The organism is Streptomyces sp. NBC_00209, from assembly GCF_045206345.1.
GTDB lineage: Bacteria > Actinomycetota > Actinomycetes > Streptomycetales > Streptomycetaceae > Streptomyces.
On the sequence record NZ_CP108121.1, the window covers coordinates 6837676 to 6895056 of the forward strand.

47 protein-coding genes and 7 pseudogenes (2 of these 54 cut by a window edge) are annotated in these 57381 nt (G+C 72.3%); 26 read left to right on the forward strand and 28 right to left on the reverse strand.

The window, feature by feature from the left end:
• The 4 genes in view from OG867_RS30925 to OG867_RS30940 are tightly spaced (each overlapping or abutting the next) and all read left to right on the forward strand, a layout consistent with a single transcriptional unit that may run on beyond the window.
• Positions 1-565, forward strand: the final stretch of a protein-coding gene (locus OG867_RS30925; protein WP_406290409.1) for an NAD(P)/FAD-dependent oxidoreductase. It extends 686 nt beyond the left edge of the window; the window shows 565 of its 1251 coding nt (coding positions 687-1251); its start codon lies off the left edge, out of view; the stop codon is at positions 563-565.
• Positions 562-1761: a lycopene cyclase family protein gene (locus OG867_RS30930; RefSeq protein WP_406290412.1), complete on the forward strand. Its 1200-nt coding sequence runs from the start codon at positions 562-564 to the stop codon at positions 1759-1761. The genes OG867_RS30925 and OG867_RS30930 overlap by 4 nt, the downstream gene beginning before the upstream one ends.
• The gene (locus OG867_RS30935; protein ID WP_328898675.1) at positions 1758-2492 is read left to right on the forward strand and encodes a class I SAM-dependent methyltransferase; all 735 of its coding nucleotides are present in this window, start codon (positions 1758-1760) and stop codon (positions 2490-2492) included. The genes OG867_RS30930 and OG867_RS30935 overlap by 4 nt, the downstream gene beginning before the upstream one ends.
• Positions 2489-4042, forward strand: coding sequence for an FAD-dependent oxidoreductase (locus tag OG867_RS30940; RefSeq protein WP_406290414.1), 1554 nt, complete (start codon positions 2489-2491; stop codon positions 4040-4042). The genes OG867_RS30935 and OG867_RS30940 overlap by 4 nt, the downstream gene beginning before the upstream one ends.
• A gap of 6 nt (positions 4043-4048) precedes the next feature.
• Here OG867_RS30940 and OG867_RS30945 read toward each other — a convergent pair whose 3' ends face one another.
• The 4 genes from OG867_RS30945 to OG867_RS30960 form a co-directional block, all read right to left on the reverse strand.
• A complete protein-coding gene (locus tag OG867_RS30945; RefSeq protein ID WP_406290416.1) occupies positions 4049-5056 on the reverse strand; it encodes a DUF5914 domain-containing protein in 1008 nt (335 codons plus the stop codon).
• On the reverse strand, positions 5053-6039 hold the full coding sequence (locus tag OG867_RS30950; RefSeq protein WP_328898672.1) for a phytoene/squalene synthase family protein: 987 nt from the start codon (positions 6037-6039) through the stop codon (positions 5053-5055). The genes OG867_RS30945 and OG867_RS30950 overlap by 4 nt, the downstream gene beginning before the upstream one ends.
• Positions 6026-7579: a phytoene desaturase family protein gene (gene crtI, locus OG867_RS30955; protein WP_406290418.1), complete on the reverse strand. Its 1554-nt coding sequence runs from the start codon at positions 7577-7579 to the stop codon at positions 6026-6028. Before crtI ends, OG867_RS30950 begins: the two co-directional genes overlap by 14 nt.
• Before the next feature lie 160 nt (positions 7580-7739).
• Positions 7740-8192 (reverse strand): MarR family winged helix-turn-helix transcriptional regulator, encoded by a 453-nt coding sequence (locus OG867_RS30960; protein WP_328898670.1) that lies wholly within the window; start codon positions 8190-8192, stop codon positions 7740-7742.
• A 65-nt stretch (positions 8193-8257) separates the two neighbouring features.
• Between OG867_RS30960 and OG867_RS30965 the strand changes: the two genes are divergently transcribed.
• Entirely contained in the window at positions 8258-8785 is a 528-nt protein-coding gene (locus OG867_RS30965) for an isochorismatase family protein (RefSeq protein WP_406290421.1), read from the forward strand.
• A gap of 40 nt (positions 8786-8825) precedes the next feature.
• Positions 8826-9542 carry an MBL fold metallo-hydrolase gene (locus tag OG867_RS30970; protein WP_328898668.1) on the forward strand — a complete coding sequence of 239 codons (717 nt, stop codon included), beginning with the start codon at positions 8826-8828 and terminating at the stop codon, positions 9540-9542.
• Between the two features lie 38 nt (positions 9543-9580).
• Here the strand turns inward: OG867_RS30970 and OG867_RS30975 are convergent, their stop codons facing one another.
• From OG867_RS30975 to OG867_RS30990, 4 genes are all read right to left on the reverse strand, one after another.
• On the reverse strand, positions 9581-10597 hold the full coding sequence (locus tag OG867_RS30975; RefSeq protein ID WP_406290424.1) for a right-handed parallel beta-helix repeat-containing protein: 1017 nt from the start codon (positions 10595-10597) through the stop codon (positions 9581-9583).
• A gap of 104 nt (positions 10598-10701) precedes the next feature.
• On the reverse strand, positions 10702-11814 hold the full coding sequence (locus OG867_RS30980) for a PP2C family protein-serine/threonine phosphatase (protein ID WP_406290426.1): 1113 nt from the start codon (positions 11812-11814) through the stop codon (positions 10702-10704).
• A gap of 77 nt (positions 11815-11891) precedes the next feature.
• Positions 11892-12425, reverse strand: a complete 534-nt coding sequence (locus OG867_RS30985; RefSeq protein WP_328898665.1) for a hypothetical protein — start codon at positions 12423-12425, stop codon at positions 11892-11894.
• Positions 12426-12641: 216 nt separating this feature from the next.
• Positions 12642-12995, reverse strand: a complete 354-nt coding sequence (locus OG867_RS30990; protein ID WP_406290429.1) for a hypothetical protein — start codon at positions 12993-12995, stop codon at positions 12642-12644.
• A 190-nt stretch (positions 12996-13185) separates the two neighbouring features.
• On the opposite strand from OG867_RS30990, the gene OG867_RS30995 reads away from it, so the two are divergent.
• The gene (locus tag OG867_RS30995; RefSeq protein ID WP_406290431.1) at positions 13186-14301 is read left to right on the forward strand and encodes an SMI1/KNR4 family protein; all 1116 of its coding nucleotides are present in this window, start codon (positions 13186-13188) and stop codon (positions 14299-14301) included.
• Here the strand turns inward: OG867_RS30995 and OG867_RS31000 are convergent.
• Positions 14296-14475: pseudogene (locus tag OG867_RS31000) on the reverse strand (IclR family transcriptional regulator); the annotation flags it as partial. The gene OG867_RS30995 and the pseudogene OG867_RS31000 sit on opposite strands and share 6 nt — an antisense overlap.
• A gap of 128 nt (positions 14476-14603) precedes the next feature.
• Between OG867_RS31000 and OG867_RS31005 the strand changes: the two are divergent.
• On the forward strand, positions 14604-15866 hold the full coding sequence (locus tag OG867_RS31005; protein WP_406290433.1) for a hypothetical protein: 1263 nt from the start codon (positions 14604-14606) through the stop codon (positions 15864-15866).
• 122 nt (positions 15867-15988) lie between these two features.
• Here the strand turns inward: OG867_RS31005 and OG867_RS31010 are convergent, their stop codons facing one another.
• Entirely contained in the window at positions 15989-16300 is a 312-nt protein-coding gene (locus OG867_RS31010) for a DUF6234 family protein (RefSeq protein ID WP_406290435.1), read from the reverse strand.
• 134 nt (positions 16301-16434) lie between these two features.
• Positions 16435-17883 carry an MFS transporter gene (locus OG867_RS31015; RefSeq protein WP_406290438.1) on the reverse strand — a complete coding sequence of 483 codons (1449 nt, stop codon included), beginning with the start codon at positions 17881-17883 and terminating at the stop codon, positions 16435-16437.
• Positions 17884-17941: 58 nt separating this feature from the next.
• On the opposite strand from OG867_RS31015, the gene OG867_RS31020 reads away from it, so the two are divergent.
• The gene (locus tag OG867_RS31020) at positions 17942-18610 is read left to right on the forward strand and encodes a TetR/AcrR family transcriptional regulator (protein ID WP_406290440.1); all 669 of its coding nucleotides are present in this window, start codon (positions 17942-17944) and stop codon (positions 18608-18610) included.
• 13 nt (positions 18611-18623) lie between these two features.
• On the opposite strand, the pseudogene OG867_RS31025 reads toward OG867_RS31020, so the two are convergent.
• Positions 18624-19220, reverse strand: a pseudogene (locus OG867_RS31025) (aromatic ring-hydroxylating dioxygenase subunit alpha); the annotation flags it as partial.
• Here OG867_RS31025 and OG867_RS31030 point away from each other — a divergent pair.
• The 3 genes and pseudogenes from OG867_RS31030 to OG867_RS31040 form a co-directional block, all read left to right on the forward strand.
• Positions 19213-19716 (forward strand): annotated as a pseudogene (locus OG867_RS31030) (ABC transporter ATP-binding protein); the annotation flags it as partial. The pseudogenes OG867_RS31025 and OG867_RS31030 overlap by 8 nt on opposite strands.
• A complete protein-coding gene (locus tag OG867_RS31035; protein ID WP_406290443.1) occupies positions 19713-20420 on the forward strand; it encodes an FtsX-like permease family protein in 708 nt (235 codons plus the stop codon). The pseudogene OG867_RS31030 and the gene OG867_RS31035, both read left to right, overlap by 4 nt.
• Positions 20421-20422: 2 nt before the next feature.
• Positions 20423-20878, forward strand: a complete 456-nt coding sequence (locus OG867_RS31040) for an FtsX-like permease family protein (RefSeq protein ID WP_406290445.1) — start codon at positions 20423-20425, stop codon at positions 20876-20878.
• A gap of 178 nt (positions 20879-21056) precedes the next feature.
• Here OG867_RS31040 and OG867_RS31045 read toward each other — a convergent pair.
• A pseudogene (locus OG867_RS31045) lies at positions 21057-21569 on the reverse strand (response regulator); the annotation flags it as partial.
• 257 nt (positions 21570-21826) lie between these two features.
• On the opposite strand from OG867_RS31045, the gene OG867_RS31050 reads away from it, so the two are divergent.
• From OG867_RS31050 to OG867_RS31065, 4 genes are all read left to right on the forward strand, one after another.
• Positions 21827-22387, forward strand: coding sequence for a hypothetical protein (locus tag OG867_RS31050; protein ID WP_406290448.1), 561 nt, complete (start codon positions 21827-21829; stop codon positions 22385-22387).
• A complete protein-coding gene (locus OG867_RS31055) occupies positions 22384-23514 on the forward strand; it encodes an NADAR family protein (protein WP_406290451.1) in 1131 nt (376 codons plus the stop codon). The genes OG867_RS31050 and OG867_RS31055 overlap by 4 nt, the downstream gene beginning before the upstream one ends.
• Before the next feature lie 162 nt (positions 23515-23676).
• Complete coding sequence (locus OG867_RS31060) at positions 23677-25260, forward strand: amidase family protein (protein ID WP_406290453.1); 1584 nt, start codon at positions 23677-23679, stop codon at positions 25258-25260.
• A 684-nt stretch (positions 25261-25944) separates the two neighbouring features.
• The gene (locus tag OG867_RS31065) at positions 25945-26541 is read left to right on the forward strand and encodes a hypothetical protein (protein WP_406290455.1); all 597 of its coding nucleotides are present in this window, start codon (positions 25945-25947) and stop codon (positions 26539-26541) included.
• 107 nt (positions 26542-26648) lie between these two features.
• On the opposite strand, the gene OG867_RS31070 is transcribed toward OG867_RS31065, so the two are convergent.
• Entirely contained in the window at positions 26649-27245 is a 597-nt protein-coding gene (locus tag OG867_RS31070) for a TetR/AcrR family transcriptional regulator (protein ID WP_406290457.1), read from the reverse strand.
• 63 nt (positions 27246-27308) lie between these two features.
• Between OG867_RS31070 and OG867_RS31075 the strand changes: the two genes are divergently transcribed.
• On the forward strand, positions 27309-28184 hold the full coding sequence (locus tag OG867_RS31075; protein ID WP_406290459.1) for an NAD(P)H-binding protein: 876 nt from the start codon (positions 27309-27311) through the stop codon (positions 28182-28184).
• Here the strand turns inward: OG867_RS31075 and OG867_RS31080 are convergent.
• The 6 genes from OG867_RS31080 to OG867_RS31105 form a co-directional block, all read right to left on the reverse strand.
• Positions 28142-28570: a GFA family protein gene (locus OG867_RS31080; RefSeq protein ID WP_406290462.1), complete on the reverse strand. Its 429-nt coding sequence runs from the start codon at positions 28568-28570 to the stop codon at positions 28142-28144. The two genes, OG867_RS31075 and OG867_RS31080, sit on opposite strands and share 43 nt — an antisense overlap.
• Positions 28571-28599: 29 nt before the next feature.
• Entirely contained in the window at positions 28600-29691 is a 1092-nt protein-coding gene (locus tag OG867_RS31085) for an NUDIX hydrolase (protein ID WP_406290465.1), read from the reverse strand.
• A 98-nt stretch (positions 29692-29789) separates the two neighbouring features.
• The gene (gene fxlM / locus OG867_RS31090; protein WP_406290467.1) at positions 29790-32138 is read right to left on the reverse strand and encodes a methyltransferase, FxLD system; all 2349 of its coding nucleotides are present in this window, start codon (positions 32136-32138) and stop codon (positions 29790-29792) included.
• Positions 32139-32149: 11 nt separating this feature from the next.
• Positions 32150-33520 (reverse strand): phosphotransferase, encoded by a 1371-nt coding sequence (locus OG867_RS31095; protein WP_406290469.1) that lies wholly within the window; start codon positions 33518-33520, stop codon positions 32150-32152.
• Positions 33508-34950 (reverse strand): NUDIX domain-containing protein, encoded by a 1443-nt coding sequence (locus tag OG867_RS31100; RefSeq protein WP_406290472.1) that lies wholly within the window; start codon positions 34948-34950, stop codon positions 33508-33510. Before OG867_RS31100 ends, OG867_RS31095 begins: the two co-directional genes overlap by 13 nt.
• 38 nt (positions 34951-34988) lie before the next feature.
• Positions 34989-36851 carry an ABC transporter ATP-binding protein gene (locus tag OG867_RS31105; RefSeq protein WP_406290474.1) on the reverse strand — a complete coding sequence of 621 codons (1863 nt, stop codon included), beginning with the start codon at positions 36849-36851 and terminating at the stop codon, positions 34989-34991.
• A gap of 326 nt (positions 36852-37177) precedes the next feature.
• Between OG867_RS31105 and OG867_RS31110 the strand changes: the two are divergent.
• Positions 37178-37349, forward strand: a pseudogene (locus OG867_RS31110) (pyridoxamine 5'-phosphate oxidase); the annotation flags it as partial.
• Positions 37350-37491: 142 nt separating this feature from the next.
• On the opposite strand, the gene OG867_RS31115 reads toward OG867_RS31110, so the two are convergent.
• Entirely contained in the window at positions 37492-39045 is a 1554-nt protein-coding gene (locus OG867_RS31115; protein WP_406290477.1) for an alpha/beta hydrolase, read from the reverse strand.
• A gap of 274 nt (positions 39046-39319) precedes the next feature.
• Here OG867_RS31115 and OG867_RS31120 point away from each other — a divergent pair, with 274 nt between their 5' ends.
• Positions 39320-39964: a hypothetical protein gene (locus tag OG867_RS31120; RefSeq protein WP_406290480.1), complete on the forward strand. Its 645-nt coding sequence runs from the start codon at positions 39320-39322 to the stop codon at positions 39962-39964.
• A 144-nt stretch (positions 39965-40108) separates the two neighbouring features.
• On the opposite strand, the gene OG867_RS31125 is transcribed toward OG867_RS31120, so the two are convergent.
• Complete coding sequence (locus OG867_RS31125) at positions 40109-40672, reverse strand: dihydrofolate reductase family protein (protein WP_406290483.1); 564 nt, start codon at positions 40670-40672, stop codon at positions 40109-40111.
• Between the two features lie 57 nt (positions 40673-40729).
• The gene (locus OG867_RS31130; protein ID WP_406290485.1) at positions 40730-41668 is read right to left on the reverse strand and encodes a sigma-70 family RNA polymerase sigma factor; all 939 of its coding nucleotides are present in this window, start codon (positions 41666-41668) and stop codon (positions 40730-40732) included.
• A 225-nt stretch (positions 41669-41893) separates the two neighbouring features.
• Between OG867_RS31130 and OG867_RS31135 the strand changes: the two genes are divergently transcribed.
• From OG867_RS31135 to OG867_RS31150, 4 genes and pseudogenes are all read left to right on the forward strand, one after another.
• Complete coding sequence (locus OG867_RS31135; RefSeq protein ID WP_073969255.1) at positions 41894-42061, forward strand: hydrophobic protein; 168 nt, start codon at positions 41894-41896, stop codon at positions 42059-42061.
• Positions 42062-42127: 66 nt separating this feature from the next.
• The gene (locus OG867_RS31140) at positions 42128-42295 is read left to right on the forward strand and encodes a hypothetical protein (protein WP_328898636.1); all 168 of its coding nucleotides are present in this window, start codon (positions 42128-42130) and stop codon (positions 42293-42295) included.
• A gap of 444 nt (positions 42296-42739) precedes the next feature.
• On the forward strand, positions 42740-43978 hold the full coding sequence (locus OG867_RS31145; RefSeq protein ID WP_406290488.1) for a hypothetical protein: 1239 nt from the start codon (positions 42740-42742) through the stop codon (positions 43976-43978).
• A gap of 15 nt (positions 43979-43993) precedes the next feature.
• A pseudogene (locus OG867_RS31150) lies at positions 43994-44131 on the forward strand (lytic polysaccharide monooxygenase); the annotation flags it as partial.
• Positions 44132-44224: 93 nt separating this feature from the next.
• Here the strand turns inward: OG867_RS31150 and OG867_RS31155 are convergent.
• The 3 genes from OG867_RS31155 to OG867_RS31165 all read right to left on the reverse strand — a co-directional run bounded on the left by OG867_RS31155 (position 44225) and on the right by OG867_RS31165 (position 49658).
• Positions 44225-45478, reverse strand: coding sequence for a haloacid dehalogenase-like hydrolase (locus OG867_RS31155; protein WP_406290490.1), 1254 nt, complete (start codon positions 45476-45478; stop codon positions 44225-44227).
• A 112-nt stretch (positions 45479-45590) separates the two neighbouring features.
• Entirely contained in the window at positions 45591-46079 is a 489-nt protein-coding gene (locus OG867_RS31160; protein WP_406290492.1) for a hypothetical protein, read from the reverse strand.
• Positions 46080-46238: 159 nt separating this feature from the next.
• Positions 46239-49658, reverse strand: a complete 3420-nt coding sequence (locus OG867_RS31165) for a CARDB domain-containing protein (protein WP_406290494.1) — start codon at positions 49656-49658, stop codon at positions 46239-46241.
• A 453-nt stretch (positions 49659-50111) separates the two neighbouring features.
• Between OG867_RS31165 and OG867_RS31170 the strand changes: the two genes are divergently transcribed.
• A complete protein-coding gene (locus tag OG867_RS31170; protein ID WP_406290496.1) occupies positions 50112-52199 on the forward strand; it encodes a LamG domain-containing protein in 2088 nt (695 codons plus the stop codon).
• Here the strand turns inward: OG867_RS31170 and OG867_RS31175 are convergent.
• Together OG867_RS31175 and OG867_RS31180 are read right to left on the reverse strand one after the other, a co-directional pair.
• Positions 52130-52511 (reverse strand): annotated as a pseudogene (locus tag OG867_RS31175) (hypothetical protein); the annotation flags it as partial. The gene OG867_RS31170 and the pseudogene OG867_RS31175 sit on opposite strands and share 70 nt — an antisense overlap.
• Before the next feature lie 79 nt (positions 52512-52590).
• Positions 52591-55104: a Helicase associated domain protein gene (locus OG867_RS31180; RefSeq protein WP_406290499.1), complete on the reverse strand. Its 2514-nt coding sequence runs from the start codon at positions 55102-55104 to the stop codon at positions 52591-52593.
• A 361-nt stretch (positions 55105-55465) separates the two neighbouring features.
• Here OG867_RS31180 and OG867_RS31185 point away from each other — a divergent pair, with 361 nt between their 5' ends.
• Positions 55466-56452: a phosphotransferase family protein gene (locus OG867_RS31185; RefSeq protein WP_406290501.1), complete on the forward strand. Its 987-nt coding sequence runs from the start codon at positions 55466-55468 to the stop codon at positions 56450-56452.
• Positions 56449-57381 carry the 5' portion of an MATE family efflux transporter gene (locus OG867_RS31190; protein ID WP_406290504.1) on the forward strand. It continues 429 nt past the right edge of the window, so only the first 933 of its 1362 coding nucleotides appear in the window; its start codon is at positions 56449-56451; the stop codon falls past the right edge of the window. The genes OG867_RS31185 and OG867_RS31190 overlap by 4 nt, the downstream gene beginning before the upstream one ends.

Genomic DNA, 57381 nt, shown 5'->3' on the forward strand with positions numbered 1-57381 from the left:
CGCACAGATCACGGACACGGGGGTCGCCCTGGAGGACGGGAGCGAAGTACCCGCGAGCATCGTGGTGGTGGCGACGGAACCGGCGGCCGCCGCCCGCCTGCTGCCGGACCTGACCGTCCCGGACACCCGCACCGTCACGACGTACTACCACGCCACCGACCGCACCCCGCTCGCCGAACCGACCCTGCTCGTGGACGGCACCGGACCGGTCCTGAACACCTGCGTACTCAGCGAGGTCGCCCCCACGTACGCGCCTCCCGGCACCGCGCTGGTCTCCACCTCCGTGCTGGGCGCCGAACTCCCGGGCGGTGCGCAGGCGGTGCTGCGGCGCCTGGCCGACCTGTACGCCACCGACACGAGCGGCTGGACGCGGATCGCCGCCCGCACGGTCGAGGGCGCCCTGCCGGCCATGCGCCCGCCCTGGCCGCTGAGCCGCACCACCCGCGTCGGCCCCGGCCGGTACGTGTGCGGCGACCACCGGGCCACCGGCTCCGTCCAGGGCGCCCTCGCCTCGGGCACCCGGGCCGCCCGGGAGGTGGCGGCGGACCTGGCGCGCCGGACATGAGCCGCTGCGACGTGGCCGTCGTCGGGGGCGGCGCGGCAGGGCTCAGCCTCGCGCACCGTCTGACGGAGAGCGGCGCCGCCACCGTGACCGTGATCGAGCCGCCGGACGGCCCGCCGCGCCCGGCGGAGCGGACCTGGTGCTACTGGCACGCGGAGGCGGACGGCCTCGACGGAGCCGTCAGCGCGTCCTGGTCCGTGCTGCGTGTGCACGGCGCCGACGGCCGCCCGGTCACCGTCGAACCGGCCCCCTTCACCTACCGCATGGTGCGCTCCGCCGACTTCGAACGCCTGGTCCACGGGCGCCTGGCCCGGGCGGACGGCGGACACGTGCTGCGGGCCACGGCGGACGCGGTGCGCGCGGTGCCCGGCGGCGCCGAGGTCCGGTGCACGCTGCCGGACGGCTCCACGGTCGGCGTGCGCGCCCGTCGCGTGTTCGACTCCCGGCCCCTGCCCGCCCTGCCGCCCGCCCGCACCCAGCTGCTCCAGCACTTCCGGGGCTGGTTCGTCCGCACCGCCACCGACCGGTTCGATCCCGGGGTCGCCGACCTGATGGACTTCCGCGTCCCCCAGCCCGGCCACGGACTCGCGTTCGGCTACGTGCTGCCCCTGGCCCCGGACCGGGCGCTCGTGGAGTACACCGAGTTCTCCCGACGGCCGCTGACCACTCAGGCGTACGAGTCGGCGCTCGGCCACTACTGCCGCGACGTCCTCCGGCTCGGCGCGCTCACGGTGGAGCGCACGGAGCAGGGGGCGATCCCGATGACGGACGCCCGGTTCCCGCACCGGGCCGGGCCCTCGGTCTTCCGGATCGGTACGGCGGGCGGCGCCACCCGCCCGGCCACCGGCTACACCTTCGCCGCCGTGCAACGCCAGGCCCGCGCCATCGCCGCCGCCCTGGGCGACGGCCGGGGCGCCGTCCCCGCCCCCCACGGCCGGCGGGCGCTCGCCATGGACGCCATCGTGCTCCGCGCGCTGGACACCGGCCGGATCGACGGCCCGGACTTCTTCACCGGCCTGTTCCGCCGCGTCCCGGCCGAGCGGCTGCTGAGATTCCTCGACGGCACGGCCTCGCTCCGGGAGGAGTGGGGCATCGGGCTGCGCACCCCCGTCCGGCCGATGCTCGCCACCGCCGCCGAACTGCCCTTCCTCCCGCGCCGGACCCGGTCCACCGCCACAGACGGAGAGAGCCACCGATGACCCTGCTGCGCGACCACGACCTGGCCCGGGCCTTCGACCACGCCTCCCGCACCTATGACGGCCTGACCTCCCTCAACCCCGGCTACCGCACCGACCTCCTGCGCTCGGCCGGCCGCCTCCGCATCCCCGGCGGCGGCGCCGGACTGCACCTCCTCGACCTCGGATGCGGCACCGGTGCCTCCACCCGGGCCCTGCTCACCGCCGCGCCCCTGGCCAGGATCACGGCCGTGGACGCGTCGGCGGGCATACTGCGCCGCGCCCTGACCAAGCCCTGGCCGGCCCGGGTGCGCTTCCTCCACCTGACCGCCGAGGAGCTGACCACGGCAGGCGAAGGCCCCTTCGACGCGGTGTTCGCCGCCTACCTGTTCCGCAACGTCAGCGACCCGGACGCGGTCCTCGGATCCGTACGGGCCCTGCTGGTGCCGGGCGGACGCCTCGCCGTGCACGAGTACAGCCTCAGCGGCTCCCGGGCGCACCGGGCGCTGTGGACCGCCGTCTGCCACGGGGTGATCATCCCGGCGGGCACGCTCACCGGCGACCGTCCCCTCTACCGCCACCTCTGGCGCAGCGTCACCTCCTTCGACACCGCACCCGCCTTCGCCGGCCGGCTGGCCCGGGCCGGTCTGACCTCGGTGCGGGTGGTCCCGGTCGCCGGCTGGCAGACCGGCATCGTGCACACCTTCCTCGCCCGCAACGGCCGGCCGGCCACGACTCCGGAGCACGCCGCGTGAACGCCCGACCCCCCGCCGCCCGACGAGGCCGCGACCGCAAGGCCGAGGTCCTCCTGCCCGCACCCGGCGCACCACGCTTCCGACGAGGTGACGAACCGTCCGTCGCCGTCGTCGGGGGCGGAATCGCCGGCCTGTCCGCGGCGACCCTGCTGGCCGAGCGCGGCGCCCGGGTGACCCTGTACGAGAAGGACGACGCACTCGGCGGCCGCCTCGCCGGCCACCGCACCGTGCTGGCCGACGGCTCACAGGTGACGATGACCCGCGGGTTCCACGCGTTCTTCCGCCAGTACTACAACCTGCGCGGCCTCCTCCGGCGTACCGACCCCGCCCTCGACCGCCTCGTCCCGCTGCCCGACTACCCGCTGCGGCACAGCGGCGGCCTGACCGACAGCTTCGCCCGGGTCCCGAGGACGCCGCCCCTCAGCGCGCTCGGCTTCGTCGCGCTCAGCCCCACCTTCGGCCTGCGGGACCTGGCCGCCCTGGACGCCCGGGCCGCGCTCCCGCTCCTCGACGTCCGCGTCCCCGAGGTGTACGAGCGCTTCGACGGTGTCGGCGCGACCGCCTTCCTGGAGAGCGTGCGCTTCCCGGAGGCCGCCCACCATCTCGCGTTCGAGGTGTTCTCCCGCAGCTTCTTCGCCGACCCGCGCCGGCTGTCCGCCGCCGAACTGCTGCTGATGTTCCACATCTACTTCCTCGGCTCGTCCGAGGGCCTGCTCTTCGACGTACCGGCCGAGCCCTTTCCGCAGGCCCTCTGGGAACCTCTCGCCGCGTACGTCGAGGGCCTCGGCGCGGACCTCCGGACCGGGACCCCCGTGCACCGGATCGACCCTCGGGACGGCGGCGGGGCCCACGTGCATACCGGGACCGGCACCCACCACCACGACGCCGTGGTGCTCGCCCTCGACACCGAGGGGCTGCGGCACACCGTCGCCGCGTCGCCCGGCCTCGGCACCGCACCCTGGCGCGACGGTGTCGCCGCCCTGCGCACCGCACCGCCCTTCCTCGTCTCCCGGCTCTGGCTCGACCGCCCCGTCCGCGCGGACCGGCCCGGCTTCCTCGGCACCAGCGGCTACGACGGGCTCGACAACATCAGCACCCTGGACCGGTACGAGGGCGAAGCCGCCCGCTGGGCCGCGCGCACCGGGGGCTCCGTCGTGGAACTGCACGCGTACGCCGTCGATCCCGGCGCCGAACACAAGGAGGTGCAGGAACGGCTGATCGACCGGCTGCACCGGGTGTACCCGGAGACCCGCGACGCCCGCGTGGTCGACTCCCGGCACGAGTGGCGCTCCGACTGCCCGTTCTTCGAGGCCGGCTCCCACCCGCTGCGCCCCGCCGTGCGCACCCCGCACCCCTGGCTGGCCCTCGCCGGGGACGCGATCCGCTGCGACCTGCCCGTCGCCCTCATGGAACGCGCCGCCACCACCGGCTTCCTGGCGGCGAACGCCCTGCTCGCCGACCGGGGCGTCCGGGGCCAGGTGCTGTGGACGGTGCCCCGGAGGGGCCGCTCCCGCGCACTCCGGGCGCTCGCCGCCGCAGGGCGTGCCTGAAACGCGTCAGCCCGGGAAGCGCCCGGTGCTGCGCAGCGCCCAGCGCCTCTCCGCGTACGCCAGGTCGTCCACCCACAGCCGCCCGGCGGTACGGCGTATCAGCGGCCGCAGCACCGGGGCGACGGCCCGGGCGAGCGCGAAGCCCGGCCGGTCCGAGGCGGCGACCGTCGCCTCGACGACGGCGGTGCGCGGGCGCTCGTGATCCGGACGGGTCAGGGGCGTCGCGTGCGTCTCCACGACGGAGGACGCGCCCTCACCGTCCGTGATGCGCATGACGACGGTACGCGGCCCCGGCGCCGTGAACTCGGCCCGCACCGGGACCACCAGGCGCCCGGCCACCCGGAAGGACACATCGACCACGAAGGCGTCGTCCTCGTCGCCCCGCGGTTCACGCACCACCGACAGATCGATGAACGAGTACGGGTGGAACCACGAACCGTGCCACGGGTCGAGCCGGTTGGCCACCACGTCCTGCGGTTCGCACCGCCCGACCGCCGTGAACACCGCGTCCACCGCGCCCCCGCGCGCGGGCCGTCCGGGCACCGCGGGCCGCCCGGTGGGCTCCTCGCCGCCCACCTCGTCCAGCCGCACCCACACGAGTACGCCGTCGTCGTACACGGGGAAGGGCTGCCAGCCCGCGAACGGGGCACCGTCCAGGGAGAGTCCGTGCCAGTGGCACACCAGCGTGCCGCAGACCACCCGGCTGTCCCGCAGCGGTGCGCCCAGGTGCGGGCAGACACCGGACCCGGCGCGCAGCGCACCGCCGTCCGTACGCCACAGCACGACCTCCGTGCCGCCGACCGTCCGGCCGTACGGGCGGTCACCGACCCGCACTTCGCGCGAGGCGCCCACCACGTACCAGTTGCCGGACGGGCGGGTCGTGGCCCGCTTCAGCGCCTCGGCGATGAGCGCGGGCCGCGCGTCGCGCCAGGTGGGCTCCTGCGTCGTCCAGCCGGGGCCGGAACCGCGCAGCCGCAGCGGCGGCGACCACCGCTTCCCGTTCCGCCGGCTCACCGCACCGGCTCCTTCCGCCCGGCCTCCGGGCCGTCCGCCACCGCCCGGCCGTGTGCCCGCCACCGGGCCCCGGCCACGCGCAGCACCCCGGCGGCGGCCGTGGCGGCGCGGCGTCGCCGGGAGACGACCGCACGGCGGTGCAGGACGCGGTAGTCCTGCGCGGCGACCGCGTCGAGGATGCCGCCGTAGAGGGTGAACGCCGCGCGGATACAGGGGCGCACCCGTGGATCGAGCATGCCGATGCCCGGCTCCGCCGTCCGGTACACCCCGCGTGTCAGCTCCGTCGCGGCCACCAGCGCGGCCCGGATGCGCGCGTCCCCGCGCCCGGTGCGCCGGCTCCACTCCAGCAGCGGCCGGTCCACGCCGTGGGAGGAGAGGAGATCGACGGGCAGGTAGACGCGGCCCCGGTCGAGATCCTCGCCCACGTCCCGTACGAAGTTGGTGAGCTGGAACGCCACCCCCAGCGCGGCCGCGTGCGGTTCGGCCTCCTGCCGGGGCACGACCGTACCGAGGACCGGCAGCATCTGGAGACCGATCACGGCGGCCGAACCGTGCACGTAGGTCTGCAGGTCGGCATAGGTGGGGTAGTGGGTGACGGTCAGGTCGGCCCGTATCGAGACCATGAAGTCGGCGAACAGGTCGTGTCCGATGCCGTACCGGGCGGCGGTGTCGGCGACGGCCCGGACCACCGGCTCGTCGCCCGTGCCGGTCCTCAGCCCGTGCGCCAGATCGCGTTCGAGGCGCAGCAGCAGCCGGTCGCGCTCGGTGGGCGTCCGGTGCCGGTCCAGGTCGTCCACGATGTCGTCGGCCCAGCGGGCGAAGCCGTACAGGGCGTGCACGGCGGACCGCCGCTCGGGCGGCAGCAGCCGGGTGGCCAGGAAGTAGGTACGGCCGTGGCGGGCGTTGAGCTCCCGGCACCGGGCGTACGCGGTGCGCAGCGCGGGATCGGTGATGCCGGCCGCGTCCAGTTCACGACGGGTCATCGGCACCTGCCCGGACCAGGGGAGAGGCGGCGGTGCGCACCCGGCGGGGGCGGGGCCCGCCGGTGCCGGTGATCCGGGCGGCGGCCAGCTTGCCGCTGATGAGCACGGTCGGCACGCCGACGCCCGGGGTGGTGCCGCACCCCGCCAGGACCGCGTTCTCCGTCCCCCGCACGAGGTTGCGCGGCCGGAAGGGGCCGGTCTGGGCGAAGGTGTGGGACAGGGAGAACGGGGTGCCGGCGGCGTGGCCCCGGGCCGTCCAGTCGAGCGGGGTCACCAGAAGCTCCTCCTCGATGCTGTCCGCGAAGCCGTCCAGGCCCCGGCGTTCGAGTGCACGGACCAGGGTGTCGCGGTAGCGCGGGCCGAGATCCGCCCACGCGGCGGCCGGGGGACCGGTCGTGGTGTTGGGGCAGGGGGCGAGCACGTAGTGCAGATGGCGGCCCGGGGGCGCCAGCAACGGGTCGTGCATGGTGGGGCGCGTGATCAGCAGCGAGGGGTCGCTCATCAGCGCGCCCGTACGGGTCAGCTCCTCGAACGTCCGCTCCCACGCGCCGCCGAACGAGAGCGTGTGGTGCGCGAGATACGGCCAGGTGCGGTCGGTCCCGGCGTGCAGGACCACGGCGGACGGCGCGTGGCGCGGCCGGACCGGGCGCCGGGGGCGGTGCCCCAGCAGCTCGTAGGCGGCGGGAAGTTCGCAGCTCAGCACCACCGCGTCGCAGGCGATGCGCTCACCGGAGGCCAGGCGCACGGCCCGCACCCGCCCCGCCGAACGCTCCAGCGCGCTCACCTCGGCCGCCCACCGCAGATCGGCGCCCGCCTCCGCCGCCGCGTCGGCCATCGCCCGGGGGAGCGCGTGCATGCCGCCCTTCGGGAACCAGACGCCGGCCACGGTGTCCATGTAGGCGATCACGGCGTAGGCCGCGAGCGCCTTGGCCGGGGACACACCCGCGTACAGCGACTGGAACGAGAAGACCCGCCGCAGGCGTTCGTCGGAGAGGAAGCGGCCGATCCGGGCGTCGAGGCGTCCGAACCCGCCCAGTGCCGCGAGCCGGGCCAGATCCGGGTGCAGCAGCCCGAACGGCGAGTCGAAGTTCGTGTCGATGAAGCGGCTCATCTGCGCCCGGTACAGACGCTCCAGCCACCGCCGCAGCTCGCGGTAGCCCGCCGCCTCCGCCGGACCGGCGAAGCGCCTGACCTCGGCCTCCATCGCCTCCCCGTCGGTGTGCACGTCGAGCGAGGACCCGTCCGCGAAGCAGGCCCGGTACGCCGGATGCAGGGCCGTCAGCTCGACGCGGCGGTACAGGCTGTCGCCCACGGCGGCGAACGCCTCGTCGGCCAGATGCGGCATGGTCAGCACCGTGGGACCGGTGTCGGTCTCGAACCCGCCCAGCCGCACCCGCCCCGCCCGGCCGCCGGGACCCGTGTCCCGTTCGACCACCGTGACCCGGCGGCCCGCCCCCAGCAGATGCAGGGCACAGGCCAGCCCCGACAACCCCGCGCCCACCACGACGACATGGCCCGTGGGCCCCGGCACGCCCTTCACCCGGCCCCCTTTTCGCTCGCGCGCACGCCGGCCTCCTGCCGGGACGCGCATCGGGCGATCTCACCCCGGCCGCCGCCGGACGCGGGGGCCCGGGACGGCGTGTCGCCCCGCGATTCCTCCGGTCGGAGTACGTTTCGGGTGCCGGGGAGCGGGGCGCGTGCTAGTCGCGTACCGGCAGGCCGTACGCCACCGCCAGGCGGCCGAGTGCGTCACGGAGGGCGGCCCGCTGGGGCGGGGTGAGCCCGGCGTCCAGCCGCGCGTCGATCGCGAGCGCCATGTCCGTGCACCGCCCGAGGAGTTCGCGGCCCTCGTCGGTGAGGCTCAGAACCTGGCGGCGCCGGTCGGCCGGATCGCGCAGCCGCTTGATCGCGCCCTTGGACTCCAGGTGATCGGCGAGGGACACGACGAGGCTGGGCGCCACCCGCATCAGCCGGGCGATCTCCAGCTGCGAGGAGGTCAGCCCCGCGTCGAGGGCGCCCAGCACGCCGACGTGCTTGGGCTTCAGGCCGACCTCGGCCAGGGCCTCCGCGTACTGATCGGAGATCACCGCGCCCAGGGAACCCAGGCGAAAGCTCAGGGTCTCGGTCCACTTGACATCGTTCACAGACAGCATGCTACCTTCCTCAAACCATTCAGGCGTTGAATGATTTGAGGCGAGAAGTGATCGACCCTCGTAGCGTGCAGGTGGTCTTCGCCGACCTGCAGGACAGCATCGTGGCCCTGAGCCGCACGAACGGCCCGGCGGACATCAGGCGCTCGGCGGGAGCCCTCGGCCAGGTCGCCCAGGTGCTCGACATCCCGTTCAGCGTGTCGGCCGCGCCCCGGCTCGGCGGCCCCGGCGTCATCGCCGAACTCCCCGAAGCGCCTGCGTACGTGCGTGGCGGGCCGTCCTGCTGGGACGACCGGCCCTGGCGCGAAGAGGTGGTGGCCCGGGGCCGCGACACCCTGGTCATCTGCGGAGTGACCTCCGAGATCGTGGTCCTGCACACCGCGCTCGACGCCCTGGCCGACGGATACGACGTGATCGTCCCGGTCGACGCGTGCGGCGGCATGTCGGAGCGCACGGAGAGCGCGGCGCTGCGGCAGGTCGAGGCGGCGGGCGGTTCCGTGACCTCGGTGGCGAGCCTCGTCACGGCCATGGTCCGCGACTTCACCGATCCCCCCGGCCGCCAGGCCATCACCGCACTGCACGCCCTGATGAGCTAGGGCCTGTCCAGTCCCGCCCGCGTTCCCGGAGGAAGACCTCATGAAACTCGCACCCCATCTGCACCGTCTCGGCAACGACGTCGTGTCCTGCTACCTGGTCGACACCGACGAGGGCATCACCCTCATCGACGCCGGACTGCCCGGCCACTGGCGGGACCTTCAGCGCGAACTCGGCGCCCTGGGCAAGTCCGCCGGTGACATCCGCGGGGTCGTGCTGACCCACGGCGACTCGGACCACATCGGCTTCGCCGAACGTCTGCGCACCACCTACGGCGTACCGGTGTTCGTCCACGCCGACGACGCGCTCCGCGCCCGTACGGGGGAGAAGCCCAAGGTCGCCGTCGGGCCCATGCGCCCGGGCCCCGCCCTCGGCTTCTTCGGATACTCCCTCCGCAAGAACGGCCTGCGCCCCCGCTACGTCGGAGCGGTCACGGAGATCGCCGACGGCGATGTCCTCGACCTGCCCGGCGGCCCGGTGATCGTGGGCATGCCGGGGCACTCCCCGGGCAGCGTGGCGGTGCACGTTCCGCTCGCCGACGCGGTCTTCGTGGGTGACGCCCTGACCACGCGGCACGTCCTGACCGGGCGCACCGGCCCCCAGCCGGCGCCCTTCACCGACAACCCCGCCGAAGCACTCACCTCGCTGGACCGGATCGCCGGCCTGTCGGCCTCGTGGGTGCTCCCCGGTCACGGTGCGCCCTGGCGCATCTCGCCGGCCGAGGTGGGCGGGGCGGTCCGGTCGGGCGCCGGGGGCTGATGACGTATCGGCGCGCATCGCGTCCTCGACGGTGGCGGTCAGGTGACGGGGACGCCCGGGTTGACCGTCCCGGCGCCGCCGGTCTCCCGGTTGTCCGAGGTCACCGTGGCGGGGCAGTCCGACGAGGAGTAGTTGGTGACGTCGATGGCGAAGCGGGTGGGGCCCGTGGCGCCGGTCAGGTCCGCGGTGTTGTCGCGGAAGACCGTGCCGCAGCCCCAGCCCGGGTCCTGGGTGTGGGTCTGGAAGCCGTCGTTGGTGGTGTGGGTGCCCCGGTTGTTCTCGACCGTGTAGCCGTTGCCCTTGATATCGACCCATGAGTCGTCGTAGTTGGCCCCGGTGAGACCGTCGCCGTCGAAGGTGTTCCCGGAGATCAGGCCGCCCGTGGTGCCTTCCTTGATGTCGATGTTCTCGCCGCCGACGCCGGGGCCGATGACGTTGTCGAGGATGCGGACGTGGTCGCTGGCGTCCGTGAGGGTGTTCGCCGTGCCGACGTACACCCCCTCGCCCATGCCGTTGCCCGACAGGCCCGTGTCGTGGATGGACGAGTTCTGTACGACTCCGTAGCTGCTCGACGTCCGGAAGTGGATGCCCTCCATGGTCGTGTGGTGGATCTCCACCGAGTCGGCCACGACATGGTCGGACGAGTCGATCATGATGCCCTTCTGGCCACCGGTGACGGTGATGCCCCGGATCACCCAGTACGGCGCGCTCGTGAGCTGGATGCCGTTCCCGCCGCCCGACGGGGTGGTGAGGACCGCGGCCCGTGAACCGGTCAGGGTGATCGGGGCGCTCGCGGTGCCACCCCGCGTGATCTTGAAGTTGCCCGAGTAGGAGCCGTCCGCGAGCTCGATCGTCTGCCCCGGTACGGCGGTCGCCAGCGCGGTCTTGAGCTCCTTGCCGTTCGTCACCCGCACCACCGCCGCGTCGGCGGTCCCGGACACGGCCGAGGCGGCACCGGGTGTGGCGAGCAGACCGGCGCCGACGAGCGCTGCGGCGACAGCGGTGCGCCCCACGGGTCGCCCGGACCGGCCGGAAGGGGAAGGGGTACGGAGCATGGCGGGACCTCATCATCTTGACGGGGGCACAACAAATCACCGGTGCCCCAGATTGGACTGGACCAACGGAGCCGTCAAGGGGGAGCCGGGCCGGGCCAGTGACGTCAGGCCCCGGGAGGGGCGCCGTACCCGATCGCGATCATGGCCGCGTCGTCGTCCAGACGCCCGCCGACGTACCCCAGCAGATCGTCGCGGAAACGGTCGATGAAGGAGTCGGGGTCGCCCCCGGCCCAGCCGGTCACGCGGTCCGCGAGCGGATAGAAGGCGCGGGAGGCGTCGCGGGCCTCGGTGACACCGTCGGTGTACAGCAGCAGAAGGTCGCCCGGGACGAACCCGAAGCTGTCGATGTGGTAGCGCGGGTGCGACAGGCCGCCCAGCCCCAGCGGGGGAGCGGGTGAGGCGGCGTCCATGGTCAGCGGCCGTCCGTCGCGCAGGACGACCGGCGGGGGATGCCCGCAGGAGACCATGTGCACGCGGTCGTGCCGGTCGGGGATGTCCAGCACGGTGGCGGTGATGAACGATTCCCCGGGGCCGTTCCCGTCCGACGCGGGCAGCCCCCAGGACACGCTCTCGTCCAGATAGGCGACCAGCTCGTCCAGGCTCGCCCGGTGCCGGGCCGCGGCGTGGAACGCGCCGAGCAGCAGCGCCGCGTCGCTGACCGCGCTCACCCCCTTGCCCCGTACGTCCCCGATGATCAGCCGCGTCCCCGTGTCGGTGCGCGCCGCCGCGTACAGGTCCCCGCCGATCTGCGCCTCCGCCTCCGCCGCGAGGTAGAGCGAGGCCGTGCGCAACGGCCCGAGACGCCGGGGCAGCGGGGGCAGGACCACCCGTTGGACCGCCTCGGAGACGTACCGCACCTGCTCCAGCTCCCGGGCGCGGCGCTCCCGCAGCACGCAGAAGACCACGAGGCACACCCCCACCAGGGCCAGGGCGAGGATCTGCGCCTCGTGGTTCGCCGAGAGCAGTTCGTCCGGATCGCGCAGCACCCCGACCGCCGTCTGCGCGATCACCGCCAGCGCGGCCACGAACCCGACCGCCCGGGGGCCGCCGATCGAGGGCGTGATCGCGGGCGCCGCCACGAGCAGCGGGCCCAGATGGATGCCGGGCGGTGCGAATATGTCCACCAGGAAGACCGTGATGATCCAGCCGATGGGGACAGCGAGCAGTGTCCGGCCCGCTCGCAGCGGCCGGCGGCGTCTTTCGGCGTGCTGCGCCATGACTCCTCTCTACACCGCACCCGCCCGGCCCGCATCGTCGGACTCGCGGGGCCGGTCGGAGGGCGGGGTACGCCGCGTCAGAGAAGGGTGACGGTGAGCAGTCCGGTCTGCTGGGTGATGGTGGAGCCGAGGCAGTCCAGGAGGCTGAGACTCGGGTAGACGGCGATGCGTTCGGACACCGAGCCCACGCCGTAGCCGGCGGTGACGGTGCCCGTGGAGGTGACGATCTCCTGGTTCGCCGCGTGGACCACGGTGGTGACGGGGTAGGTGATGGTGCTCGTCTGCCCGCCGGACCAGTGGTAGGTCACCACGTTCTGCACGAGGGTGTCACCGAGCCCCTGGGCGAGGCAGCTGACCTGCTGGTCGAAGACGGTGTGGGCAGTGCCGGAGGTGAAGGGCCCGCCGCAGCTGCCGCCACCGGCCGTCCCGAGCTTCTCCGTGACGCTCTGCGAGGTGGCGCGGGGGAGCGGGCCGAGCGGCGGGGAGTAGTCCACGGTGACGGAGCCCGTGCACAGCAGCGGACTCGTGTCGTCCGCCGAGGCGGGGGCGGCGGTGACGAGGGCGCCGGCGAGAGCCAGGGCCCCCGCCAGGGACGCGGCGATGGTACGCATGATGTTCTCCTCGGGGGATCGGTCCCCCGGGATGTCCGCCGTGCGGCCGGGTGACGTGACTGTCCCCTTTCGGGCTGATCGTCATGCGCGTGACAACCCAGGTTCACCCGAAGCGGCGGCTGTCCGCCTACGCGGCGGCGCCCGGGAATCCCCTCGGCGCCGCGCGCCGAGGGGCCGTGCCCGCGACATCCGGACACAGCCCCTCGGCCGGGTGGCTCAGGAGAAGACGACCGACCTCAGCAGCAGTCGGTCGGAGGCGCCCTTGCCGGGCGGCAGGACGTAGGAGGTGTCGCCTTCGCAGTCCGCGTCGAGGAAGACGATGGCGGTGGCGTCCGTGAGGTTCTTCGGCGCCCGGGAAGGGGCCCCCGGCACGGACGCGGGAGCGTCCAGATTGACGCACCGGCCGCTCTCGGGGTTGCGGAGGAAGCCGACGGCCTCATACCCGTCCGCGGTGGTGTAGGAGTAGCGGAACTGGCCGGTCGCGGCCGACGCCGAGCCGGGCACGGCCACGAGAAGCACGGCCGCGCCGGCCGCCGCGCCGACAGCCTGGGTGAGAGAGCGAAGAGACACCGGGGATCGTCCTCTTTCTTGTTGTCCTTCGGGTCGGTGCCAGGGATGCCCACACCGCCCGGGAGCCAACACGGCTTCCCCCGATCGGGGGCCGTCGAATCGATTCTCCAAGGGCGAATGGCCTATCGCTTCAGGGGTGTTGCCCCGCCCCGCCGCGTGACGGGCCGCAGCGTGATGCGAGCGTAGGAGCATGACTACTGACGCACCGGCGACCCGAGCCACCCGGGCCTGGGCCCAGATCCTGGAATGGCTGGCCGCGTACACCCCTCCGTCCTACGCGGCCCTCCGGGCCGACGCATCCGACGACGAAATAGCCGCCCTGGAAGCCACCTTGGGCACGGACGTCCCGGAGGAGCTGAAAGCGGTGTGGCGGCTCTCCGCCGGTGAGGACGGTGTGAACGGCTCGGGGCTCATGCTGGGCGACTGGGCCCTGATGCCGCTCGACGCCGTGGCCGAGGTCCACCGGCGGCAGATGGGGATCCAGGAGGAGGTCGGCGAAGGCGAGGACCTCGCGCCCTTCTGGGAGCCCTCCTGGATTCCGTTCTGCTCCCGCAACCCCGACGACACCGCCTCCGGCCTCTACCTCGACGGCCGGACCGGGGAGGTGCACCGCTGGACCAGGTACGGCGAGCGCGACCGGGAGTACGCGTCGCTGCCCGCCTACCTCGAACTCATGGCGGTCAGCCTGGAAGCCCCCCTGACAGCGGCGGGCCCGGAGAAGCCCGGCATGCTGCACGGCGCCCTCGTGTGGGGACCCCCCGACGGCGAGCGCGGCGGCGCGTGGGTGCGCCACCTCGGCCAGGCCCCGCCGCGCCATCCCGCCAAGACCCTCGGCGCGATCCGGGAAGCCCTGCCCGGGGCCGAGCGCGACGCGTTCGACGAGCGGCGCGACGCCCTCGACCTGGCCGAGCCGGAGGCCGTCGCCGCCTTCCTGGACCACTGGTGGGGGAGCGCCGTAGCGGCCCAGGAGAGGTTGGAGGACGACATCGCCTCCGCGCTGCGCGGGAACATCATGGCCCAGCCCGGCCGCGACCTGGCGCCGGAGTACGAGGCCGCTTTGCCGCCCACGCTGCGCCACCGGCCGCCGTCCTTCGACGACATCCGGACCGCCCTGCGCCACGAGAGCGTCCGCGCACGGTTCAACCAGGACCTCCTGAACGCGATCCCGCCGCACTTCCCGGCCGTGCTGCTGCGCTGGTGGGACATCGCCCGCCTGATGGCCGACCCCCGTGGCGACCGGGCCGTCCGCGCCGTCGTGGCCGGCCGCCACGATGCCCGGAAGCGCCGGCGGCCGCGGTCCTCATGAGCCGTCGCGGGCCGTCCCCGTGCCGCGCATGACCCGGGAGAGCCCCAGGGCGGCCGTGCGCACGGCCGGTGCCGGCTGGGCGGGCCGGAACCGGGCGCGCGGCACGGCCACGGACAGGGCCGCCACCGCCGTCGGGCCGTCGAAGACCGGTGAGGCGATGCAGCTCACGCCGACGCGGTCCGACCCCGGGGTTCCGGCCGCTCAGGGCACATCTCTGGCCAGTTACGCCCTCACGCCCCAACTCCCGTGGCCGTTACATTCACCCCGACCTGACTCGTACACCCGAGGGGGAACACGTAACGATGCGAGCCATACGCTTACGCTCCGGCAGCCGCACCGCCGGTGTACTGATCGCGGTGACCGCCACGGCGACGACCCTGGCGGTCACCGCGATCGGCCCCGCCGCGGCCGCGCCGGCCGCCGCGGCACCCGCCGGAGCGACGTCGCCCCAGCCCGGTGACACCTGTACGACGGCCGACCTCGGCACCCGCCACCCGTACATCAAGAGCACCGAAGTCTCGCCGACGATCACCCACTTCAAGGGCTGGTACGTCACCGAGGGCACCACCGGCGAACAAGCCGTCACCACCACCACGGCGACCACCATCACGGTCTCCGTGGGCCTCGACGACAAGATCGAGGCGAGCTTCGCCGCCGATGCCCTCAACAAGGCCGGCGTCACCGTGGGCCTGAGCGTGAAGATGGAGTCCTCCACCACGAGCACCGAGTCGAACGCGGTGACCTGGAGCTTCAACCAGCCTGGCTACTACGGCGTTTACAAGGGCACCAAGAAGGTCACCGGCACCTACGGAAGCCTCAACTGCAACCGGGCCCAGCAGTCCGACGGCAGCTGGGCACTGCGGTGGGCCGAGGGCCCCGGCGGCGGTGCCTTCACCACGTACACCACTCTCGAAGAGGGCGCCGTGCGCTGCCAGGACCAGGTGCCCGCGGGGAGCGTCATGGCCAAGGCGCAGAGCCTCCTCGACTGCGGCTCGCCCACCGCGAAGGCCGCGCACCCGGCGGGCGCGGTCGCACCGACGGCGAAGCAGCACCAGGACCGCGCCGCCCAGCCCGCGGCTCCGGCCGAGCGGCCCGGGACCGCCGCCCAGGCCGCTCTCGACTGCCAGTCCGCCGTGTACAAGATCGAAGTACCCGGAAAGCCCCTGTCCTGGGGCGCGCCGCTCCTCGCGGACGACGGCGTCCGGCTGCGGCCCTCCTCCATCTTCAGCGCCCACCTGGACAACTGGCGCCTGTGCAACGTGACGGAGACCGACGGCGTCCTCGAAGCGACCCTGTGGAACTGGGGCAACGGCGGCTGCGCGACTGTCGCCGAACCGGACGCCTCCACCGAACGCGCGATCCTGACGACGGCCTCCTGCACGGAGGACGACCTCCAGCGGTTCTACATCTACCGCGACGTACCCGGCAGCTCCGCGATCGGCGTGCAGAACAAGTACACCGGCTCCATGATGGGCCACGACCGCTACGCGGACGGCGAGTTCATCCGCCAGTACTCCAGCGGCAGGCAGGACGGCACGAGCACGTACAACCTGACCGGGGTCTGAACCCCGGCCACGTCATGCGGCCCCGCACACGAACCACATGGTTCGGTGCGGGGCCGTTCGCGTCGCTCTCGTCCCCGTACGGGCGGCCCGCAGTGCCACCGGCAGTCGGGCAGCTTCCGTGCCTATGGGTGCCCAGCGAGAAGAGCGAACATCCCCGCGGCGGCCCCGGTGAGGAGGAGCTGCAGGATGGCGGTGACCCAGTAGCGGCGAAGGAGGAGGAGGCCACCGCTCACGACCGCGGTGCCCAGGACGATCCACGCCGCGCGTCGCGCCTCCGCAGGGGCGGCAGGAGAATTGACGGGGTCGTCGTAGCCGTCCGACCACCCCGTCATCCCGTAGCGGAACAGCAGATAGCCGATCAGGACCACGTCCACGACGAGCCATACGCATCCTGCCGCGACCTGGAAGCCCTTTGACGGCTCGCCATACCGCACACACACCACTCCCCACCCCGCCGCGCCCCTTACGGGCCCCGACCCAGCGTGCCCGCACCACAGTGCATCGCACATGAGTACGGCTACTCAGGGCCGCCGTCCGCTCGGTGGGCCTCGGTGCGCCTTTCGAGGAGTCATGAGGGGGTTCCTTCCAGCTGGTTCTCCGTCGTGTCGTCGGACGGCCGGACAGCGGCGAAGGCCCTGTGGCGAGGAAGCACGCCGATGGCCACCGCGGCCGCGAGCACGAAGATGACGGCGGCGATGGACAGACCCAGGGCGTAGCCGTCGTTGAGTGCGGCGGCATCGGCGGCCGGGCCGGTGTGGTGCGCGGCCGCGGTGGCCAGCGCGGCCAAGCCGATGCAGCCGCCGAGTTGGCGGGAGCTGTTCATCAGGCCGGACGCCATGCCCGCCTCGTGCGGAGCGACACCGGTGGTCGCGGCGGCGGCGACCGGGGCCAGGACCAGCCCGGCGCCGACGCTGGTGACGAGGGACGGGCCCAGCACGTCTGCCAGGAAGCTGCCTCCGGGGCTGATGAGGGCGAACCAGGCCAGGCCCGCCGCGGCCAGCAGAGCGCCTGGCACCAGCGCCACCCGGGGGGTACGGGACGAGGTCAGCCGGGTGGCGACGACGGTTCCCGCGACCAGGCCCAGCGAGAAGGGCAGGAACGCGGCGCCGGTCGCCGCGGCCCCCATGCCGAGGACCTGCTGCATGTACAGGGACACGAAGTAGAACGCGGCGAACTGCCCGGCCGCCGCCAGGAACACCAGCACGTTCGCGCCGGACACCCATCGGCTGCGCAGTAGACCGAGCCGTAGCAGCGGCGCGGCGACCCTCGCTTCGGCGAAGACGAAGGCACCCAGCAGCACGGCTGCGGCGGCGAGCGTCGCCCAGGTGGCCGGGGCGGCCCAGCCCAGGGTGTCGGTGCGGACGACACCCAGCACCAGCAGCCCGATGCCGCCCGTCGCCAGGACGCCGCCCCTCGTGTCCAGCCGCTCGCGCCGGGCGGGCGGGACATCGGCCGGAACTCCCGCCGGGACGAGCACGAGAGCCGCCGCGACGATGGGCAGGTTGACCAGCATGACCCAGCGCCAGCCCGCGTACTCGGTCAGCAACCCTCCGGCCAGGACGCCCAGCGCACCGCCCGCGGCGGTCACCGCGCTCCACACCCCCAACGCCCGCACTCGCTGCGGGCCTTCGGGGAACGTGGTGGTGAGCATCGCAAGCGCGGCCGGTGCGGCCGCGGCGGCCCCCAGGCCCTGACCGGCGCGCGCGGTGATCAACTGCCAGGGGGCCTGTGCCAGTCCGCCGGCCAGCGAGCACACGCCGAAGACGGTCAGCCCCAGCACGAACATCCGGCGCCGGCCGTACAGGTCGGCGGCGCGGCCCCCCAGCAGCAGGAACCCGCCGAAGGTGAGCGCGTACACGTGCACGACCCACGACAGGTCGAGCGGCGCGAATCCCAGCGCCGAGCGGATCGCGGGCAGGGCGACATTGACCACGGACATGTCCAGGGCGACGACGAACTGGGCGACGGCGGCTGCCGCCAGCACCAGACCAGGTCGCCCGCGAGAGTTTCTATACATGTAAGAAAATGTAGCGGCGAGGTTCGCCGTTGTCGATGGCTGAGGAATGATGGGGGGCATGCCGCAGCCATCCGCATCACGCAGAACCCCGGGCCGGCCTCCCCGTATCTCGCGCGAGGCGATCATCGGGACGGCCCGCAGGATCGTTGAGGAGGAGGGCGTGAACCGCCTGACCATGCGGCGGCTGGCCACGGAGGTCGGCAGTACGCCCATGGCGCTCTACCACCACGTCCGGGACAAGGAGGAACTGCTCGTCCTGCTGCTGGACGACTACGCGGTCCGCGCCCTGCGCCGCCCGGAACTGCCCGCGGATCCCCGCGAGCGGGTCGTCGTGGCCGCCACCGCCATCCACGGGGCGCTGGCCGCCTGCCCGTGGATCGTGGAGGTGCTGACCGCCGACGACCTGATGTCGAAGAGCGCGCTGTGGTTCGTGGAACAGATCGTCGACGGCCTGGTCGAAGGCGGCCTGTCCCCGGACCGGGCCGTGCACGGCTACCGCGCGATCTGGTATTACACCGCCGGGGAGATCGTGGTGCGGAGGACGGCCGCCCGACGGCGTGCCGAGGACGACCGCGCGACGTACCGGGAGGAAGTGTTCTCCGGTCTCGACCCGGAGGAGCTGCCCCGCCTCGCGCAGACGGCTGACCGCTGGGCCGCGCTGACGGCCGAGGACACCTATCGTGACGGCCTCGAAGCCCTGGTGGAGGGGCTGTTGGCCGGGCGCTGACCGGTCCGGGCCCTCAGTGCGCGGGCGTCGTGTCCGTTTGCAGAGGTTCCGGACGTCCGCCCCCGCAGACACCCGCCGCACCCGCGCAGGGCTCCGTGCCGCGCGGCCCGGCGGACACGGTCAGGGGGACCCCGTTGGACCGCAGCACTTCGCGCACGTCCAGGATCAGCGAGAACACCTCGTGGTTGCGGTCCTCGCCCTGCTCGTCCCACGCCCGCTGCTCCGCCTGGACCGCCATGCGGTCCTGCGCGAAGATGCGCTCGGTGAAGCGCCGGATGAGGGGTGCGGCCACGGTGAGCACGGCGGGCACGCGGGGCTTTTTGATCATGAGCAGCCCGTAGACATGGCAGGCGCGCTGGTCCGCGTCCACGGGCACGTACACCGCCCAGAGGCTGAACACCGGCTCGTCGGCGCCCTCCGGCACCAGGTCGAGGGTCTGGTACGGGTACTGGGTGCGGATGGTCATCACGTCGCGGGAGCCGCCCGAGATCCCCTCGGCCGCCAGCACGCTCGCGCCGGCGTTCCGCTTGCCTCCGGCGTGGGTGAACAGGTACCTGGCCTCCACCGACCGGGCGTCGCCACGCCGGCCGATGAGCTCGGGACGGAGCCTGGCGGTCCTGCGGCGCAGCCGGATCGGGTTCGTGTTCCAGTCGTTCAACCTGATGCCCGCGATGACGGCCGCGCAGAACGTCGCCCTGCCGTCCCGGCTGGCCGGTGAGCGGCCCGACCGGCGCCAGGTGCTGGACGCGCTCGCCCGCGTCGGACTGGCCGGCCGCGAGCGCCACCGGCCCGGACAGCTCTCGGGCGGACAGCAGCAGCGGGTGGCCATCGCCCGGGCGCTGGTCTCCCGGCCCGCGATGCTGTTCGCCGACGAGCCGACCGGCGCGCTCGACCGGGCCACCGGCCACGAGATCCTCGCCCTGCTGCGCGCCCACGTGGACGACGAGGCCGGGACCTGCGTGATGGTCACCCACGATCCGGTGGCCGCCGGGTACGCGGACCGGGTGCTGCTGCTCGCCGACGGCGTCGTGGCGGACGAACTCGACCGCCCCAACCCCGCCTTGATCGGCGACCGCCTCAGCCGGCTGGGCGGGGGAGCGCGGTGATCCTGCTCGCGCTCGGACAGCTGCGCCGCCGCCCCGCCGCCTTCGCCGGACTGGCGGCCGCGCTCTTCCTCGCCCTCGCCACCCTCACGCTGTTCGGCTCGCTGTTCGCCGCCGACCTCACCACCCCGGCGGTGGACCGGGAGACGGCCGATGGACCGGGCCTGATGGTGATCGCCGGTGCCTTCGGCGAGATCGCCGTACTCGTCGCGTTCTTCGTCGTGGTCAACGCCCTCGGGTTCGCCCTGCGCCGCCAGCACCGCGAGCTGGCCCTGCTGCGCACCATCGCGGCGACACCCCGCCAGGTGCGGCGGCTGGTCCGGGGGCAGGTCACCGTGACCACGCTGGCGATGGCCGTACCGGTCTGGCCTCCCGGCCGACCATCAGGGGCACGGTCTGACCCCAGAACTCGAATGGTTCCGGCGGCGATAGTGCTCACCTGCTGGCGGCTACGGAACCGAGCATTCCCCGGTTCCGTAGCTCCCATTAGGCGGCGCTGCTCGGTTCCCCGGTGCTGCTCGTCGCGACCGCGCTGTCGGGACCGTTCGCGGCGCGCGTACTCGCAGCCGTGCTGGGCACTCCGATACGGGTACTGGCACCCGGAGCCGGGTGGCTGGCCGACGCCAACCTGCGAGGATACGCACGGCGGTTGTCATCCGCCGTGGTCCCGGTCGCACTGCTCGTGGGCCTGTCCGGCACCACACTGATCATGACAAGTACCGCCGAGCACGCCGCCGACGCGGCGGGGACCAGTGTTACGTCCGACACGGACGTGTGGCTGCGCCAGGCCGAACTCGCCCTGCTCGTCCGCTTCGCCGCCGTCTCGACCGTCAACACCCTGGTCGCCGTGACCGCCGAACGCCACCGCGAATGCGCGGTGATGCGGCTGACCGGAGCCACCCGCGGTCAGCTGCTGCGCATGCTGACCGCAGAGGCCCTGCTGACCACGGCCGTGGGTGTCCTGATCGGCGCGGCCGTCGTGGGAGCCGCCTCGGCGGCGTTCAGCACGGCGGTGATCGGGTCGCCGATGCCGTACCTCCCGGCGGCCGACTGCTGGCGCATCGTCGCAGGCGCGGCAGCCCTGACCGTCCCCGCCGTCGTGGCAACGGGCCTGTGGGCCGTGCGCGGCCCGGCCACGGAACTGGTGGGCGCCGGCAGTGACTGAGTACGGGGAAGTGCCGGACTGCCTCGACGATCCCGGTACGGGCGGGAGCGGGTACGTGCGGGGCCCCGGAGCCGCGCGTGACTGAACGGCGGCGCTACCTGTCGGTCCGTGGCGGCGAGTGGGCCTTCGCCGTCGCGGGGCTCCCGCCTGCCCTGCTCGGCGGGGCCTACGCACTGGCCGTCCTCCCCTGCGCCATCAGCTCCAGCACCTCACGCTCACGGGGCGTCAGCGCGTCCACGCGGCTGCGCTGCCCGCCCCGCAGCAGCTGGGTGACGATCTCCGGGTCGAGGGCCGTACCCCCGTCCGCGACCCGGTGCAGCGCGTCCACGAACTCGGAGGTACGGGCGACCCGCTCCTTCAGCAGATGCCCGACCCCGGCCGCGCCGCCCGCCAGCAACCGCGAGGCCCAGGCGGTCTCGACGTGCTGCGAGAACACCAGGATCCCGACCCCGGGCGTCGAGGCGCGGATCTCCACCGCGGCACGAATGCCCTCATCGGTCTGGGTGGGCGGCATCCGGATGTCCACCACGGCCACATCGGGCCGATGCTTACCCACCGCGTCGATCAGCCCCGCCGCCGTCCCCGCGGTGGCCACCACCTCGCACCCGCGTGCGCCGAGCAACTCGACCATGCCGTCCCGGAGGACGACGGAGTCCTCGGCCAGCACCACGCGCAGGCGCCGGTGGATCACCTGCCCCGTTGCCTCCCGCCCGGACCGCTCGGCCGCCCCGCCCACGCCGTCGTACGGGAAGTCGCTCATCGTCCCATTACCTCACGCGTCCCTCCCCCGGCCGGGGGAGGGACGCTGAGCCCACGGTCTGACGCCGTCCCCGGCGTGAGTGCGCCGGACGACGTACCCACTCCGCCACAGGGACGGATGTGGGCGTACGGGGGTGCGTGACAACGTCCGGGATATCGCCCATCGGCCGCACAACGAGGAGCCTCCGTATGACCAGCAGTGCGCTGTCGCCAGCCCCCGCCCGCCCCGTGACCACGGCACCCGTTCCCGCGTGGGCCCGTCGCACCGCCTCCACGGTTCTGTGGGTGTCCCTGCCGTCCGCGCTGTGGCGGTTCGCCTTAGTGCTCGGCGTCCCGCTGGGGCTTGCCGACTCCGAGTACGACGCGATGCTCATTCCCGGCTGGGGATACCTCGCTGTGCCCCTGCTGTCCGTGTTCCAGGAGACCCTGGCCTTCCTGACGTTGGGACTGGTCCGGGCGTGGGGCGAGGTGTGGCCGCGGTGGATCCCCTACCTGCGGGGGCACCGCATACCCGTACTCGCCGCTGTCGTCCCGGCGACGGTGGGCGCACTCGGCTGCACGGTCTACGGCGTGCTGTTCGTATGGACGACGCTGCACTCCGACATGGCGATCACCCCGTGGGGGGAGCGGCTGATGACGGTCTGCTACGCACCGATCGTGGCGTGGGGACCGCTGCTGGCGGTCGTCACCGCGCACTACTACCGGCGCCGGCTCCATGATCGCGCCGAAGGCGATAGCGTGCGCCCATGACATGGCGGGAACCGACGTATCGGATGGTGGACGGGGAAAGAATCGACGGGGCCTGGTGCCACATCTGGCGGCGTTACCAGATGGGCGGCAGGTACTACCTCGATGACCTGGTCGTCTTCGCGGACGGAACGATCACCTGCGGAGAACGCACGGATCTGGCCGGCCTCGCGAAGAAGCTGGCGGCGGGCCATTGGGCGGTGACCGATCCGGAGGCTCCGCCGCTGCCCGACCCGCCGTCGAAGTGGGAGGCCCGCTACAGCGAACCGCTGACACCGGAGGGCTTCCTTCTGGAGGTCGCCGACCGCATCGAGGAACTCAGCCGGCGGCCAACTGCCGGGCAGCGCTGCTGGGATGCGATCCGGCGGTACGAGCAGCAGCCCACCGAGTCGAACCGGGAGCTTCTCCGCGTGGCCTACCTGGCGGTTCCCGCGCACCTGCGGGTCTTCGTCCTCGGCGACATGGACCGCCAGGACCGCCCCCTGCGGATCCTGCTCACGGACATCGGCGTCGCCGTCGACGGCGACGGCCCGGTGGTGACGGTGGAGATGCACCAGAGCGTCCTGGACTACTTCGCCCGCATCGACCAAGCCGTCCAGGACGAGCAGGAACGGCGAGCCGTCCGGTACGCCGACGACCCCGCGGAAGCGGGCCGGCCGGTGCTCGTCTCCCACCAAGCCGTTTACCCGCAGGGATGGCCGGACGAGCCGGGGCTGTTCACGCTCCGCAACGAGTACCCCGCACCCGTCGAGTTCGCGGGCGACTCCTACGCCTCCGTGCAGCACGGGTACTGGGCCCTGTCGGCGGCCGACGCCTCCGACAGAAGCAGGATCCGGGACGCGGCCTCCGGCAGTGAGGCGCACGACCTGGGCGGGCGGGCGACGCGCCGGAGCGACTGGTCCGACGTCCGGCTCGCGGTCATGGCCGGACTGCTTCGCGCGAAGTTCACCCAGCACCCCGAACTCGCCCGGGTCCTCCTCTCCACCGGGGACGCCAGGATCAGCTACACCGGCCTCGCGGACGCACCTTTCTGGAGAGACGTCTCCGACGACCGGGGCCGGAACTGGATGGGCCGGCTGCTGGAGCTGACCCGCTCCGAACTGCTCGCCCAGCAGCTGCTCCGGACCTGATCCGCCCCGCGTCGGGCCACGGATCAGTCCCGTAGATCCCGAAGACGTGCGAGGTCGTCGTGCGCCGACTCGCGCTCCTGCGCCGTGAGGTGGAGCGCCGCCGGCGCGCGCGAGGTGAGGGCCTCTTGTGCCGTCCCGCCCGCGTGTAGTGGGGTGTCCGCCATGAAGACGAGAAGCATGGCGGCCCTGACCGCGATCCTGGTCGTGGCCCCGTTCATCGCGGTGGCCCCCGGTCCGCAGGCGGCCGCCGCTCAGTCCCGCCCCGGCGGCTCGGCGCGATCCGCCGCATCCACGCTGGTCGGCGGTATCGACCTCGACACGGTCACCATCCCCGAGCTCCAGGCCCACATGGGCCGCGGATCGCTGTCCTCGGTCCGGCTCACCCTCGCCTACCTGCGGCGGATCAAGGCCGTCGACCCGAAGATCAACGCGGTCCTGCGCACCAGCCCCACGGCGCTGGCCGAGGCGGCGGCCAGTGACATCAGGCACCGCCTCGGCCGGACCCGCGGTCCGCTCGACGGCATCCCCGTCCTGCTCAAGGACAACGTGAACACCCGCGACATGCCGACGACCGCCGGCTCCCTCGCCCTCGCCGGGAAGTCACCGGCGACCGACGCGGAGCTGGTCACGAAGCTGCGGGCGGGCGGCGCGGTGATCCTCGGCAAGGCCAATCTGTCCGAGTGGGCCAACTTCCGTGCGGCCACGCCGACATCGGGCTGGTCGGCGGTGGGCGGCCAGACCCACAACCCGTACGTCCTGGACCGCAACCCCTGCGGCTCGTCCGCCGGATCGGCCGCCGCGCTCGCCGCGTCGCTGGCACAGGTGGCGATCGGCACCGAGACGGACGGCTCCATCGTCTGCCCCGCCGGGATGAACGCCGTCGTCGGCCTCAAGCCGAGCCTCGGCGTGGTCAGCCAGTCGGGCGTCGTCCCGATCTCCGCCGAACAGGACACCGCGGGCCCCATGGCCCGGAACGTGATCGACACCGCGCTCACCCTGTCGGTCCTCGGCGGCGGCGACCCCGCCCCCGGCCTCACGGATGCCGCGGCGGGCCCAGGGGCGCTGCGCGGCAAGCGGATCGGCCTGTGGCGGCTGCCGGTGCTCGGCACCGAGGTGGACGCCCTCATGACGCGCACCGCCGAACGGCTCCGGGCCGCGGGCGCCGAGATCGTGGAGGTGGACCTCCCGTACCAGGACCGTCTGGGCGAACTCGAATTCCCGGCCCTGCTCAGCGAGTTCCACCGGGACATCGACGCGTACCTCGCGACCAGGAAGGGGCCGCGCGACCTGGCCGAGCTCATCGAGTTCAACCGGGCCCACCCGCGGGAGCAGACCTGCTTCGCCGGACAGGAACTCTTCGAGCAGGCCCTCGCCGCGCCGCCCACCACCGACCCGGAATACCTAGCCATGCGCGCCGAGTTGGCGGATCTGTCGCGCCGCTCCATCGACGAGGTCATGACCGAGCACGGTCTGGACGCGATCGCCTCCCCGGCGAACCCGCCCGCGTGGACCACCGACTGCGGCCGGGGCGACAACGACGTGATCCCGTCGTCCACACCCGCCGCCGTCGCCGGCTACCCGTCGCTGTCGGTGCCCGCCGGCTTCGTGGGCGAACTGCCGGTCGGGCTGCTCCTCATGGCCGGCGACCACCAGGACGCCGACCTGCTGTCCCTGGGCGCGGCGGTGGAACACCGGCTGGACGGCCGACGCGCGCCGCGGTACCTGCCGACGCTGCCGACCGGCTGAACGGGTCTGCGGGGCAGCGGAAGCTCACCACCCGGCTCCGGGGCGCCCGGGCATTCCTGGGCGCGGCGGACCCGGCATGACGAGGACCACGCCGGCCAGACCGGTGTCCGTGGAAGCCGTGTTCCCGGAGCCGGCCCGCTGCCGGGCCCGGACGACACGGTTGCGTCCCAGGTCCGGGCGGCCCGGGGTACGCGACAGCCATGTCGGCGGGCCCATACTGTGGCCGGCGGACGAACCGTGGCCCCTCTGCCACGAGCCGCACGGTGTGAGACCGAGGGGTACGCATCTTCGTGGGGCTGGCCCCGCTCTTCCGCCGCGACCGGCTGAGGGCTACGAGATGGACGGCGGCTCGCACAGCTGGGCACCGCTGGAGGACAGCGACCCGCTGCTGGGCGGGAAGGCGTCGATCCGGGGTGGCGGCCCGGTCGCGCGACCCACGCGGCTCCGCTTCGGCCGGGACCACGATCTGCACGTCTTCGTCTGCCCGGCGGAGCCCGGCCACGCGCCCCGATGGGCGCTTGCGCAGGCCGTCCGCCGACGCGGGCGGGGGCGTAGACCGTCGAGCCGGGATTGACACAGACACTCGGTGGATTCTTGCGCGTGCGAAAAAAGGCATCTGCGCCACTTAACGGTGAACATCGCCGCTATGTCCCTTGAAACGGGCTCCAGTTGGACAGGTTGGCCGTGCACCTCAAAGAGGCGCACGGCCAACCCGAGGAGAAGACCTTGAAGCGTGTCCCGTTCCGCCGTACCGCCGGACTGATGGTCGCCGCCGCGGCCCTGATCGCCGGTCCCACCCTGTCCGCTCACGCCATGACCCCCGCCGCCCCGGGCGGACAGCAGACCTACGCCGCGCAGACGCGGGCCGCCGGCCTCACCGACGAGCAGGCCGGGGAGCTCCAGCGACAGGTCGACGCGGTACGCGCCCATGAGCCCCGGGCCCGCCAGACCTCCGCGAACACCCTCGACATCCCAGGCGGCACCATCACGCTCCCCGCCCCCGGACAGTCCGAAGCCCGCGGCCTGGCATCGCCCGGCACGGCCCTGGCCTGCGGTAACGGGCACCTGTGCATCACGGACGGGCGCGGCGTCAACTACGACTACTACCGCTGCGGCTACTACGACTTCAACGGCATCGGCGACGGCACCTTCAACAACAACCAGACCTCAGGCACCCGCGCCCGCTTCTACAACAGCGACGGCAGCGAACGCTGGTCCCACGTCGCCAAGGGCACCGGCACCGCCTCCTGGACCCCCGTCTTCCACATCCGCCCCTGCTGAGCCCAGCACCTTCCCCCGCCCCGGAAGCCGGGGCGGGGCCCACGATCGAGCCGGAGCCTGTCCTCAAGCCGAGGTTTCGTGAGGGTGACCGGGGCCGCCGGGCTCGGTCACCACAAGTGTTTGAATGCCTGGTCGGCGTCGGCGATGGCCTCGGGGCGGACGGCGTGGGCGGTCCGACCGTCGGCGATCTTCTGCCAGTTGGCACGGGCGAGCACCCGTTGGACGGCGAGCACCTGGGCTGCTCGCAGGTGCGCCTGGATGCCTTCGCCGAGGGCGTCCGCCAGTGCCTCTTCGTCCTCGAGCTGGTACTGCGTGAGCCGTCCCGCCAGGCTCGGCGTCGTGAACACCAGGCGATGGAAGGCCACCACCTCGGGGTGGTCGTTGAGGCCGGTGACGGGGTCGCACCGGTCGAGGCCGGTGCGGAAGTGTTGGTGCAGAGCCGTCACCGGCTCGATGTCGGACTCGCGGTCACGTACGACCCGTGCGGCCTCGCCCTGGTGGTCCGCGAATCGGTGCAGCACCAGGTCCTCCTTGGTGGGGAAGTACCGGAAGAGGGTCGGCTTGGAGATCTCGGCCGCCGCGGCGATGTCGTTGACCGAGACGCGGTCGAAGCCTCGTTCCAGGAACAGCGAGACGGCCGCGTCGCCGATGGCGTCCCGCGTCCGCTCCTTCTTGCGGGCCCGCAGCCCCGTCGGCTCGCTCACGTGACCAGCGTAACACTTGTTACTCGGTTGTATTGTTAACCGAGTAACGTTTTTATGTGTGGCATGAATCAGACAGACATTCCTCCCGTGCTCGTCACCGGCGCGACGGGCCGGGTCGGCCGCGTCGTCATCAATGAGCTCCTCGACGCGGGCGTGCCGGTCCGTGCCCTCATCCGTCGTCCTGCGGCGGCGGCGACGCTGCCGGCGAAGGTCGAGGTCTTCGCCGGTGACCTCACCGTGCCCGAGTCACTCGACCCGGCATTGAAGGGCGTCGGTGCGGTCCTCCTCGTCTGGACCGCCCCGCCTCGGACCGCGGAGGCGGTCATCGAGCGGCTGGCAGGTCACGTGAGGCGGGTCGTCTTCCTCTCCTCCCCGCACCGGACTCCGCACCCCTTCTTCCAGCAGCCCAATCCCATGGCGGTGCTGCACGCCGATATCGAGCGGCTCATCGCGGCCACCGGACTCGAGCCGACGATCCTGCGGCCGGGGATGTTCGCTTCGAACACGCTGGCCTGGTGGGCGCCCGCGATCCGGGCCGGCCAGGTCGTCCGGTGGCCTTACGGCGCTGCCGAGTCGGCACCGGTCGACGACCGCGACATCGCCGCCGTCGCGGCGCGGACGCTCCATCAGGACGAGCACATCGGAGGCGACTACGTGCTCACGGGCCCCGAATCGCTGACCCAAGCCGCTCAGCTGGACGTCATCGGTGACGCCCTGGGCCGCCGGATCGCATTCGAGGAGATGACGCCGGACGAGTTCCGCAGCCTGTGCGAGGGTACGGTGCCCAACTCGGCCGTCGACATGCTGCTCGCCGCGTGGAGCGCGGCGGTCGGGCAGCCCGCGTACATCACCACGGCGGTGGCCGACATCCTCGGGAGGCCACCGCGGACGTTGCGTCAGTGGGCCGCCGGCCACGCCTCCGCGTTCACGGAAGGCTGAGCAAGGGCGATGGTCATCCAAGGAGCGGCCTCCTGCCGGTAGGAGTGCCCGACGGGGTCGGTGCCGCTGCGGTCGGCGAGGCTGAAACCGGTCACCATGACCGTGTCGGAGTCGTCGGCGACGGAGACGAGATGCGTCCCGCAGCGCGGACAGAAGCCCCGGCGCAGCGTGGGCCAGGTCGCGTACCACGCCGGCTCGCCACCGGGACCGGTCCACGTCAGCCCGTCCCGGCCGAAGCCGACCCACAGAACCGCGGGCGAGCCGGAGATACGCGTGTCGTGCGGGCATGAGCACAGGTGAGGGTCGATCGGGTCGCCCAGGACCCGGTACGTGATGTGGCGGCACTGGCAGTGCCCGGTCCTGGCGGGCACAGGGGCGGCGGTCATGAGGGCCTCGATTCGGAACGGATGAAGCGCTACCAGGCGGTGGGGCGCACGATTTCGGTGACGGGCTGGGGGTGAACGGCCCTGGGTATGCCGAGCGCGGCGCGGCCCCGGTGGGCGGCGGCAAGCTGCTCCGCCGCCTCGGACGGCCCCCAGTCGAAGAACTCCAGGGCCTGCTCCGGGGTGGCCAGAACACGTACGTACGTCTGACCGGTGGCCGGATCGACGGCGGCCGCGCCCAGGCTCGCCAGCACGGCGGCGTAACGGACCCTCGCGCACGGGCCGGCGTCGGACAGGTACCCGAGGTAGCGGGTGTCGCCGAGCTCGGCGGTGGCCTCCTCGCGGCATTCCCGGACGGCGGTCGCCAGGGGGTCGCCGCCGTCCTCCGGCTCCGTCGTGCCGCCGGGCAGGCAGGACGCGCCGGTGTCCGGTTCGAAGAGCAGGAGGACCCGTCCGTCCGGGGCGAAGGCCCAGACCCAGGACTGGCGGACCGCGAGGCCGGCGGGCACGGGCCCGGCGTGGAAGGGCAGGTGGTGACGGCCCCGGGCGGTGCGCAGGACACCGACCCGGTCGAGGACGGTGGGGGCGATCGGCAGGCCGTCCTCCAGGAGCACGGGACCGGCGCCGTTGATGCGGGCGCGGAGCGCGGAGAGGGCGCGGCGGGCATCGCCGGGAGACATCAGCGAGGGAAGCGCGGCCGGTTCGGCGAACTCGATGCCGTCGATCTCGCCCGGGGCGGGCCGGATGGCCGCGATCCGCTCGTCGTCCCAGACGCCCCCGTCGAAGACGTGCAGCAGCTCGCCCGGAAACCGCTGGGCCGGGGGCGCGGCCCGGCCGGTGGGGGAGACCCAGTCGACGGCGAGCCCACGGGTGACGGTCGCCTTGACACCCAGCTCCTCCTCCAGCTCCCGGGCGGCGCCCCGGGCCGGCGACTCGCCCTTGTCGACGGCTCCGCCGGGCAGCAGGCGGGTGGGCCGGTAGCTGACACGCTGGAGCAGGACCTGCCCGCGCCGGTTGGTGATCAGCACACTGCTGCCGGCCCACAGCGCGGCCGAGGCGCGCAGCGTCCCGTACGCCTCCTCGCGCATCGCCACGCTGGGAGGTTCGCCGGGTGCGGATGTCATGGTCATCTCTCTCCGTTCGAAGGGGACGTGCGGCGGTGGCCGGAGCCGGAGCCGTACGGACGCGTGAAGTATCCCGTCCGTACGGCTCCGCCGGACGGTCAGGATTCTCCCGTGGCCGCCGCGACCGTGTCCGCCGCGCGCCGGTCAGGACCCGGCAGGCGTCCCTCCCGGCCCGGCCACCGGAACACCAGCCGGGAGGACACCTTGTCCAGGACGTCCCCGGCGGGCAGCAGGTGGTCGGGCGTGCCCGCCGGGTGGGCGGTCAGGACGGGATCGGCGTGCCGGTCGTCGTCGGCGGCGCGGATGTGGCGGTCCCACGCCCGTACGGTGGCCGCGACCAGCTCGGCGAGCTGCGGACCCTCCGCGCCGAAGGCGTGGACCACCCACTCCCTGCCCCCGTTCCGGGCCGGCAGATGGACCAGGTGGGCGAGCGACGCGTCACCCAGAACGGCCGGCGCGTCACGGCCCTTCGCCACGGCGACGATCTCCGTGTCCTCGTGGGCGCGCAGGCGGCAGAAGCCCGGCAGGGTGGTGGCCGCGTACAACTGCAGCGAGCCGAAGTAGACACCGGCCCCGGCCCCCATCGTGACGCCGGTGGCGACCTCGTGACGCGGCCCGCGCAGCGCCTCCGTCACACCCTCCGTGCCGGTGGCCGCGCCCTCGTCGAAGCGGAGCGTCAGCGCACCGTCGAGCAGGGGCACGACCGGTGCGGAGCGGGCCTGCCGGCCTTGGTCGCGGACGAAGCCGCAGTAGGTGAAGCCGCGGGCGTGAAGCACTTCGCCGCGCCGCTCGAACGCGACCGCCCGGGTGTAGCCGCCCATCTCCAACGGCAGGACGAGGCACCCGCCTTCGGCCAGCTGCTCGCGCCAGGCGGGGGCGATGTCCCAGCAGCTGTACGTGATCATGCTGCCGTCGAAGCCGCCGCGCGGGACGAGCCGGGCCGGGGCGCCGAGCGCGGCGTCGGCTTCGACGGCGGTGACACGTCCGCTGCCGGCCTCCGCGGTGAACGCGCGGGTGCGGCGTACGACCCACGGGTCGATGTCGACGGTCACCACCCGCCCCTCGGGACCGGCCACATGCGCGATCAGCTCGGCGTTGTAGCCGCCGGACCCCGCCTCGTACACGAGCGCACCCGGCCGAAGCCGCAGGCTCTCGATCATGTCGGCCTGGAGCCAGGCCGCGGACACCGAGCTGATCGCCGTCCCGGTCTCGTCGCGCCGGGTGACGACGGCCCGGTCGTCGCCGTCGTACGCGGTCGCCAGGTCCGTTTCCGGGGCGAACCGATGGCGCGGCACGGTCCGCAGCGCCTCACGGACGGGCTCGGAGAAGGCCCATCCGCCGGCGATCACCGCATCGGCCATCGCACCGCGCAGCCGGACGGCCTCGGCCGGCTCACCCGGCACGGCCGGACGGCCGGCGGCGAGCGGGTAGGAGGCCACGGGCGGCAGACCCGGTACGACTCCGGGCCACACGGCGTCCAACGCCTGGGCCGCCGGGGTGAAGACGTCTCCGATACGGGAGAGCGCGTGCACGTCCGCGAACTCCCAGCGGACGAACTTGTCCTGCTCCGGATTGCCCGGTGTCCCGGACCAGGCGGTGACGCGGACGACGGCCGTGAGCCGGGGAACGCCGTGGCTGTCGTCCACCAGCATCGTCACCACGTACGCGTCCGCCGGGTCGGCCACCAGGCCCGTCTCCTCGGCGAGTTCACGTACCGCGGCCTCGGCGAAGCCCTCCGGACCACAGGTCTTGCCGCCGGGAAGCTCCAGCATGCCGCGCCGCGACCGGCCGAGCAGGACCCTGCCGGCGTCGTCGGTGACGACAGCGAGCGCGCCGGTCAGGGCATGGGCCGTGGGGCGCCTCTTCTCGATGGCCCGGGTGCCCACAGGGCGGGGTCCACGCAGGACCAGGAAGGCCAACCCGTCCGCGTCCAGCCGCTCCACCGACTGCCAGCCGGCGCCGAGAAGCGCGATCTCGTCCTCATCCGGGGCGATGCCGCGCCGCTCATCGGACGTGTTCGGCACCACGGGGGTGATGACGACGAGAGCGCCGCCGTCCCGGAGCCGCCCGCCCAGAGCGTGCAGCACGCGGCCCCTGTCCCTGAGGAAGGGGTACACCAGGCGCAACACCACTACGTCGTAGCCTTCCGCGTGCAGCGGGGCCGGGTCGTCGCGCTCGATGTCCAGGCACAGCCACCGCACGCCCTCGACATCGGCATGCTCCTCCCGCGCACGAGCGATCGCGGTGTCGGCGAAGTCGACGGCGTCCACCGTACAGCCGATCGATGCGAGATACGCGCTCAACTCACCGGCGCCGCAGCCCACATCGAGCGCCCGGCCGCCACCGGTGTGTTCGGCGAACAGTTCCCGCTCGCGCTCACCCACCTCCCGGAATCCTCGCCCCTCACCGAAGTGCTCCACCCACTGATCGCGCGTGGTGTACGTCAACGTGCTGCTCCTCATGGGGCGGTGTGGTGGTCGGTGCGGAGTCGGACCAGGGTGCGCAGACCGCGTTCCACCAGTCCGGGGTCGCCGTGTGCGGTGCCGTAGGCGATGCCGGAGACGGCGTCCATGGCGGCGAGTAGCGTGAGTTGGGCCTCTTCCTCCCGTGTCAAAGGGCGGCCGTAGCCGTCCATCACGGCTGCCAGGAGGTCGGGGCGGCCGTGCCAACTGTCGGACAGCCGCACGAAGTCCCGTATCGCGGGGCCGTCTTCGGAGCGCTCGAAGTCGATCACGTACAGCGTGCCGGAGCCCTCGTCCCAGCGCAGATTGCGCAGTTGGAAGTCGCCGTGCGTGGGGACGTCCGGCAGGGTGGGCAGGGCGGCGGCACCCTCGACCGTCATACGGATGAACTCCTCGTCACCATAGGCGAGATGGGGCCGGGCCCGGTCCAGGTGCCGTGTCAGATTTCCCACGGCCAGTACCCCGCCGCCCGGCCGGCCGGCTGCGGCGCTGTCGTGAATCGAGGCCGCGAGCTGCCCGATGCGGTGGAAGACCGTGCGCTCCTGCTCGGGCGGCAGGACGGCACCGTGCAGGGACCGGCCTCCCACCGCCGTGATCACGACGGCCCGCAAGGTGTCGTCGGCGGCCACCAGCCGGGGCGCGGCTTCCCCGAGGCCGGTGACCCAGCCCCGTAACGCCGTCACCTCGCGCCGGTGGAAACGGTCGTTCTGGTGGACCTTGACGTACCAGGTGCCGCCCTCGGCGCCGTGCGCCCGCCAGACGCGGCTCGCCTCCCTCGCCCAGGAGACGTCCGTCCAACGGGCGATCCGCCCCACCGCCCGCTCGGCGAACGCGCGCACCGCACCCTCCGGGGCGGCGCCGGGAATCAGCATCAAGCGGTCCACGGCCGGGTCGTGCGCAAGAGGGTCGCCCGGCTCCTGGAAGTGCACGCCGAGGTGTGCACCGGCCCGGTAGGCGTCCAGTCCCGCCCGGCAGTACGCGACCATCGGCTCCGGCAGCTCGTCCAGCGCGAACCATTCCATCGCGTCGCACTTGTCCGGCTCCATGACGCGCGGCGTACCGCTCCACCGGCGCACCTCGAAGAAGACCCCGATCCTCGCGCGGCCGACCGGTGGCCGGTGGTGCACCGTGACGGCCACGCACACGTCCGCGGGATCCACGACGAGACCGGTCTCCTCCAGCGTCTCGCGTACGAGCGCGTCGACCACGGTCTCGGCCTCCACATGGCCCGAGGGCGCGTGCCACAGACCGCTCGCGTACACGTCTCCGGCCCGCCGGGACAGCAGCACCTCCGGCCCGAGGTCTCCGTCGCGTACGGCCAGCAGGTGCGCGTCCACCGGCGCGTCAGCGCGGGTCAACGCGTCCACCCCAGCTCCGTATAGACGCGTCCGGCCCGAATGCCCTCGATCGCGGCCCGTGCGTAGGGGACCAGCGGCTCGGGCAGGTCCTTGGCGTTCCACCACTGCCAGGCGACGCACTTGTCCGGCTTCCTCAGCTCGGGCGTGCCCTCCCAGCTCCGTGCGCGGAAGAACAGGCCGATCCTGGGCCTGCCACCCGGCCGGTTGACCATGTGCACGGTGTGGACGAGTTCGACATCCGCCGGGTCGATCACCAGACCCGCCTCCTCGTACGCCTCCCTGACCAGGCAGGCCGTCGCGGACTCCGCTTCGCAGTGGCCCGCGAGCACGTGCCAGGTGTCGCCCGCGTATGCCGAGCCGGGGTGCCGCAGCCCCAGCAGGACCTGTCCGTCCCGCTCCAGATAGAGGTGGACGCCGACGACGTTCAGGACCGTCCCCGATGCCGCGGCTGAGGGCGCATCGTGCTCGGCGGCGTGCCGCTCCAGAAGCGCCCGCGTCGACGGCAGCATCGTCATGTACGGGAACTTCTCGGGCCGCACCCAGGCGACCATCACGCCCTCGGTGAGCGGCAGGCGTGCCGGGTCACCGTTCCAGCGGCCGGTGAACACCTGGACCGGCACCCGGGTTCCGTCCGTGCCGGTGACGTACTCGACCGCGTACGGCACCAGGCCGGCGACCGCCAGATCGGCCTCCTCGCGCAACTCCCGGCGGACCGTGTCGAGCAGCGTGCGATCCTGCGGCTCCCAGCCACCACCGAGCAGCGACCAGCACCCGGACTCCCAGATCCACGGCTTGTTGGCGTCCCGGAGGTGCAGCAGGTACCGGCCGTGGCCGTCGTGGATGATCGCGGAGGCGTTCGCGGGCTCGGGCCGTCCGTCCAGTCGCGCCTCAAGAAGCTTCGTACGCAGGGTCGATGACCTGACCTCCGCCAGAGGGAGCCACTGCGCGCCGGACACCTCCTCGTCCTGAAGGGTGAGCGCCGGCGGCTCCTCGTCGGCGAGGTAGAACACGTAACGGAAGTCGTAGTGGCGGTGGGCCCGTTCGCCCTTCGCGGGGCGTGCGTCGATGTCGTGCACGTCGATGTCGGCGGGGGAGCCGAGAAACTGCCGGGTCAGGCACACGGAGCCCGGAGCGATCCCGGTCTCCTCCGAGAGCTCGCGCAGCGCGGCGACGAGCAGGCTGCGGTCGCCGGGCTCGGTGTGACCGCCGGGGGTGAGGACCAGCCCGTCGGAAGCCCGGTGCCGGATGTGCAGGACCCGGCGCCGGCGGTCGATGACGACAGCGCTGCACGTGACATGGGCGGGGAGCGTCGCACGGTCGGCCGGATCGTCCGCGCCGTCCAGGAGGGACAGCAGCCCGGCGAGGGATTCCCGCTCGTGCGGGTGGCGTGCCACGTACGCCTCGGTGGTGGTGCGGATGTGGGAGCGGGTGAGCGGCATGTCGTTACCTCGGGACGGTGGAAGGGGTACGGGGCGGCTCACGCGCGGGCCTCGCCCTTGTCCTCGTCCGGTTCGGACGTGATCTGGTAGGACAGCAACTGCCGGAAGAGGCCGGGCTGTTCGGCGAGCTCGGCGTACGTGCCCTCCTGGACGACGCGGCCCGCGTCGAGAACGACGACGCGGTCGGCGACGGCCACGTTCGCGATGCGGTGGGTCACCAGCAGCACCGCTCGGTCCCGGGCCAGGGACCGCAGCCGCTGGAAGATGCGGAACTCGGCACGCGGGTCGAGGTTGGCCGTCGGCTCGTCCAGCACCAGCAGCCCGGCCTGGCGGAAGAACGCCCTGGCCAGGGCGATGCGCTGCCACTGGCCGCCGCTGAGCTCCTCGCCGTTGAGCCACTCGCGGGCCAGGAGGGTGTCGAGGCCCGCGCCCAGCTTGTCGATCACCTCGTCGGCGTCGGCCGCCTCGCACGCCTCCCGGACCGCCGCGTCGCCGCGCTCGGTGGGCTGTCCCTGGGTCACGTTCTCGCGCACGGTCAGCGGCCAGTGCGCGTAATCCTGCGGTACGAGGGCGACGTGCCGCCACAGCGCCTGCGGGTCGGCCTCAGCGGTGGGGACACCGTCCCACAGCACCTGCCCGTCGGTGGGCAGATAGAGACCGCTGACCAGCTTCGACAGCGTCGACTTCCCCGAGCCGTTGAAGCCCACCAGCGCGGTGACCTCGCCCCGGCGCAGGGTGAGGGACACCTCGGACAGGGCATCGTGCTCCTTGCCCGCGTAGCGGTGCGTGACCGACTTGACCTCGATCGTCTCCGGCGGCGCGGGGTGGTGCGGGCCCCGGCGCATGCGGAAGCCGCCCGCCTTGTCGAGGAAGCCGGTCCAGTCGTCCATATAGAGCCCCGTCCGCACGGCGCGTGCGCCGACGGCCACCAGGCCGCGGACCGCCATGCCGACGGTCTGCAGGGCGAAGACCGCCGTGCCCGCGTGGCCGACGCTGATCCGGCCGTTCGCGAGCAGCCACACGACCGCCGCCCACACCACCGCCGACCCCAGCCCCCCGCACACCGCGCCGGCCAGGGACATCCGCGCGCCCTGGTCGGCCGCGGCCCGGTCCTCGCGGTTGATACGGGCGACGGTGTGCCGGTACCGGCCGGACAGGAAGTCGGCCATGGTCCCGGCGCGGATCTGGTCGGCGGCGTCCTTGGTGTAGATGTGCCAGCGCAGCACGGACAGCATCCGGTTGTCGCCGTTGCTGCGGAGGTTGGCCAGATAGCGGACGCGCGCGGCGCTGACCTGGGCCACGGCCTGCGGCAGGCTGGCGGCCACGAGGAGCGGGAGCAGCACCCAGTGCACACCGGCGAGCACGACGGCCCCGGCGAGGAAGGCGGCGGCCGAGGCGATCAGGTCCTGCCCCTCGTTGATCAGGTCGCCGGTGACCTGGGCGCCGCGGTCGGCGGCCTCGCGGTCACGGTTGAAGTCGGGGTCGTCGTACGCGCACAACTCGACCTCGGCGCAGCCGGTGAGCAGCATCTGCTCGGCCTCGCGGGACATCAGCGGGCCCAGCCTGGAGGAGAGCCAGTTGACGGTGATGCCGAGGAGCGCGCGCACCCCGGCGGCTCCGGCGAGCAGGGCGACGGACGGCCACGCGTCGAGGAGACGGTGGTAGACGTCCCCGTCGCGCAGCAGGGCCGTCAGGGTGCCCGCGATGGCGACCAGGCCCAGGGCCTGCGTCACCCCGGTGACCAGCTGGCACAGCAGAAGGCCGACGGTCGCCCGCCGGTCGACCCGCCACGCCAGGGCCAGCGAGCGGCGCACCAGTTGCGGCAGCCGGCGGGCCATGTCGCGCATCCGGATCGACCGGCCGGCCGCCTCACGGCTGCCGGTGAGATCGACGTAACGCATCTGCGGCTCGGGCTCGGGGGCTAAGGGGATCGTGCGCGGTCCCGGAACGCCTCCGTTCGATTTCGGGACGCTGTTGCGAGGGGGAGGGGTGGGGTGCATGGCGTTCCTCCGTCTGGGCGTCGATGTGGCACTGATGCTCTAAAAACGCGGCGGATCCGGTCCCGTAACGGCCGGATCGGAGAGCATGTGGTGAACGCAAGTTCTAATAATGGGGACAGGTCATGGGGCCTCTGGGTCCTCGCCACTGAAACTCGTTCGATCAGGGTGGGTCACCCCTGCGGGGGATTGCGGACACTGAGCGGCCGTCCAGGCCGCGGGTCCTGATCCTGGCCCTGGTCACCGGCGCGGACGCGCAAGGGCGCTGCGACGTCGCCTCACGCGGCGGGCCCGCCGGGTTCGTGGCCGTCCTGGACTCGCGTGCGGTGGCGATTCCGGACGCGTCCGGCGACAAGCGGCTGGACACTTTGCAGCGTCGTCGCCACCGGTTGGGCAGCGGTGGCCGCCCGGTTCCACGTCTGGTGGGGGCGCCCTCGTGCTCCCCACCCCCGTGACGACCGCCCGGTACGTGTCCCGGCTGACCGCGATGCGGCAGGCGCATCGCACCACCTGACGCCCGCAGGGCCCCCGCGGGTCAACGCACCTAGGACATGTCGCCCCGGCACACCGTCCCCGAGGCCGGGGCGCGCCCCGTGCGGAGGTAGCGGTCGACCGCCTCCAGGACACAGCGGTTCTGCGGGTACGTCCCGTGCCCCTCCTCCTCGGCCGTCAGGAGCACGCCCACCCCGTCGCCCAGCGCGCGGGCCATGTGCTGGGCACCGGCGTACGGGGTCCTCGGGTCACCGGTGCCGCCGACCACCAGGATGGGATCCGCGCCCTCGGCGTTCACCCGCGGGGTGACCCGCTCGCCGTCGAACGGCCAGTCGTAGCAGACGTAGACGCCCGCGGACCAGGCCGCGCCGAACACCGGCGACGCGGCCTCGACGCGCTTCGAGTCCCTGTCGAGGCGGCCGAAGTCAGGGCGCAGGCTGGAGTCCGCGCAGGTGATCGCGACCAGGGCGGCGCGGCTGGTGTCCTGCGGCTCCGCCGCTTGGTCGGCGGTGCCGGTGTGTTCCGAGCCCTTGTCCAGCGGGCGGCCGTCGTTGTGGTCGATCAGCGCGGTGAGTGCCTTGGCCAGGGGCGGCCAGCCGTCGGTGCCGCGGGCGAGATGGTCGTCGACGTCGGACGCGAGGCCGTTGGCATCGAGGGTCCTGCCGCCGCCGGCCGGGGCGGGCTTCTTCTCCAGGCGGTCGGCCAGACGAGCCATGCGGCGGGCGGCCTCCTCGGGCCCGTCGCCGGTCGGGCAGTCGCGGATATGGGCCGCGCAGTGCACGGCGAACCGGTCGAACGCCGCCTGGACCGCCTCGACCTGCGCCACCTGCTCCTCGTCGAGGTCCACGGTCGGATCGACCGACGCCTCCAGGACGAGCCGTCCGACGTGCGACGGGTACAGGTGGGCGTACACCGCGCCGAGCGCCGTGCCGTACGAGACGCCGAAGTAGTGCAGCCGCTTGTCGCCGAGGAGGTAGCGCATCAGGTCGAGGTCGCGCGCGGTGTGCGAGGTGCCGATGTACGGGAGGATCGCCCCGGAGTGCTTGGCACAGGCGTCGCCCCCCTCGAATCCGGTGTCGTCCGCTGTCTTTCCACAGCGCACGGGGATGGTCGCGCCCACGCCGCGCGGGTCGAAGGAGACCAGGTCGTAGCGGTCGAGCAGCGGTCCGTACTGGCGGATGCGTGCGGGCAGTCCGTTCACGCCGGACACGCCGGGCCCGCCGAAGTTGAGGACGAGGGAACCGATGCGCCGGCTGTTCGGGCCCGTGGCCTTGAGGCGTATCAGGGCGACGTCGATCGTCCGGCCGTCCGGCTTCCGGTAGTCGAGGGGGGCCCTCATGACGGCGCAGTCGTAGCCCTCGCGCGCGGTCGGCGTCGAGGTGCAGCGGGACCAGCGGAGGTGCTGGTCGGTGGTGAGCGCGGCGGGCAGACCGGTGGGCGGGTTGGTCGCGGTGAACTCCGTACGCGGCTCCGCGTGCCGGTGCTGAGCGTCGCGCTGGATCCAGGCGCCGACGGCCCCGATCGCGGTGAGGACGAGGACCGCGATGATGCGCGCACCGATCGAGAAGCCCGGTCCGCGGCTTCGTATCGGATGTGCGTCACTCATGGAAGACCCCGTGTTCCCGCCCCTGGACGCCCGCCCCGCGCCGCGCCCGAACTGATGTCCGTCGAATGAGTGCAGCGTACAAGCCGCCCAGCCGCTCACAGGCGGGGCACAGTCGTCGCGCGGCTGTGCCGTCTCTGCGACGAGTCTGTGTCATTCCTGGCCCAGGGTGAGTAGGGCGTCGCGGCGCGCCTCATTGACGCACCGCCGTCGCCGTGTTGCCCGGAACACCCTCCGGCTGTTGTACAGCGCAGCCTCTACCGCGAGTTAGGTCAAAATGATACGCAAGGGACGCATCGTCACCGCAGTTGCCCTCACCACCCTGAGCCTCGGACTCACGGCCTGCAACGATGACGAGGACCCGGCAGCGATGCCGGAATCGCCCTCGGCCTCCGCCCCGGCCTCGCCCGCCCCGAGCAGCGAGAGCCCGTCGGCGGACCCCAGTGACGACGCCGGTTCCAAGCCCAGTGGTGACGTCGCCGCACCGGGCACGAAGTTCAAGGTCGGTGACCGGGCGGTCGTGCCGTTCAAGTACGGGACCGACAAGAAGGGCACGGTCGCCATCACGGTCACGGCGATCGAGAAGGGCACCGAGGCCGACATGGCCCCCTTCGGCGACAAGGCGAAGGGCATGACGCCCTACTACATCCGCATGAAGGTGGAGAACGTCGGCGGCACGGACCTCTCCTACTCGTCGCTGAGGCTGCGCGGCAAGCTGGCGGGCGGCGCCCCCACGGGCGTCATCCTGATCGGTGACCTCCCGGGCAAGTGCGACAGCGAGACGGCCCCCCGCGACTTCACCACGAAGGGCGCCTCGTACGAGACCTGCTCGCTCAGTGCCACGAAGACCGACCCCATCGCGGTCGCGTCGTTCGAGGAGGGTGACGCGTACAGCGACAGCCCGGTCCTCTGGAGCAACTGACCACCCGCTCCCACGACCGCGGGCCGGGCGTCCCGTCGCTGACGGAACGCCCGGCCCGGGAAGTGGTGTCAGACCCGTCATGACAGGTCAGAGGGCGATTTCGGGGGCCGGACCCACCTGATCCGGCCCCCGCGCCCCGGTGATTCAGCGGCCGACCCTGCGGTGGCGGGTCAGGACGGCGGCGCCGGCCCGCTCGCTGCCCAGGCATTCCAGGTCGGCGTGAGGCCCGTCCGCCGGAAACAGCCTCCGCCCGGCGCCCAGGACGGTGGGGAAGGTCAGCAGCCGGTACTCGTCCACCAGGTCCGCGGCCATCAGCTGCCGCACGACGCTCAGGCTCCCGGCGACCACCACGTCCCGCCGCTCGCGCTTGACGGCATCGGCCGGATCGCCGTCGAGCAGTTGCGAGTTCCGCCAGGCCGACATGTCACCGGGGGCCAGGGAGCGGGAGACGACCAGCTTGGGCACGGCGTTCATCCGCGCGGCGAACGGGTCGTCGCGGCCCGGCCAGATCCGCGAGAACAGCTGCCAGGTGGCGCGTCCGAGCAGCAGCACCCCGTCGTCCATGGTGCGGCCGAGCCGGAACTTGTCCCCGGCGACCGCCTCCGGGCCGTGCCGGAACGCCCAGCCGCCCAACGGGGTTGCCTGGGACCCGTCCGGGTCGGTCACGACTCCGTCCAGCGTGATGAACTCGATGACGACGACGCTCACGATGAGACTCCTCTCGGTTCGGTGCTCACCGGTATCTACCGGCGGCCCCGCCCGGACTCATCGCTCCCGGCGGAAATCCTTCGCGGAAATCTCGTACGGCAGGCCGAAGGCGCCGAAGACGCGCGGATCGGCGAAGACCACGTTGTGCGCCACCCGGCCGTCGATCACGGTGAAGACCTGCAAGGTGTGCAGACGGTGCCCACCGCCGGGCTCCGGCGCGTACGCCGCGAGCGCGGGCTGCCCGTTGGCGGTGAGCTCCCGCACGGCCCAGCCGGTGCCGCGCATCGCGAACACCCGCTCCATGAAACGGCCGTAGTCCCCGCTGCCGAGGTACCACAGCGGCACCGGCGGCATCTCCAGCACGGCGTCGTCGGCCAGCAGGCGGACCAGTGCGGGCACGTCCGCCGCCTCGAACGCCCGCAGGTACCGCTGGACGACCGCCCGCACCCCGGGATCGTCCGGCTCGGCGACCGCACCGGCGTCGGCCACTTCGGCGAGCGCGGCACGGGCCCGCTGCAGCGCGCTGTTGACCGCCGCGACCGTCGTCCCCAACTGCTCGGCGACCTCGGCGGCCGTGAACGCCAGCACCTCGCGCAGCACCAGCACCGCCCGCTGCCGGGCCGGCAGCACCTGCACCGCCGCCACCCAGGCCAGCCGCAGATCGGCCCGCACCTCGACGTCGAACCGCGCGTCGGGGAACGGCTCCAGCCACGGAACATCCAACGCCGGTACGAGCGGAGCCCCGGGATCGTCGCTCGGCGCACCCAGCCCGGACGGCAGCGGACGGCGCCCGCGCCCCTCCAGAGCGGTCAGGCACGCGTTGGTCGCGATCCGGTACAACCAGGTCCGCACCGTCGCGCGCCCCGGGTCGTACCGGTCCCGGGCCTTCCACGCCCGCAGCAACGTCTCCTGCACCAGGTCCTCGGCCTCGTGGAACGACCCCAGCATGCGGTAGCAGTACGCCATCAACTCGCCCCGGAACGGCTCAAAATCCACGCACCCATCATGCCGGTGTCCGCAGAAGGCCAACGACCGTGATGGCAATGTCGTCGGTCGGGGCGCCGATCTCCTGGGCGTGGCAGCGGTCGATGTGCGGCGCCAGTTGCTCGTGGGCTCGGCCTCCGCGGCCTCGAAGTGATCAAAGCGCCCATAAGATTTATGTAAGGTCAGTTGAGTGAAGTCGTATCTCCGGGGCACAGGAGGTCTCGGAGGTTGATAATCATGGTCCCTGTCATTCTTGTTCTTCTGCTCGCTCTGCTTCTCTTCGGTGCCGGATTCGCCCTGAAGGCGCTGTGGTGGATCGCCGTCATCGTGCTGGTCGTCTGGCTTCTCGGATTCGTGATCCGGCCGACGGCCAACGGTAAGCGGGGTCGCTGGTACCGGTGGTGACTTTCTTTCTGACCGGTTCTGCTCCAACGGTGTAAAAGGAATTCACTTCTACGAAAGGGGCTTGCCATGCTCGGTATAGTCGCCGCGGTGTTGTTCTTCGTTTCGTTCCTGATCAATGCGGCGGATATCAGCACCAACGATGTCTTCTCCTCGACCAACGTGATGCTGCTGGGGCTCACGGCACTGGCCCTCCACGTGGCGGGGATAGGCAGTGGCTGGGCCCGCAGGCGGTGATGTGCCGCCTCGCGTCCCTGGGCGTGGACGAGCCCTCGACCTTCCGGTCGAGGGCTCGTTTCGCGTGCGGTGGCGGTGGCCGGCGCCCTGCGGCACGTTCAGCACGACGCTTTCGCCGGTCTCGCGCAGCGGCCCGGCGAGGATCGGCCGGACCAGCGACGGCAGCACACCGCTGTGTTCCCCGGCGCGCCTTCTCGCTCACCCCCTCGGGGTGCCGCTCGGTGAACGACAGCAAGGCGAGCAGGGCGCGGTCCGCCCCCCGGCAGAACGCCGGGCTGGGGTGGGCCCGGGACGTCCGCGTCATCGCGCCGGTCACCTCGTTCATGGCCTCGTCCCTTCCCTTGCTGTTCCTGGTGCGCCGAGCACAACGCCGTTGCGCTCGGCGGGGGAGAACTGTGTGATCAGCGGGACGCGGTGTCAAGGGCGTTTCGTTAGGATCCCCGCATGGAAATCGAACGCGGGGTCGAAGAGCTCATCGAGGATTTGAACAACGGTGACTCGGCACGCGTGGCCACCGCGGTGGAGCGGCTGGCGGCACACGGCGAGCACGCGCTGCCGGGGCTGCTGAGCCGGGTGCGCGATGACCATTCGCCGCAGCGCCTCACGGTGTACGGGGAGGTGCTGACCCGTATCGGTCCGCCGGCCTTCGACGCCGTTCTCGCGGCGGCGCGCGCCGGGCAGGTGGACGGATGGCTCAGGTCCCGGCTGCTGCGTGTCTTCGATGAGCGCTGTGCCGGGCAGTACGCGGCCCTGGCCCTCGATCCCGACCGCTGGCAGGCGAACAGCGGCTTCGAGGGGTTGCTCAGGCTGCGCGTGGACTCCGAGGCCGGGTTGCGGGCCCTGGTGGAGAAGGCCGGCCTCGGCGGCGGTTTCTACGGCGAGCCCGGCACGTATCTCCGCGCCCTGTGGGACTCGTATGCGCCGCGGCTCCGGGAGCTGTGCCGGGACCCGGCTGCGCCTCGGCCGGTACGGCGTGGCGCGCTCGGTGTCCTGATCGAGGGCGGCGGGCTGGACGCGCTCGAAGAACGCGACCGCATGCTGGTGGAGCGGCTGCTGCGCGTGAAGCTCCCGGGCAGTGTCCGCGCGGTGCCGGACACCCAGCTCAGCGCCTGGTGGCTGGCCGTGCCCGGGGCCACGTACGAGGGTGTCTTCGAAGCGCTGGGCCTGCACGACCCGCGCCCGGTGCCGGTCCAGACGGGTGTGGCGGCCGCGATGTGCGAGGAGATGGCGAACCCGAGCCCGAACGACCCCTCGCGCGGCATCAGCCGGGCCTTCGTCACACCGGAACTGGACGGCTGGCGGCTGGTGTTCGGTCAGTTCCCCCAGCTCGTCGGTTACGACGACTGGAACGACATGGTCGAGACGGTGGAGCGTGTCAGCGCCGCATGCGGGCGGGCCCAGCTCTTCTTCGTGGACGACGCCGGCGGCGCGGACATCTGGTTCGCCGCCGAGGACGGCCGGATGGTCCGGCAGTACGCGGGCGAGGGCGACCTGGACGAGGATGAGGAAGACGACGAGGACCCCGACGACATCACGGGCGGCGTCCGCGACGTGTGCGGAGACCTGTCGGTCGACCTGGACCTGGTGGGCGTGTTCGACACGGTCGTACGCGGCCACGGCTGGCTGGCTGTCACCGCCCCGGACATGAACCACGGCCAATTCCCGGGCCTGCTAACGGTCTGACTGCCACTCATGTCCTCGTACGCGTCTGCCCAGGACATCACGTTTCCCGTCCAGACCTCCGGCTGCACCGGACACCACGTCATGTTCGTGATCTGGCAGGCATCACACCTCGACCAGGCATACATGTGGCGCAGCGACGTGAACTACGGCTGAGCCGGGGAACACCGCGCCTCGCACCACTGAGCACAGCCAGGCCGACCGAGCCCCGTCGGAGCGGGGAGACCCTGCTCCGACGGGGCTCCCCGCTCAGTACACCGTGTCCCGCTGGTCCGGAACGACGCTGCCGTCCCCACGCCGTACCGGGCCCAGGGTGCCGCCGGGCTCGGTGTAGGCGGCGGTCGAGCAGGGATACGCCGTGGTCCGGCGGGGCAGCGGCTCGATGAACATGGGGTTCACGACCCAGCGGCCGTCGGCGTTGTCGTAGGCGCGGCACATCACCTCGTTCTTGTTCCGGTTGAGCACGAGGTGCGCTCCCGTGGCATCGCCGACGAACGTCACGTCGGTGTCGGCGTCACCGCCGCCGAGCGCGATCCGCCGCTGGGGAGCCTGCCGGTTCCAGGCGGCCCGGCCCTTGATCCCGTAGATCTCCTGATTGATCCAGCAACGCTTGCCGTCGATGTACGGGATGGCCTCGCCCTGGGTGACGCCCACGTCGCCGCAGCCCTCGTTGCTGGTCGTGATGCGGCCCCTGCGGTCGAGTACGGACCGGATCGCGACGGTGTGCGCACGGTCGATCCCGATGCCGCGCGACCACACCTCGGTGACCGGCTCGGAGCCCGCCGAGACGATCCAGACGTCGAATCCGGCCTTCTGGAGCGTCCGGACGAGGTCGCGTTGCTGTTCGTAGTACCGCACATAGGCGGGAAGGACGTGGGTGCCGACGGTGCGGGTCGCGCCGACCGGCGCGGCGAGGGCCTCCGCGCGGGCGGCCTCGGTGTACGCGCGCAGTTCGGGGACGGTGTGCCCGGCGAACAGCTGTGGCACCCACGCGTACTGCGGCACGGTCCGCCGGTGGTTCCACTTCCCCGCGAAGGCGGCCTCACCGCTCATCGTGGTGCCGTCCTCACGGATCTGGAGGATCTCGTCGGCACAGCGGTCATTGGTGGAGGTGGGAAGGGGCGCGCCCACCTCCACCTCGGTTCCGCAGGCATCGGTGAGTGCCTGGTTCGCGGTGCTGGTCAGCCATTTGCTGGTGTCCTTCCAGCTGGCGGGCCGAAGGATCTTGTCGTGTCGCAGGGACCAGCTGATGGTGGCGTCGGTGACGTCGTTCTTGGTGATGGTGTTGTCCCAGTCGAACGCCGCGACCGGGCGCGGCCCCCTGCTGCCATGGCACGTGCCGCGCTCATCGATCATGCGCTGCAGCTGGGCTCTGTTGCCGCCGTACCAGGGGAGATCGTGGGAAAGCTGCGGGCAGCGGGCCGCCGGCGTAACGCCGCCGCGACCGGCCGGTGCGGCAGCCACGGGGCCGGTCGCGGCCACGACCGCGAGTGCGGCCGTCACAGCTGAGGTCCATGCGAGAACAAGACGGGTACGCATGCGAGTGGACGGTACATCAGTATTTCAGCGATGTAGAGAGGGCACGCTTCCATCCGCGGAAGCGGCTGACGGCCGCTCACGTCACGCGGTTCACGGCAGTCCGGGGGAGCGAAACCCCCCGCTTGTGGAACTCATTGAGCGGGCGCTGTGCGAGCGACAGGCTGTTCCCATCGCACCGGCTGCCACCGACGGGCCATCTGATCGTGTGCTTGTGCGGGATCCGGAACGGGCCGAGCAGCACCCGGTCCCCGGGGCCCACCGCCGCCCGCTGCAGACGCAGCTCCTGGCGAGTGCCCCGGTAGTCGGGGTCGCTGCGCCGGGTGACCTTGTCCCCCGGGAAGATCCCCTCGCCCTTGCGTACGGCGACGAAGCCGACACCGAGTTCGACGGCCACTGCCGCGCCGAGGAGGAATCCCCGCGACTCGACGCCGCGGACGGCCGTGACGCCGCCGTCCCGGAACGGACCGGCCGGCCCGCGGACCACCGCGGCGAGCGCCCCGGGATCGCGGAAGATCGGCCAGACGTCGGCGTGGCCGCCGGTCCACCGGAAGCGTTCAAGGGCCACGGCAGGCAACCGGATGCCCGTCCCGGGGAAGACCGGCGGGCGACGCACCACCCTCGGTAGTACTGGGCCGCATACCAACCGTAAGCAGCACGCCACGGCACAGGGCCCCGCCCGCGTCCCCCTGAGGAGACGCGGGCGGGGCCGCGGGCGAGTATCGGATCAGCGCTTGGCGGCCCCCTTCGCGGGGCTGCCCGTGAAGGTGAACTGCGAGCCCGGCTCGACGAGCAGGTCGCCGTCGCGCGAGTTCGAGATCGTCACGTTGGAGAGGGTCGCGTCGCCGCGTGCACCGCTCATCGCCAGGATGCCCGAGCCGTTGTTCGAGTTGTCGATGCGTACGTCGGAGATCTTCGTCCCGGTGTACTGGCCGCCGCCCGTCTTGAACTGGATTCCGTCGTACGTGGAGTCGAAGATGTCGGTGTCCCGGATGGTGACGCCGGGGATGCTGGTCGCCTGCGCGAAGAGCGTGATGGCGCCGAACTCCTGGTCCTCGTTCCAGAACGCCCCGCCGGTGCGGTTCAGGGTGTTGCCCGCGATGAGCGTCTGGCCGCTGAAGGGGATCGGGTCGTGGTCGGTGGCGAGCATGATGCCCGGGTAGTTCATCGTGTCGGAGACGACGTTGTTCTCGATGGTGTTCCCGAAGCCGCCGTAGATCGCGATCCCGTTGGCCCGCCAGGGCAGTTGAATCGTGTTGTTGCGGAAGTGGTTGTTGGAGCCGACGTCGACCGAGGTGTCCTTGACGTACTTGCTCGACCAGACGGCGAGCGAGTCGTCGCCGGTGTTGCGGAAGGACGAGTTGTAGACGGTCGAGTTACGGGTGCCGTTGGTGAAGTTGATGCCGTCCGCGTACGTGTCGCGGATCCGCATCCCGCTGAACTCCAGGCCGTCGCCCGGCCCCCACAGCTCGGGGATGTTGGAGTAGTCGCGGCCGACCCAGACAGCGACGTTGGCGTGCTCGATCCACACGTTGGAGATCTTGGTGTTCTTCCCGAGACGCCCGTTGATGCCGACGCCGCCCTCCGCGTTGCCGTCGCCGCCGCGGATCCGTCCGGAGCCGAAGATGGCGATGTCGGAGATCTGCGTGTTGTCGTCGATGTCGAAGCCGAAGTTGCCCTCGTGCGGATGGTTGATGCCGCCGGCGTCCTGCGGCTGGGTGAGGGTGTAGAGCTGCGAGTACCACATGCCGGCGCCCACGATCTTCACGTTCTTGATGCCGACCTGGTTGTACTGGCCGCGGTGCTGCGGGTCGGGGGTGAGGATCTTCTGCTCCTGGCGCCACTGCCCGGCCGGGATCCAGACGCAGGAGATCTGACCGGCCTGGTCCGCCATGACGGCGCGCTGGAGGGCGTCGGTGTCGTCGATACCGTCGTTGGGGACGGCGCCGTACTCGGTGATCGAGGTGCACTCGGAGGGCTTCGTCTTCGCCGGGGCGACCTGCTCCAGGTCGACCAGGTCCACGATGTAGAAGGCCGCGGAGTCCCCGGCGTCGCGCTGCAGCCGGAACGTGGTGCCCACCGGATAGGTCTGGGCGAGCAGCGCGTTCGCCTCGTCGAAGAGGCGCCGCGCGTCCCCGCCGGGGGTGTTGGTCAGGCCCTCGGGGTCGTCGGTCGAGCCGTAGAGCCACGAGTGCTTCGAGGAGAGGTCGAGCTTGCGGACGAATTTTCCGTCGGCGTAGAGGCTGAGCGTCGCGGCCTGCCCGCCGCCCGCGGCGGCGTCCGGGATGGAGTTGCGTACCACGATCGAGTTGGTCGGGTTGGTGGAGGTGAACTCGACGTACTCACCGGTGTTGTCGAGGCGCACCGACTTGCGCCCGCTGGACTCCGTGGCGAAGTTGGTGTGGCCGAAGGTGCGCTTGGCGTCGGTGGTGAGGAGCTTGCCGGTGTACGTGCCGTTCTCGGCCTCGTACTCGGTGTACGGCACGGCGGCGCCCCGGCCCACGACGATCGAACGGGCGAAGGTGTTGTTGTTCTCGTCGGTCTCGGCGACGGTGTTCGTCGCGTCGGCGCTCGCGGTGAGCGTCGCGCCGCCGTTGGCCGCCGTCCACGTGCCGGATATCGGCACCTGGACGGATGCGCCGGCCGCGACGGCGGGGGTGGTGCCGTTCAGCGTGGTCGTCCCGGCCGTCAGCCGGGTGACGGTGCCGGCCGTGACGGCGCTCGTGCCGCGGTTCTTCACGGTGACTGTGAAGCTGACGCTCGCCCCGCTCGCCGGGCTCTCCGGGTTGGTGGCGATGCCGGTGACCTGGAGATCGGGTCCGGGGCTCTGCGCGACGACGAGCGGCGTGCCGCCCGCCCGGCTGTTGTTGCTGTCGTCCTGCTCGACGACGGTGTTGTTCGGGTCCACCACGGCGGAGACCGCGTAGGAGCCCTGCGGGTGCTTGCCGGTGTCCACCGTGACGGTCGCCGAGGCGCCGGCGGCGAGCGTGCCAACGGCGGCGGTGCCCGCGACCGTACCGTCCAGACTGACGGCGACGGTGGTGGCCGGGGAGGCGGCCGTTCCGGCGTTGCGGACGGTCGCCTTGACGCTCACCGCGTCCTTCTCGGACGGGGAGGCGGGCGTCCAGCTCAGGTCGGTGAGCGTGAGGTCGGGGTTGGGTGCGGCGGTGCCGACGACCTCGACCTCGGCGATCTGCCCGCCGGGCGCACCGGAGTTGGCGCTGAGCGCGAGCCGGAGGTCGGCGGCGCGGCCGGAGACCGGGATGGTCACGGTGTTCTTGTTCCCCGCCGGGCTGAAGTCGTAGTTGGCGCGCGCCTTGAGCGTGGTGAAGCCGGAGGCGCTCTGGCCGCGCCCGCTCACCTCGATCGCCTGCGTCCGCGCGCCCCACGCGGAGTCGGGGTTGAGCTTGACGACGACGGCGGAGAGGTCCGCGTCGGCGCCGAGCTTCACGGTGAGCTGCCCCGGCAGTCCGGCGGACTCCCAGTACGTGTTCGCGTCCCCGTCGTTGGCGTTGGCGGGGACGAAGGTGTGGACGTAGCCGTTGGCCTCGACGGGCTTGCCCTTGGCGAGGTTGGTGCCGGTGGGCGGGGTACCGGGGTCACCCGGGTCGCTTCCGCCGCCCGCACCGCGGACCTCCAGCTCCGAGAGCTGCGCGGCCTGCCAGCCGGTGTTGGCGGTGACCTGCACCCGGACGTACCGGACGTCGGTGGCGCCGAAGCCGAGAGTCACGGCGCCGGCGGCGGCGGGGGTGAAGGTGCGCTTGGCGGAACCGGAGAGGGTGCTCCAGGTGTCGCCGTCGGCGCTGCCCTGCACGGTGAGCGTCTCGTCGCGCGCCTCCCATGTCGTGGGGAGCTTGAGGGTCACCTCGTTGACGGACGTCCTGGCGCCGAGGTCCACCCGGACCCACTGCGGGAACGAGCCGCCGGGGCCCTCCCAGTAGCTGGCCTGGTTCCCGTCGGTGACGTTGCCCGCGCCGTACTCGCCGTTGGCACCGCCGGCGGTGGCCGGGCGGCCCAGGGCGAGGTTGGGCCCGGCGACAGCCGGGGGCGCGGCGGCGTGAGCCGTGACGGGAAGGAGTCCGAGGGGGACCAGACAGGCCGCGAGCAGCCCGGTGACCAGCCGTCGGGCGGATGACTTCCGTCTCATGCTGTCCTCTGTTCGATGAGGGGTGGGGAGAGAGGCGGGGCGAAGTCCCGCACCCAAGAAGGGTGGTGATGATTTTTTGAGTGAATGAGTCAAGGTTTTGCGGCTACATGGAGATAGATTTCTGACAGGTTAAAGATTTGTCAACGGTTCTGACCGCGTTGTGACGCTCGGCGGTCGGAGATGACGCACCGTGCAGCAAGCGGAACGGGAACGTCAGGCGGAGGTGGGGACGGGTTCCGCAGCACGGGGTGACGTTCCGCCGGGCGGGGGCCCTTGGCCCGCCGGTACGCATATCTGAGCGGGTGTCACACCCCACCGATAAGGTCACGACGGGGCGGATGGAGCACTGGTGACAGCGCTTCACCTGCGAGGGGGGACGGACCGGAGGGCGGGCCGCCCGTTTCGGCCATGCCATGAGGCGGGTCCCCGTGCCGACCGACCGGGAGTCGTATCTTGCCAAGATCCACGTTTCGCGTACTGACCGTCGCACTCGCCGCGGGGATGGCCATGGGGACCTCGCTGCCCGCCTTCGCGGTGTCCGGGCAGCGACCGGCACGGCCGTCCCTCGGCCAACTGACCACGGGGGACCTGCCCTGCGATGCGGTCACGCCGACCGACGTGCGGTTCTCACCCACCCTCCGGGCCGTACTGGACGACCCCGACGGCGATCCGGTCAGCGCGCAGTTCGAAGTCACCTGGAACACCGAGGGCTCCACATCGCCGAGCCGTCTGCGGGCCGCCACCTCGTTCAAGGCCGACGGGTCGTCGTTCTCCTGGACGGTCCCGGACACGGTCCCCGAGGGCCCGGTCAGCTGGCGGGTGCGGGCCAAGGACGCCGACGGCTACGGCCCCTGGAGCGACTCGCTGCACCAGGGCCGGTGCCAGTACGTCAAGGACGTCCACGCACCGGCCGCGCCCCAGGTCACCTCGCCCGACGTACCGCTCGGCAGCGACGAGTGGGTGGACGCCGTGGGCCGCTACCCGGCCTTCACCTTCGCCTCGTCCTCTCCCGACGTCATCGCGTATCGCTACGCCTTCGGCGTGGGAGCGGCCCTGGCCACCGCGCGACCGGACGAGCCCGGGGGGCCGGTGACCGTGCGGCTGACGCCGCCCTCCCCCGGAGTGACGACCCTGGAGGTCCAGTCGGTCGACGGGGCGGGGAACGTCAGCGAGCCCACCCGGTACTTCATCCGGGTCGGATCGCCCGCGGGCGACGTCGCCCGGTGGAAGCTGGACGACCCCGTGGGCTCCGTGAGCGCCGAGGCGGCAGTCGGCGGGATTCCGGCCTGGGTGAAGGCGGGCGTCACCTTCGGTGCCGAGGGCCCGAGCGGCACGACCGCCGTGGGCGCCGCCGCGTTCGACGGCTCCTACAGCGCCGGTCTCGTGGCCGAGACCACGGCCGCGGACGCCACCAAGACCTTCGCCGTCAGCGCGTGGGTCCGTCCCGAGGACACCGACCGGGGCATGACGGCGGTCAGCCAGACCGGCTTCCTGGCACACTCCAACTTCACCCTCGGCACGGCCCTCGGCGAGGACGGACAGCCCTCCTTCACCTTCTCCCTCCCCGGGACGGACGGCGCGACCCGCGTCACAGGCGGCTCCCCGACGCCGGGGGACTGGTCCCACCTCACCGGCGTCTACAACCCGGTGACCGGGACCGCGCAGCTCTACGTCGACGGCGCCCTCGCCGCGTCCGGCGGCGCCGCCGTCCCCGCCGACACCCATCAGGGATACCTGCAGATCGGGCGCGAACTGGAGGACGACGGCACCCACTGGACCGGCGCCTGGCACGGAGACATCGCCGATGTCCGCGTCTGGGACCGGATCGTGCTGCCCGACGAGATCGCCGGCATCGGCCACCGCACACCGCAGCGCACCGGGTACTGGGCGATGAACACCGTGCGCACCGACGACTCGTACACCGACACGCCGGATGCCGGCGGAAGCCAGAGCCTCATCCTCTCCGGCGACGCCCACCTGGACACGACCGACCCGCTGACCGGCGAGGGCAGCATCTCGCTCGACGGCGACGGTGACCACCTCGACAGCGACGGCCACCAGGTCGACACCGACCGGAGCTACACCGTCACGGCCCAGGTACGGCTGCACCAGTGGCTGCCCGAACAGGACATGGCGATCTTCGCCCAGGGCGGCGACGAGACCGACGCCTTCACCCTGCGCTACCGGGGGAGCGACAGCACCTGGGAAGCCGTCTTCGCCCATGCCGACACCGCCGGGGCACCGGCGACCACACTGACCGCCCCCTACGGCGACGGCACGCACCACCTCGCGCTGCAGTACGACAGCAAGGCCGGGCAGGTCCGCCTCTTCGTGGACGGCACGCTCGCCGACAGCGCCCCGTACTCCGCGACCGACGCCTGGAACGCCTACCGAGCGCTCCAGGTCGGCCGGGACGGTGACGGTCAGGGCGGGTTCCACCACCTCGACGGCGACGTGGACGAAGTACGTACCTACGCCGGCCTGTTGTCACCCGCTGAGATCCACCGGCTCTCGGAACCGGGCGAGCACTCGGACCTGTAGAACCGCGCCGGCCGAGGGCGACCGCGTCGTCGGCCGGCCACCTCGTCCGGACCGGCCTCGGATTCTTCGACATCATCGACGCCCGACCCCGGGTGGGCACCCAATTCGCCCGCGACCCCTGGCAGGACGCGGCACTGCGCATCCTGGAAGGCTTCGGCAGCCCCTCGGGGGATGCCGGCGAGCCTCCCGTCGATGGCGCCGCGGTAGCCGCCGTGCCAGGAGGGCGCCGAGCAGAGCGGCACCCAGAGCGGTGCCGAGTCCGCGGGTGACGTCGTTCAGGGCGGAGGCCACGCCCTGCCCGGCGCGGGGGCCGGTCCTGGCAGCCATCCTGGGTGCCGGCCCGGAGGTGCTCACAGGCAGCCGACCGCGAGCGCGGCGGCGATGACGGCCCTCATGCCCAGCGCATTCCGACGGCGGACAGCAGTTCCACTCGCTCCGGGGACAGCTTCGCGGCCCGGCTGCGCTGATTCCCGACCCATGCTCCCAGCCGGAGCGCATGCTCCTCCTGATCCTCGCTGACGGCTCGTTCGATCCACTTCCTCGGTACGTGGAGGTGCCCTTCGCGCTCGTAGAACTGCTTGGCGGCCCGGTAGTTCAGCGCCCACTTGTCGGCTTGTGTACGGCGCGGCTCGGGCTTCTCGTTCTCGCCCGCCGGGTCGATCCCGAGGACCTGCCCGCACAGCCACTGCTGCACGGCCGTCAGGCCGTTCCACCCCAGCCTCACCGAGCGAACCCACCGGCCGAGGTCCGCGCCCTGGTCCATGACGTCGCCGGGCTCGGTGGGCAGCGGATGGCCGGCGTCCAGGTGGAGGCGGACGAGGTGGAAGCAGCGTTGCCACGTCACCGGCCACGCCGGGCACCACGACGGATCGATCCCCTCCAACTGCTCACGCCGCTCATCCGACAAGACCCCGCCCGACGAGTGAACCGGCAACCCCTCGGCGTGCCGCCGTTCGTTCTCGGCCGCCCTGCGGGCTGCGGCCCGTGCGTTCTTCAACCAGACCCCGACTCGGTACCCCTGGTGGACGGCGTCGGTGGGGGCGAGGAGGTGGCCTGCCTCGGCCGCCCACCCGCGCGCCGCCGCGAGGCCCTCCTCCCACGCGACGTCGTAGTGCGACCAGACCATGCCCAGCTCCTCCAGCTGGGCGACGCGGTCCTCGTCCATGTCCCCCCGGGCGTGGAAACGCCGGGCGTCGGCCGTCCACTGCCCGAGCGGGAACCCGGCGAGCGACACCGGCCACACCCCGCCCTCCTCGACCGCGCTGCCGTCGGTGGCGGGCACGCGGAAGGTGAAAGGCACCTTCAGATCGCCGTGCAACCGGTGGTGGATGCCGGCGGCCTCGATACCGCGTCGCCAGTGCTCGTTCTCGGGGTTGAGGACACGGAGGTTGATGAACGCGGCAAGCTGCGCCGGATCGCGTGGCACGGAGAACTTCAGCAGTTCCCGCGCCGGCCCCGACGGACCGTCCGTCTCGGCCTTCTCGGTCTCGCCCTCTTGGCCCTGTACGGGTGTGTAGGTGCTGGGGGCCTGCGGCTCGGCGAGCCATTCCACGACTCGGGCGTCGTGCGCCCTGAGTGCCTCCAGGAGCTTGGCGAGCCCGCCGTACGCCCGTGACGTGAGCATGTTGTCGACCGTCTCGCCCGGCCCGAGGAGCACGGGTACGACGAGGGAGGCGATCTTGCCTTCACCGGGCTGCATCCGCAGCGCCCGGCCCACGGCCTGGACGAGGTCGGGCATGGAGCCGCGTACGTCCGCGAAGTACACGGAGTCGCAGTCGCGGGTGTCGACGCCCTCGCCCAGAACCTTCACCGACCCCAGGAAGCTCTTCTCCACGACGGCCCCGTCCGTGGTGATCCCGGCCGCGAACTCGTCAAGCACCCGGCGCCGGTGGAGCGGCTTGTGCTCCCCGCACAGCCAGTCGGCCCGGATGGCGCGCGGGTACAGCTCCGGATCCTGGGCGTGGAGTTTCGCTGCGACGGCGGGGAGGCCGGCCGCGAAGGCTTCGGCCTCGCGGACCTGGTGGTGGAAGGTCAGCGTACGCCGGAAGCCTTCCGCGGAGGACGCCTTGAGCAGGGCGGTCTGGAGGGCGGCGAGCCGGGTCCCCCGGACTTCGGCCGAACGGCCCTCCACACCGAGGAGCTGCGTGGCCTGGAGCCGAGTGTCGGTGATGTCCACGCAGACGACTTGGTACGGGGCACAGATGCCCCTGTCCACGGCCTCCGAGAGGGTAAGGGTGTACGCCCTGCTGCCGAACGGTCCATCCGGGTCGTCGTCCATGCTCGTGACCGACTCGGCCGGCACCCCGCGGCCGGTTTCCTCGTCCAGCTGCCACAGACGTGGCGTGGCGGTCATGTAGAGCCGGCGCAGGGCAGGGATGCGGGTGTTGTCGTGGACCACGGCCCACGGCTTCCCGATCCGGCCCGAAGTCCTGTGCGCCTCGTCCACGACGATCAGGTCCCAGCCCGGAATGCCTGCGGCATGCGCGCGCTCCAGCGTGCCGAGCCCGAGCGAGGCGTACGTAGCGAACACAGTGACCTTGTCGAACGGCCGCACCCAGCCGACGAGCTCTTCGACATCCGTGGTGTTCGGAAACGAAGCGTCCTCGCCCCGCAGCGACGAGACCCCGATCATCGGGCCCGTACGGCCGGCCTCCCGCCACGCGGCCTCGGTCTGCGTCAGCAGGTCCAGCGAGGGGACCAGCACGAGCACGCGCCCGGCACGGAGCTTCTCCGCGCTGCGGACCGCAACCCGGGTCTTCCCGGACCCCGTCGCCATGATCACCTGAGTCCGAAGCCCCCTCTCGGGCACGAGCGAGCGTGCAGGCAGTTCGAGAGCGCGGACAACCCCCTGGACGGCCTCCTGCTGCGCCGCCTCGCGTGGGTCGGCGTGGCCCGTGCTCGACATGCTTTCCTGCTTTCATCTGCGCTGACGCTCGGGGTGAGAGGGGAGCGGTGGGAAGCGGGAAGGCCGCGCCTGAGACCGTACAGCTCACCGCCCGGCGAGAGGCCGAGGGCTTGTCACCGTACTTCGCCCGGCGTGCCGGCGTGTGTTCCGGCTTTCGGCGTGGGCGTGCAGCTGCTGCCATGCGATTCCTGTGGGTACCACCTCGGGGCGTACGAACTCTTCCCTCTGGAGAAGATTTCGAACAGCTGGTAAGTATTTGCGCGGGCTCCTCCCTGCCGGCTGTGGCCTCGACTCGGCGCAGGGGTCCGGGGACGTCGAGTGCCGGCAGATGCCACTGAAACCGTCGCTGAAGGGATCCGGTGTGGAGAGCATCACGAAGAACAGGCAGTCACCCGAGGTGCTGCGTGCCATGGTCGAACGTGCCTACGGGGCCGAGCGGGTTCCGGTCGGGGAGGACTGGTGCAGCGAGCTGGGCCACGGCTGGTTCAACGTCGCCTACCGCATCCGTCTGCGCGACGGCGCCGAGGTCGTCCTGAAGATCGCCCCGCCGCCCGCGGTCGAGGTGATGACCTACGAGCACGGCGCCATGTCGATCGAGCTCAACACGCTGGAACTACTTCGTGCACAGACCACCGTGCCGGTACCCGCGGTCGATTTCGCCGACCGGAGCCGGGAACTGTGCGACGCCGACTACTTCTTCATGCCGTACATCGACGCGGACAACCTGGGCATCATCGCCGAATCGCTTCCCGAGGCCGAGCACGACGCCTTGATGGAGCAGCTCGGTTCGCTCAACCGGGAGATCAACTCCGTCCGTGGCGGGCACTTCGGCCCGCTGGCCGGCCCCGGCCACACCAGCTGGCGCCAGGCGTTCACCACGATGACCGAGGACGTCCTGGCCGACGGCGAGCGCCGGGGCGTCGAGATCGGCTGGGACTACGACACCGTGCGGGCCACCGTGGCCGAGCACGCCGACAGCCTCGATGAAGTGACCGAACCCCGCCTGGTCGAATGGGACCTGTGGTCCGGCAACGCCATGGTCCGCGACGGCAGGATCGTCTGCATCATCGACCACGAACGTGCCTTCTACGGCGACCCGCTGATCGAGGCCGGCTTCACCGGCACCCAGCTGTCCGCCTTCGGCGACCCGGCACCCTTCATGCGCGGCTACGGCCACCCGGACCTGACCGAGACCCAGCGGATACGCCGCCGTCTGTACTGCCTCCACCTCATGCTGATCATGGTCATCGAGACCGTCTACCGCGGCCACACCGACACCCACCAGTACGACTTCGCCCTGCCCCGCCTGCACGAAGCGATGGCCCTGCTGGGCCGCACCCGCCGATGACACCCCGTACCCCCGCCCCAGCACCCGCCGACCACACCACCCGGCTCGGCACCGACCCGGTCGGCGGGCTGCTGTGGCGCACCTGCACCCAGACCACCGCCGCAGTCGGTGTGTACGGCATCTACGCCCTGACCAACGCCTGGTTCGTCGCACACGGCGTGGGCGACACCGCGATGGCCGCCGTCAACCTGGTCGCCCCGCTGCTGCTCCTGCTCGGCGCGGTGTCCACCACCGTCGGCGCGGGCGGCGCCTCCCTGATCTCCCGCGCCCTGGGCACGGGGGACCACCGGGCCGCCGCCCGCGCGGCCGGCAACTCCTTCGCCCTGTTCTGGGCCTGCGCCTCCGCTACCACCGCGCTCGGCCTGATCTTCCTCGACCCGCTGCTCACCCTGATCGGCGCGACCGGCGAGCTGGGAGCCGCCGCCCGCCCGTACGCCGTGGTGCTGCTGTGCGGGGCCCTGGTGTCCACCGGCTTCTCCAGCCTGGTACGGGCCGAAGGCCGCATGGGGTACTCGACGCTGCTGTGGCTCGTGCCCGTCGCAGTACAGATCACCCTCGACCCGCTGCTGATCTTCGGATGCGGCATGGGCGTACGCGGCGCCGCGCTCGGAACCGTCGGCGGCCAGGCCGTCTCGGCGGCGATGAGCCTGTGGTTCTTCTTCCTGCAGCGCCGGCGCCCCTACCACGTCGCGCTGCGAGACCTCATACCCCACGGCCCGACGCTGCGAGCACTGCTGGGCATCGGCCTTCCCTCGTTCCTGGCCGGCACCGGCGTCACCCTCCTTGCCGTCCTCGTCAACGCCACCCTCGCCGCCACCGGATCGGCCACCGCCCTCGCCGCCTACGCCGTCTGCGCCCGCCTCCAGACCTTCGTACTGATGCCCCACACCGGCATCAGCCAGGGTCTGCAGCCCATCGTCGGCTACAAC

Excerpts from the sequence above, each read along its gene's own strand:
- OG867_RS30970 (WP_328898668.1), top strand. The coding sequence starts at position 8,826 with ATGAAACTCGCACCCCATCTGCACCGTCTCGGCAACGACGTCGTGTCC.
- OG867_RS31005 (WP_406290433.1), top strand. The coding sequence starts at position 14,604 with ATGCGAGCCATACGCTTACGCTCCGGCAGCCGCACCGCCGGTGTACTG.
- OG867_RS31140 (WP_328898636.1), top strand. The coding sequence starts at position 42,128 with ATGCTCGGTATAGTCGCCGCGGTGTTGTTCTTCGTTTCGTTCCTGATC.
- OG867_RS31180 (WP_406290499.1), bottom strand. The coding sequence starts at position 55,104 with ATGTCGAGCACGGGCCACGCCGACCCACGCGAGGCGGCGCAGCAGGAG.
- OG867_RS31115 (WP_406290477.1), bottom strand. The coding sequence starts at position 39,045 with ATGAGTGACGCACATCCGATACGAAGCCGCGGACCGGGCTTCTCGATC.
- OG867_RS30995 (WP_406290431.1), top strand. The coding sequence starts at position 13,186 with ATGACTACTGACGCACCGGCGACCCGAGCCACCCGGGCCTGGGCCCAG.
- OG867_RS30975 (WP_406290424.1), bottom strand. The coding sequence starts at position 10,597 with ATGCTCCGTACCCCTTCCCCTTCCGGCCGGTCCGGGCGACCCGTGGGG.
- OG867_RS31050 (WP_406290448.1), top strand. The coding sequence starts at position 21,827 with ATGACCAGCAGTGCGCTGTCGCCAGCCCCCGCCCGCCCCGTGACCACG.
- OG867_RS31040 (WP_406290445.1), top strand. The coding sequence starts at position 20,423 with ATGACAAGTACCGCCGAGCACGCCGCCGACGCGGCGGGGACCAGTGTT.
- OG867_RS30950 (WP_328898672.1), bottom strand. The coding sequence starts at position 6,039 with ATGACCCGTCGTGAACTGGACGCGGCCGGCATCACCGATCCCGCGCTG.
- OG867_RS30985 (WP_328898665.1), bottom strand. The coding sequence starts at position 12,425 with ATGCGTACCATCGCCGCGTCCCTGGCGGGGGCCCTGGCTCTCGCCGGC.
- OG867_RS31075 (WP_406290459.1), top strand. The coding sequence starts at position 27,309 with ATGAATCAGACAGACATTCCTCCCGTGCTCGTCACCGGCGCGACGGGC.
- OG867_RS31135 (WP_073969255.1), top strand. The coding sequence starts at position 41,894 with ATGGTCCCTGTCATTCTTGTTCTTCTGCTCGCTCTGCTTCTCTTCGGT.
- OG867_RS31145 (WP_406290488.1), top strand. The coding sequence starts at position 42,740 with ATGGAAATCGAACGCGGGGTCGAAGAGCTCATCGAGGATTTGAACAAC.
- OG867_RS30930 (WP_406290412.1), top strand. The coding sequence starts at position 562 with ATGAGCCGCTGCGACGTGGCCGTCGTCGGGGGCGGCGCGGCAGGGCTC.
- OG867_RS31080 (WP_406290462.1), bottom strand. The coding sequence starts at position 28,570 with ATGACCGCCGCCCCTGTGCCCGCCAGGACCGGGCACTGCCAGTGCCGC.
- OG867_RS30960 (WP_328898670.1), bottom strand. The coding sequence starts at position 8,192 with ATGCTGTCTGTGAACGATGTCAAGTGGACCGAGACCCTGAGCTTTCGC.
- OG867_RS31120 (WP_406290480.1), top strand. The coding sequence starts at position 39,320 with ATGATACGCAAGGGACGCATCGTCACCGCAGTTGCCCTCACCACCCTG.
- OG867_RS30935 (WP_328898675.1), top strand. The coding sequence starts at position 1,758 with ATGACCCTGCTGCGCGACCACGACCTGGCCCGGGCCTTCGACCACGCC.
- OG867_RS30980 (WP_406290426.1), bottom strand. The coding sequence starts at position 11,814 with ATGGCGCAGCACGCCGAAAGACGCCGCCGGCCGCTGCGAGCGGGCCGG.
- OG867_RS31015 (WP_406290438.1), bottom strand. The coding sequence starts at position 17,883 with ATGTATAGAAACTCTCGCGGGCGACCTGGTCTGGTGCTGGCGGCAGCC.
- OG867_RS31085 (WP_406290465.1), bottom strand. The coding sequence starts at position 29,691 with ATGACATCCGCACCCGGCGAACCTCCCAGCGTGGCGATGCGCGAGGAG.
- OG867_RS31060 (WP_406290453.1), top strand. The coding sequence starts at position 23,677 with ATGAAGACGAGAAGCATGGCGGCCCTGACCGCGATCCTGGTCGTGGCC.
- OG867_RS31055 (WP_406290451.1), top strand. The coding sequence starts at position 22,384 with ATGACATGGCGGGAACCGACGTATCGGATGGTGGACGGGGAAAGAATC.
- OG867_RS31100 (WP_406290472.1), bottom strand. The coding sequence starts at position 34,950 with ATGCCGCTCACCCGCTCCCACATCCGCACCACCACCGAGGCGTACGTG.
- OG867_RS31105 (WP_406290474.1), bottom strand. The coding sequence starts at position 36,851 with ATGCGTTACGTCGATCTCACCGGCAGCCGTGAGGCGGCCGGCCGGTCG.
- OG867_RS31165 (WP_406290494.1), bottom strand. The coding sequence starts at position 49,658 with ATGAGACGGAAGTCATCCGCCCGACGGCTGGTCACCGGGCTGCTCGCG.
- OG867_RS31020 (WP_406290440.1), top strand. The coding sequence starts at position 17,942 with ATGCCGCAGCCATCCGCATCACGCAGAACCCCGGGCCGGCCTCCCCGT.